73 protein-coding genes, 1 tRNA gene and 1 pseudogene are annotated in these 55,940 nt (G+C 33.2%); 70 read left to right on the top strand and 5 right to left on the bottom strand.

Annotated features, from left to right (window positions below; translation table 11 throughout):
- Positions 1-124: 124 nt before the first annotated feature.
- From AZF37_RS09630 to AZF37_RS09570, 14 genes are all read left to right on the top strand, one after another.
- Entirely contained in the window at positions 125-370 is a 246-nt protein-coding gene (locus AZF37_RS09630; RefSeq protein ID WP_088370578.1) for a hypothetical protein, read from the top strand.
- Positions 367-795, top strand: coding sequence for a hypothetical protein (locus AZF37_RS09625; protein WP_162474062.1), 429 nt, complete (start codon positions 367-369; stop codon positions 793-795). Before AZF37_RS09630 ends, AZF37_RS09625 begins: the two co-directional genes overlap by 4 nt.
- Positions 776-1,438, top strand: a complete 663-nt coding sequence (locus tag AZF37_RS09620; RefSeq protein ID WP_172793115.1) for a hypothetical protein — start codon at positions 776-778, stop codon at positions 1,436-1,438. Before AZF37_RS09625 ends, AZF37_RS09620 begins: the two co-directional genes overlap by 20 nt.
- Positions 1,389-1,604, top strand: a complete 216-nt coding sequence (locus tag AZF37_RS10795; protein ID WP_162474060.1) for a hypothetical protein — start codon at positions 1,389-1,391, stop codon at positions 1,602-1,604. Before AZF37_RS09620 ends, AZF37_RS10795 begins: the two co-directional genes overlap by 50 nt.
- Positions 1,582-1,791 (top strand): hypothetical protein, encoded by a 210-nt coding sequence (locus AZF37_RS09615; protein ID WP_088370575.1) that lies wholly within the window; start codon positions 1,582-1,584, stop codon positions 1,789-1,791. Before AZF37_RS10795 ends, AZF37_RS09615 begins: the two co-directional genes overlap by 23 nt.
- Positions 1,792-1,876: 85 nt before the next feature.
- Positions 1,877-2,686: a transketolase gene (locus AZF37_RS09610; RefSeq protein ID WP_088370574.1), complete on the top strand. Its 810-nt coding sequence runs from the start codon at positions 1,877-1,879 to the stop codon at positions 2,684-2,686.
- A 9-nt stretch (positions 2,687-2,695) separates the two neighbouring features.
- Positions 2,696-3,649, top strand: a complete 954-nt coding sequence (locus tag AZF37_RS09605) for a transketolase family protein (protein WP_088370573.1) — start codon at positions 2,696-2,698, stop codon at positions 3,647-3,649.
- A gap of 5 nt (positions 3,650-3,654) precedes the next feature.
- On the top strand, positions 3,655-4,356 hold the full coding sequence (gene ftsE, locus AZF37_RS09600; RefSeq protein ID WP_245611958.1) for a cell division ATP-binding protein FtsE: 702 nt from the start codon (positions 3,655-3,657) through the stop codon (positions 4,354-4,356).
- Positions 4,346-5,233 carry a permease-like cell division protein FtsX gene (gene ftsX, locus AZF37_RS09595; RefSeq protein ID WP_088370572.1) on the top strand — a complete coding sequence of 296 codons (888 nt, stop codon included), beginning with the start codon at positions 4,346-4,348 and terminating at the stop codon, positions 5,231-5,233. Before ftsE ends, ftsX begins: the two co-directional genes overlap by 11 nt.
- 32 nt (positions 5,234-5,265) lie before the next feature.
- A complete protein-coding gene (locus AZF37_RS09590) occupies positions 5,266-6,522 on the top strand; it encodes a murein hydrolase activator EnvC family protein (RefSeq protein WP_088370571.1) in 1,257 nt (418 codons plus the stop codon).
- A 15-nt stretch (positions 6,523-6,537) separates the two neighbouring features.
- Positions 6,538-7,680 (top strand): murein hydrolase activator EnvC family protein, encoded by a 1,143-nt coding sequence (locus AZF37_RS09585; RefSeq protein WP_088370570.1) that lies wholly within the window; start codon positions 6,538-6,540, stop codon positions 7,678-7,680.
- A 162-nt stretch (positions 7,681-7,842) separates the two neighbouring features.
- Complete coding sequence (locus tag AZF37_RS09580; protein WP_088370569.1) at positions 7,843-8,073, top strand: hypothetical protein; 231 nt, start codon at positions 7,843-7,845, stop codon at positions 8,071-8,073.
- Between the two features lie 69 nt (positions 8,074-8,142).
- Positions 8,143-8,973, top strand: coding sequence for a murein hydrolase activator EnvC family protein (locus AZF37_RS09575; protein WP_088370568.1), 831 nt, complete (start codon positions 8,143-8,145; stop codon positions 8,971-8,973).
- A gap of 94 nt (positions 8,974-9,067) precedes the next feature.
- A complete protein-coding gene (locus tag AZF37_RS09570) occupies positions 9,068-9,622 on the top strand; it encodes a uracil-DNA glycosylase (protein ID WP_088370567.1) in 555 nt (184 codons plus the stop codon).
- A 342-nt stretch (positions 9,623-9,964) separates the two neighbouring features.
- On the opposite strand, the gene AZF37_RS13555 is transcribed toward AZF37_RS09570, so the two are convergent.
- Both AZF37_RS13555 and AZF37_RS13550 read right to left on the bottom strand, forming a co-directional pair.
- A complete protein-coding gene (locus AZF37_RS13555; protein WP_425425417.1) occupies positions 9,965-10,435 on the bottom strand; it encodes a DDE-type integrase/transposase/recombinase in 471 nt (156 codons plus the stop codon).
- Positions 10,436-10,611: 176 nt separating this feature from the next.
- On the bottom strand, positions 10,612-10,830 hold the full coding sequence (locus AZF37_RS13550) for a transposase (RefSeq protein ID WP_088369221.1): 219 nt from the start codon (positions 10,828-10,830) through the stop codon (positions 10,612-10,614).
- Between the two features lie 400 nt (positions 10,831-11,230).
- On the opposite strand from AZF37_RS13550, the gene AZF37_RS09560 reads away from it, so the two are divergent.
- From AZF37_RS09560 to AZF37_RS09305, 54 genes and pseudogenes are all read left to right on the top strand, one after another.
- The gene (locus tag AZF37_RS09560) at positions 11,231-12,313 is read left to right on the top strand and encodes a leucine-rich repeat domain-containing protein (protein ID WP_088370566.1); all 1,083 of its coding nucleotides are present in this window, start codon (positions 11,231-11,233) and stop codon (positions 12,311-12,313) included.
- A gap of 16 nt (positions 12,314-12,329) precedes the next feature.
- Positions 12,330-12,566, top strand: a complete 237-nt coding sequence (locus tag AZF37_RS09555) for an LPXTG cell wall anchor domain-containing protein (protein WP_088370565.1) — start codon at positions 12,330-12,332, stop codon at positions 12,564-12,566.
- Between the two features lie 160 nt (positions 12,567-12,726).
- Positions 12,727-12,924, top strand: a complete 198-nt coding sequence (locus tag AZF37_RS09550) for a hypothetical protein (RefSeq protein WP_088370564.1) — start codon at positions 12,727-12,729, stop codon at positions 12,922-12,924.
- Entirely contained in the window at positions 12,869-13,345 is a 477-nt protein-coding gene (locus AZF37_RS09545) for a WxL domain-containing protein (RefSeq protein ID WP_088370563.1), read from the top strand. The genes AZF37_RS09550 and AZF37_RS09545 overlap by 56 nt, the downstream gene beginning before the upstream one ends.
- Positions 13,346-13,984: 639 nt before the next feature.
- The gene (locus AZF37_RS09540; protein WP_088370562.1) at positions 13,985-14,200 is read left to right on the top strand and encodes a hypothetical protein; all 216 of its coding nucleotides are present in this window, start codon (positions 13,985-13,987) and stop codon (positions 14,198-14,200) included.
- Positions 14,201-15,492: 1,292 nt separating this feature from the next.
- On the top strand, positions 15,493-15,741 hold the full coding sequence (locus AZF37_RS09535; RefSeq protein ID WP_088370561.1) for a hypothetical protein: 249 nt from the start codon (positions 15,493-15,495) through the stop codon (positions 15,739-15,741).
- Positions 15,742-15,988: 247 nt separating this feature from the next.
- Positions 15,989-16,168, top strand: a complete 180-nt coding sequence (locus tag AZF37_RS09530) for a hypothetical protein (protein WP_088370560.1) — start codon at positions 15,989-15,991, stop codon at positions 16,166-16,168.
- Between the two features lie 189 nt (positions 16,169-16,357).
- On the top strand, positions 16,358-16,591 hold the full coding sequence (locus tag AZF37_RS09525) for a hypothetical protein (RefSeq protein WP_162474057.1): 234 nt from the start codon (positions 16,358-16,360) through the stop codon (positions 16,589-16,591).
- Between the two features lie 369 nt (positions 16,592-16,960).
- Entirely contained in the window at positions 16,961-17,440 is a 480-nt protein-coding gene (locus tag AZF37_RS09520; RefSeq protein WP_088370558.1) for a hypothetical protein, read from the top strand.
- Positions 17,441-17,460: 20 nt separating this feature from the next.
- A complete protein-coding gene (locus tag AZF37_RS09515) occupies positions 17,461-18,528 on the top strand; it encodes a leucine-rich repeat domain-containing protein (RefSeq protein ID WP_088370557.1) in 1,068 nt (355 codons plus the stop codon).
- Positions 18,529-18,613: 85 nt separating this feature from the next.
- Positions 18,614-18,763 (top strand): hypothetical protein, encoded by a 150-nt coding sequence (locus AZF37_RS10790; RefSeq protein WP_162474056.1) that lies wholly within the window; start codon positions 18,614-18,616, stop codon positions 18,761-18,763.
- A gap of 357 nt (positions 18,764-19,120) precedes the next feature.
- Positions 19,121-20,785 carry a DNA polymerase III subunit gamma/tau gene (dnaX, locus tag AZF37_RS09510; RefSeq protein ID WP_088370556.1) on the top strand — a complete coding sequence of 555 codons (1,665 nt, stop codon included), beginning with the start codon at positions 19,121-19,123 and terminating at the stop codon, positions 20,783-20,785.
- A gap of 49 nt (positions 20,786-20,834) precedes the next feature.
- Positions 20,835-22,187 (top strand): bifunctional UDP-N-acetylglucosamine diphosphorylase/glucosamine-1-phosphate N-acetyltransferase GlmU, encoded by a 1,353-nt coding sequence (gene glmU / locus AZF37_RS09505; protein WP_088370555.1) that lies wholly within the window; start codon positions 20,835-20,837, stop codon positions 22,185-22,187.
- 18 nt (positions 22,188-22,205) lie between these two features.
- On the top strand, positions 22,206-23,144 hold the full coding sequence (locus AZF37_RS09500; protein ID WP_088370554.1) for a ribose-phosphate diphosphokinase: 939 nt from the start codon (positions 22,206-22,208) through the stop codon (positions 23,142-23,144).
- Positions 23,145-23,223: 79 nt separating this feature from the next.
- Positions 23,224-23,790 (top strand): aminoacyl-tRNA hydrolase, encoded by a 567-nt coding sequence (pth, locus tag AZF37_RS09495; RefSeq protein ID WP_088370553.1) that lies wholly within the window; start codon positions 23,224-23,226, stop codon positions 23,788-23,790.
- A gap of 3 nt (positions 23,791-23,793) precedes the next feature.
- Entirely contained in the window at positions 23,794-27,222 is a 3,429-nt protein-coding gene (gene mfd, locus AZF37_RS09490) for a transcription-repair coupling factor (protein ID WP_088370552.1), read from the top strand.
- A gap of 13 nt (positions 27,223-27,235) precedes the next feature.
- Positions 27,236-27,547, top strand: coding sequence for a SurA N-terminal domain-containing protein (locus tag AZF37_RS09485; RefSeq protein WP_162474055.1), 312 nt, complete (start codon positions 27,236-27,238; stop codon positions 27,545-27,547).
- An 81-nt stretch (positions 27,548-27,628) separates the two neighbouring features.
- The gene (locus tag AZF37_RS09480; RefSeq protein WP_088370550.1) at positions 27,629-27,895 is read left to right on the top strand and encodes a peptidylprolyl isomerase; all 267 of its coding nucleotides are present in this window, start codon (positions 27,629-27,631) and stop codon (positions 27,893-27,895) included.
- Positions 27,846-28,172 carry a peptidylprolyl isomerase gene (locus AZF37_RS09475; RefSeq protein ID WP_088370549.1) on the top strand — a complete coding sequence of 109 codons (327 nt, stop codon included), beginning with the start codon at positions 27,846-27,848 and terminating at the stop codon, positions 28,170-28,172. Before AZF37_RS09480 ends, AZF37_RS09475 begins: the two co-directional genes overlap by 50 nt.
- 117 nt (positions 28,173-28,289) lie before the next feature.
- The gene (locus tag AZF37_RS09470; RefSeq protein ID WP_088370548.1) at positions 28,290-28,565 is read left to right on the top strand and encodes an HU family DNA-binding protein; all 276 of its coding nucleotides are present in this window, start codon (positions 28,290-28,292) and stop codon (positions 28,563-28,565) included.
- An 80-nt stretch (positions 28,566-28,645) separates the two neighbouring features.
- Entirely contained in the window at positions 28,646-28,876 is a 231-nt protein-coding gene (locus AZF37_RS09465) for a S4 domain-containing protein (protein WP_088370547.1), read from the top strand.
- Between the two features lie 36 nt (positions 28,877-28,912).
- Positions 28,913-29,752, top strand: coding sequence for an amidohydrolase family protein (locus tag AZF37_RS09460; protein ID WP_088370546.1), 840 nt, complete (start codon positions 28,913-28,915; stop codon positions 29,750-29,752).
- Positions 29,753-29,820: 68 nt separating this feature from the next.
- Positions 29,821-30,153: a septum formation initiator family protein gene (locus tag AZF37_RS09455; protein ID WP_088370545.1), complete on the top strand. Its 333-nt coding sequence runs from the start codon at positions 29,821-29,823 to the stop codon at positions 30,151-30,153.
- Positions 30,154-30,181: 28 nt separating this feature from the next.
- Positions 30,182-30,598, top strand: a complete 417-nt coding sequence (locus tag AZF37_RS09450; protein WP_172793114.1) for a S1 RNA-binding domain-containing protein — start codon at positions 30,182-30,184, stop codon at positions 30,596-30,598.
- A 57-nt stretch (positions 30,599-30,655) separates the two neighbouring features.
- Positions 30,656-30,732, top strand: a tRNA-Met gene (locus tag AZF37_RS09445).
- Positions 30,733-31,315: 583 nt separating this feature from the next.
- Positions 31,316-31,792 carry an endonuclease NucS domain-containing protein gene (locus AZF37_RS09435; protein ID WP_088370543.1) on the top strand — a complete coding sequence of 159 codons (477 nt, stop codon included), beginning with the start codon at positions 31,316-31,318 and terminating at the stop codon, positions 31,790-31,792.
- Positions 31,729-32,394 (top strand): hypothetical protein, encoded by a 666-nt coding sequence (locus AZF37_RS09430; protein ID WP_088370542.1) that lies wholly within the window; start codon positions 31,729-31,731, stop codon positions 32,392-32,394. Before AZF37_RS09435 ends, AZF37_RS09430 begins: the two co-directional genes overlap by 64 nt.
- 8 nt (positions 32,395-32,402) lie before the next feature.
- Entirely contained in the window at positions 32,403-32,645 is a 243-nt protein-coding gene (locus AZF37_RS10785; protein WP_172793113.1) for a hypothetical protein, read from the top strand.
- A gap of 1,124 nt (positions 32,646-33,769) precedes the next feature.
- Entirely contained in the window at positions 33,770-33,892 is a 123-nt protein-coding gene (locus tag AZF37_RS12590) for a hypothetical protein (RefSeq protein ID WP_281178877.1), read from the top strand.
- Between the two features lie 175 nt (positions 33,893-34,067).
- On the top strand, positions 34,068-34,214 hold the full coding sequence (locus AZF37_RS09420; protein WP_088370540.1) for an XdhC family protein: 147 nt from the start codon (positions 34,068-34,070) through the stop codon (positions 34,212-34,214).
- Positions 34,215-34,230: 16 nt separating this feature from the next.
- Positions 34,231-34,683, top strand: a pseudogene (locus tag AZF37_RS09415) (nucleoside-triphosphatase); the annotation flags it as partial.
- 545 nt (positions 34,684-35,228) lie between these two features.
- Positions 35,229-36,602 carry a tRNA lysidine(34) synthetase TilS gene (gene tilS, locus AZF37_RS09410; protein WP_088370538.1) on the top strand — a complete coding sequence of 458 codons (1,374 nt, stop codon included), beginning with the start codon at positions 35,229-35,231 and terminating at the stop codon, positions 36,600-36,602.
- A gap of 88 nt (positions 36,603-36,690) precedes the next feature.
- Positions 36,691-38,562, top strand: a complete 1,872-nt coding sequence (gene ftsH / locus AZF37_RS09405) for an ATP-dependent zinc metalloprotease FtsH (protein WP_216634025.1) — start codon at positions 36,691-36,693, stop codon at positions 38,560-38,562.
- A 1-nt stretch (position 38,563) separates the two neighbouring features.
- Positions 38,564-38,980 carry a nucleoside-diphosphate kinase gene (gene ndk, locus AZF37_RS09400; RefSeq protein ID WP_088370537.1) on the top strand — a complete coding sequence of 139 codons (417 nt, stop codon included), beginning with the start codon at positions 38,564-38,566 and terminating at the stop codon, positions 38,978-38,980.
- A 61-nt stretch (positions 38,981-39,041) separates the two neighbouring features.
- Complete coding sequence (locus AZF37_RS09395; protein ID WP_088370536.1) at positions 39,042-40,721, top strand: formate--tetrahydrofolate ligase; 1,680 nt, start codon at positions 39,042-39,044, stop codon at positions 40,719-40,721.
- Between the two features lie 106 nt (positions 40,722-40,827).
- On the top strand, positions 40,828-41,088 hold the full coding sequence (locus AZF37_RS09390) for a hypothetical protein (protein WP_088370535.1): 261 nt from the start codon (positions 40,828-40,830) through the stop codon (positions 41,086-41,088).
- Positions 41,089-41,126: 38 nt separating this feature from the next.
- Complete coding sequence (locus AZF37_RS12585; RefSeq protein WP_281178874.1) at positions 41,127-41,255, top strand: hypothetical protein; 129 nt, start codon at positions 41,127-41,129, stop codon at positions 41,253-41,255.
- A gap of 47 nt (positions 41,256-41,302) precedes the next feature.
- On the top strand, positions 41,303-41,461 hold the full coding sequence (locus tag AZF37_RS09385; protein ID WP_245611957.1) for a hypothetical protein: 159 nt from the start codon (positions 41,303-41,305) through the stop codon (positions 41,459-41,461).
- A gap of 43 nt (positions 41,462-41,504) precedes the next feature.
- Positions 41,505-41,855, top strand: coding sequence for a type 1 periplasmic-binding domain-containing protein (locus tag AZF37_RS09380; RefSeq protein WP_088370533.1), 351 nt, complete (start codon positions 41,505-41,507; stop codon positions 41,853-41,855).
- A gap of 61 nt (positions 41,856-41,916) precedes the next feature.
- A complete protein-coding gene (gene lipB, locus AZF37_RS09375) occupies positions 41,917-42,624 on the top strand; it encodes a lipoyl(octanoyl) transferase LipB (protein WP_088370532.1) in 708 nt (235 codons plus the stop codon).
- Positions 42,597-43,466 (top strand): lipoyl synthase, encoded by an 870-nt coding sequence (gene lipA / locus AZF37_RS09370; RefSeq protein ID WP_088370531.1) that lies wholly within the window; start codon positions 42,597-42,599, stop codon positions 43,464-43,466. Before lipB ends, lipA begins: the two co-directional genes overlap by 28 nt.
- Before the next feature lie 383 nt (positions 43,467-43,849).
- Complete coding sequence (gene accB, locus AZF37_RS09365; RefSeq protein ID WP_088370701.1) at positions 43,850-44,311, top strand: acetyl-CoA carboxylase biotin carboxyl carrier protein; 462 nt, start codon at positions 43,850-43,852, stop codon at positions 44,309-44,311.
- Positions 44,311-45,651, top strand: a complete 1,341-nt coding sequence (locus tag AZF37_RS09360; protein WP_088370530.1) for an acetyl-CoA carboxylase biotin carboxylase subunit — start codon at positions 44,311-44,313, stop codon at positions 45,649-45,651. The genes accB and AZF37_RS09360 overlap by 1 nt, the downstream gene beginning before the upstream one ends.
- A gap of 1 nt (position 45,652) precedes the next feature.
- Entirely contained in the window at positions 45,653-46,549 is an 897-nt protein-coding gene (gene accD / locus AZF37_RS09355) for an acetyl-CoA carboxylase, carboxyltransferase subunit beta (protein WP_088370529.1), read from the top strand.
- A gap of 1 nt (position 46,550) precedes the next feature.
- Positions 46,551-47,501 (top strand): acetyl-CoA carboxylase carboxyltransferase subunit alpha, encoded by a 951-nt coding sequence (locus tag AZF37_RS09350; RefSeq protein ID WP_088370528.1) that lies wholly within the window; start codon positions 46,551-46,553, stop codon positions 47,499-47,501.
- A gap of 13 nt (positions 47,502-47,514) precedes the next feature.
- On the top strand, positions 47,515-48,489 hold the full coding sequence (locus AZF37_RS09345) for a beta-ketoacyl-ACP synthase III (RefSeq protein ID WP_088370527.1): 975 nt from the start codon (positions 47,515-47,517) through the stop codon (positions 48,487-48,489).
- A 26-nt stretch (positions 48,490-48,515) separates the two neighbouring features.
- Positions 48,516-48,740: an acyl carrier protein gene (locus tag AZF37_RS09340; protein ID WP_088370700.1), complete on the top strand. Its 225-nt coding sequence runs from the start codon at positions 48,516-48,518 to the stop codon at positions 48,738-48,740.
- A 46-nt stretch (positions 48,741-48,786) separates the two neighbouring features.
- Entirely contained in the window at positions 48,787-49,728 is a 942-nt protein-coding gene (gene fabK, locus AZF37_RS09335; protein WP_088370526.1) for an enoyl-[acyl-carrier-protein] reductase FabK, read from the top strand.
- Positions 49,729-49,737: 9 nt separating this feature from the next.
- On the top strand, positions 49,738-50,670 hold the full coding sequence (gene fabD, locus AZF37_RS09330; protein ID WP_088370525.1) for an ACP S-malonyltransferase: 933 nt from the start codon (positions 49,738-49,740) through the stop codon (positions 50,668-50,670).
- A gap of 4 nt (positions 50,671-50,674) precedes the next feature.
- Positions 50,675-51,409 (top strand): 3-oxoacyl-[acyl-carrier-protein] reductase, encoded by a 735-nt coding sequence (gene fabG / locus AZF37_RS09325; RefSeq protein ID WP_088370524.1) that lies wholly within the window; start codon positions 50,675-50,677, stop codon positions 51,407-51,409.
- Positions 51,410-51,424: 15 nt separating this feature from the next.
- Complete coding sequence (gene fabF, locus AZF37_RS09320; RefSeq protein ID WP_088370523.1) at positions 51,425-52,663, top strand: beta-ketoacyl-ACP synthase II; 1,239 nt, start codon at positions 51,425-51,427, stop codon at positions 52,661-52,663.
- Positions 52,663-53,091, top strand: coding sequence for a 3-hydroxyacyl-ACP dehydratase FabZ (gene fabZ, locus AZF37_RS09315; RefSeq protein ID WP_172793112.1), 429 nt, complete (start codon positions 52,663-52,665; stop codon positions 53,089-53,091). The genes fabF and fabZ overlap by 1 nt, the downstream gene beginning before the upstream one ends.
- A gap of 235 nt (positions 53,092-53,326) precedes the next feature.
- Positions 53,327-53,683 carry a LytTR family DNA-binding domain-containing protein gene (locus AZF37_RS09310; protein ID WP_088370522.1) on the top strand — a complete coding sequence of 119 codons (357 nt, stop codon included), beginning with the start codon at positions 53,327-53,329 and terminating at the stop codon, positions 53,681-53,683.
- On the top strand, positions 53,680-54,093 hold the full coding sequence (locus tag AZF37_RS09305) for a hypothetical protein (RefSeq protein ID WP_088370521.1): 414 nt from the start codon (positions 53,680-53,682) through the stop codon (positions 54,091-54,093). Before AZF37_RS09310 ends, AZF37_RS09305 begins: the two co-directional genes overlap by 4 nt.
- 317 nt (positions 54,094-54,410) lie before the next feature.
- Here AZF37_RS09305 and AZF37_RS12580 read toward each other — a convergent pair whose 3' ends face one another.
- Genes AZF37_RS12580 through AZF37_RS12570 form a run of 3 tightly spaced genes read right to left on the bottom strand, consistent with a single transcriptional unit; the run spans position 54,411 to position 55,194 of the window.
- Complete coding sequence (locus tag AZF37_RS12580) at positions 54,411-54,542, bottom strand: hypothetical protein (protein ID WP_281178873.1); 132 nt, start codon at positions 54,540-54,542, stop codon at positions 54,411-54,413.
- 53 nt (positions 54,543-54,595) lie between these two features.
- Positions 54,596-54,889, bottom strand: coding sequence for an oxidoreductase (locus tag AZF37_RS12575; protein WP_088370520.1), 294 nt, complete (start codon positions 54,887-54,889; stop codon positions 54,596-54,598).
- A gap of 35 nt (positions 54,890-54,924) precedes the next feature.
- Entirely contained in the window at positions 54,925-55,194 is a 270-nt protein-coding gene (locus AZF37_RS12570; RefSeq protein WP_162474052.1) for an oxidoreductase, read from the bottom strand.
- A gap of 270 nt (positions 55,195-55,464) precedes the next feature.
- Between AZF37_RS12570 and AZF37_RS09290 the strand changes: the two genes are divergently transcribed.
- Positions 55,465-55,686: a DUF1801 domain-containing protein gene (locus AZF37_RS09290; RefSeq protein WP_088370518.1), complete on the top strand. Its 222-nt coding sequence runs from the start codon at positions 55,465-55,467 to the stop codon at positions 55,684-55,686.
- Positions 55,687-55,709: 23 nt separating this feature from the next.
- Entirely contained in the window at positions 55,710-55,940 is a 231-nt protein-coding gene (locus AZF37_RS12940; protein WP_342668660.1) for a hypothetical protein, read from the top strand.

Raw genomic sequence — 55,940 nt, 5'->3', positions numbered from 1 at the left:
TAAAAGAGAGCAGTGACTTGAAAAGAGGAGAAGAAGATAAAGGAGACTAGAAGCTGGAGCTTTCTTTTGGGGAAAATATAGAGAAAATAAAAATGAAATAATTGAAAAGAAACTTCTTGACAGTTTGCTTTTTGAAAGAGATTGGTTAAGAGATAAAGAACATACTGCTTCATTAATACTTACACTTAAAAAAATAAGTGAAAAATACAAAAATCATGTAAATCAATTATTTTCTTTTGAAGCTGGAAGAAGCTTATATGATTTGGGCTCTATATTAATTGAAGAGGATAATAGAAAAATGGCATTAGCTATTATGATATTTTTCTTGAAGATTATAAAGATACTAAAGATAACGTTTTACAGGAAATGATGTTGAGAGCTTCCTATCAAAAAGGAATATATCTTTATTATGAGGGACAGCTTAAGGGAGCTAAAACAATACTTGAATCCTTTAAAGATTCTGTTATGGAAGAAGACAATAATTGGATGGCTGAAAAAGAGCATTGTCTTTTTGTATTAGCTTCTATTGAAAAAGCAGAAGGTCATAAAAATAAAGCTATTGATGGTTTTGAACTTTATGTGAGTCTATTTAAAAATAAAGAAGAAGCTGAAAAAAGATTATTAGAGGCTTATTGGCATTTAAGTCAGCTCTTTATGCTTTCTGATAAAACAGAAGGTGCACTAACTTATTTAGATTTAGTTATTAATAATAGCACTGTTGTAGAAGAACCCTATTTAATGCTGAATGCCTATAAAGAAAAAGCTAAATACTTATTTGAAAGAAATGAATATTGAGAATAGCTGGGCTGTCTATGAGACTATTATTGAGTTATTTAGCAATAATCAAGATGAGGTCATTGTTAGTCAATTATCTGAAGTTTACAGAAAACTTATTGCTATGGCTAAGAATAATATAGATTTTAATAAAATTAAAGATGATCTTGAAAAGATTATTTTAGTACTAGGTCAAGGGACAGAAAAAGAAGCAGTACAGCAATTTAAAGTTCTAGTAGCCTTTTTATTGGATGCAGCTGGAATTCATAAAGCTTTTAAGGTGCAAAAATGGGCGGCTAAAGCAATTATTAAGGATTTTGAGTCTAGGGAAGAGTTTCAATTTAAAAAAGGAGTGGCAAAAAGTTACTACAATCTTTTAGTTTTGTCTACCGTTGATGATGATTTGGATACTATTGAAGCTACTTATAAACAATTAGAAGCAAAGACAAAATATGTTGCTAATGATATGGTTAAGGATTATTTTTACGAAGGACAAAGAACCTTTGCTGTAGAGTTATTTAAAAGAGGTCATTTGGATCGAAGTGAAGCTTATATCAAAGATAATTTAAAGGAAAAGGATTCTTTTTTAGGTCGTTATTATCTAGGCTGGATTTATGAGCAAAAAAAGCTTAATAAAAAAAGCTCTAAAAGCATATGGCGATAGTTTGCTTTTCAAGAATACTCTTGTTGATGATGGGCAAAAAGTACTATATTATGATGGTTTCTTGAGAAAGACTGAAATCTTAGGTGCAGAAAAGTCATTGTTTAAAAAATATAAAGAAAGCCTTAAAAGAAATGGAAGAAGGATTGGAAGAAGAACTTTTAAATGAGAAAAACATAATTTTCTACCATAAGCAAGCTTTATTTTTCTATCTAAAAGGAAAATTGCTCTTGGCTTTAGGTGAAAAAGAGAAGAGTCATAGTACTTTGGAGAAAGGTCTTAGACTTTTTGATAAGGAACAGAATCAAGAAGTTGAAAAAACAATAAGCAATATATATGAGGTTTTAGATGACTAAAACCTGTGGAAATCGTTTGAAAAACAAACCAGTATTTGTTATAATATGCCATATGGGAAACTGTGGCTAGAGATAAGGAGTTACAATGGACATAGATTTATTGCAGAAAAAAGCCCTTGTGGTTAGAAGAGACATTATAAAAATGATCGGCGAGGCAGGTTCAGGACATCCAGGAGGATCTCTATCCGCAGCTGATATTTTAGTTGCCTTATACTATAGTGAACTAAAAGTTGATCCTAAGAACCCTAAATGGGACGAAAGGGATCGTTTTGTGTTATCAAAAGGCCATTGTGTTCCAGCCTTATATGCTGTTTTAGCAGAAAAGGGTTTTTTTGACAAAGAACTATTATTTACTCTTAGAAAATTAGGTAGCCCTTTACAAGGTCATCCAGATATGGTTAAAGTTCCTGGGGTTGAAATGTCTACAGGTTCTCTGGGGCAGGGCTTTTCAGTATCAGTAGGTATGGCTCTCAGCTTAAAAGTAGATCAAAAACCTAATAGAGTATATGCTTTATTAGGGGATGGTGAAAACCAAGAAGGTATTGTATGGGAAGCTGCAATGGCAGCTGGAGACTATAAATTAGATAATTTAACAGCCATTTTAGATAACAATGGTCTTCAGATTGATGGTCGTTGTTCCGAAGTAATGTGTGTAGGGCCCTTAAAAGATAAATGGGCTTCTTTTGGTTTTTGTGTTCTGATGATAGATGGTCATAATATGGCTGCTATTTTAGAAGCTTTTGAAACAGCAAAAACCATTAAGGGAAAGCCAACAATGATTATTGCTAAGACAATAAAAGGAAAAGGTGTTTCCTTTATGGAAAACCAGGTTGGTTGGCATGGCAAGGCGCCAAATAAAGAACAAGTAGCCTTAGCTTTAGAAGAGTTGGTGTAGGAGGAAAACATGGAATCAATAGCAACAAGAGAAGCCTATGGCAATGCATTGGCTAAATTAGGAACTAGAGATGATATTATTGTTTTAGACGCTGACTTATCTCAATCTACTAAAACAATAGAATTTCAAAAGGTAAATCCAAGTCATTTCTTTAATGTAGGAATAGCAGAACAAAACTTAATGGGGATTGCTGCAGGTATTGCAACAACGGGTAAAATTCCTTTTGCTAGTACCTTTGCTATTTTTGCAGCAGGAAGAGGCTTTGAAGTTATTCGTAATTCCATTGCCTATCCAAAATTAAATGTGAAGATTGTAGCAACTCACTCTGGATTAACAGTAGGTGAGGATGGTGGAAGCCATGAAGCTATTGAAGATATTAGTATTATGAGAAGCATTCCTAATATGACAGTAATTGTGCCAGCTGATGGTATTGAGACAGAAAAAGTAATTGAGGCTATTGTTGAATACAATGGTCCTGTTTATGTTCGTCTTGGCAGACCTAAAATTCCTGTATTGTTTGAGAATGATTATAAATTTGAAATTGGCAAACATCCTATTTTAAAAACTGGAGATTCTGTAACAATTGTAGCTTGTGGCATTATGGTAGCCAAAGCTTTAAAAGTGGCTGAAAAATTGACAGCTGAAGGTATTAATGCAGAAGTCATTAATGCTTCAACGATTAAACCATTTGATGATGAGACCTTGTTAGCATCTGTTAAAAAGACAGGGTGCGTTGTAACAGCAGAAGAACATTCTATTCTAGGGGGATTGGGTGGCGCTGTTTGTGAACTTCTTGCTCGTGAATATCCTGTACCAGTAGTTAGTATTGGTGTTCAGGATGTTTTTGGTGAATCAGGTTCACCTGATGCATTACTTGAAAAATATGGATTAACAGAAAAATGCATTTACGAAGGTACTATGAAGGCATTGATGAAAAAACAAGGTAGAAGAGGGAGAGACTGATACTTATGAACCAACCAGCGATTGTGCGTCTTGAAAATGTGACTAAAATCTATGGCAATAAAACCATTGGTTTAGATCACGTTAGCACCAATATTCACAAAGGAGAATTTGTGTTTTTAATTGGACCTAGTGGCGCAGGAAAATCAACATTTTTAAAGTTATTATTCAGAGAAGAAAAAACCACTTCAGGTAATATTTATATTGGCAATAAGAATATTGCCCGGTTAAGAACTAAGGAGTTGAACACCTTGAGAAAGAATATTGGGGTTGTTTGGCAGGACTTTCGTTTACTTGAAGATCGAACCGGTTATGAAAATATTGCCTATGCTATGGAAGTCTTAGGCTACAATAAGAAAGAAATTATTGATAGAGTGCCAAAGATTTTAAAGAAAGTTGGCATGTTACATAGAAAAGACCATTATCCTCAACAACTATCTGGGGGAGAGCAACAAAGAATTGCTATTGGTCGTGCCATAATTAATGCACCTAAAATATTGTTGGCTGATGAGCCATCTGGTAATGTTGACCCTTCAACTGCAGTAGAAATTATGGAGATTTTTAAAGAGATTAATTCAATAGGAACAACAATCATTATGGCAACCCATGACCGTTTTATTGTAGATCAACTTTCTAAAAGGGTTATTGAATTGAAAAAGGGTGTATTACTTAGAGATCAAGAGGGGGGAAAATACACACATGAGTCCTAAAAAGATTTTCTATTATATAGGACAGGCTTTCAAATCAATGGGGCGTAACAAGTTAATGAGTTTTTCGACTATTTTAACAGTTGCTATTTCATTATTTGTAGTAGGTGCTTTTGCAGTTTTCATTGTAAATGCAAGTGCTTTTATAGAGTCTCAGAGCAATAAAACTCAATTAGCTGTATTTGTGGAGACATCATACACGTCAGAGCAAGCTCAAGCGGTAGGTAAAAAACTAGAGAAAATATCAGGTATTGAATCAATAGAATATATTTCTAAGGAAGATGCCATGAAAAAAACAAGTAAAAAATACGGTGGAGAAGAACAGTGGAAAGAAGTGTTTGGTGATGAAAATCCATTGCCATATACTTATAATATTACTGCCATTAACTCTCAGGATTTAGAAGGCATTAGCAATGCAGCAAAGTCTATATCAGGAGTTTATAAAGTAGATTATGCAAAGAACTTAGTTACCCAGCTAGTGAATATGGTTGAATCTGTTAGAATTGTTGGTATTGTAGTTATTGTAATCTTATTCTTAAGTGCTATATTTTTAATATCTACAACAATTAAATTATCTGTTTATGCAAAACGTAAAGAAATTATGGTTATGAAATATGTAGGTTCTTCAAATGGCTTTATTAGAGGACCATTTGTAGTTACTGGTTTGCTTTTAGGTTTTATGGGAGCTATAGTAGCAGCACTAATCCTATTTGGCGCATATTATTATATAATGACATGCTGGGCAACTAGTATTAGTTTTTTACAATTGGGTTATGATCCAATTCAAATTAGTATTATTATTAGTGGTTTACTCATCAGTGGTATTATTATTGGTATTATTGGTAGTACTATTTCTTTAAGAAAATACTTAAAGGTTTAGACTATTGTTTATTCAAGGGGGGAATAAATATCATGAAAAAGCAAAAGTTAACATTGGTTATTCTTGGCTTATTTGTAGTTTCATTAGTGCCTATTCAGGGTATTTTTGGTGCACTTGACCAGGACAAACAAGCAGCTGAATCTAAAGTAGCACAATTCAGAAGCCAACTAGAGTCTGTAAAGGGTCAGGCAGATGAAATTTTAGGAAAAGTTGAGTCTGTTCAAAAACAGATTGATTCAGTTAAAGGCAGAATTGCTTCTTTAGACAATGAAAAAGTAATATTAGAGCATAACATTGTGGAAAAAGAAGCACAAGTTGAGGTAGCAAAGGCAGCATTTGATGCAAAAAAATCAGATGTTTATCAAAGAGCTAGACAAGTTTATGAAGATGGTGATACTGATTATACTGCTGTTGTACTAGCATCATTTGACTTAACTGATTTTATTAACAATAGTGAATACTATTCCATTATTAAGAAAAAAGAAACCCAAAGGGTTAATGAAATTAAGGAAGAACGGGTTAAACTTGAAGAACAGAAAAAAGAGTTAGAAGTTGCGCAAGTTGCTTTAGAAGAAAATAAGCAAAAAGCTGTTGTAGAGCAAGGAAACTTAGAAGTTGAAAACCAAAAATTAGAGATTTCAAAAAGCATTGTTGATGAAGCTGTTGCTTCAAAAACTAGCCAACTAAATGCTGAAGAAGCTGCACTTGCTAGTATTAATGCTGAAATTGCTGATGCTCAAGCCCGTTATGCAGCTCAAATTGCTGCATTAGAAAAAGAAGCCGCTGGCGCTAATAATAACAGTGGTGGCAATGCCAGTGGTGGTGGAACTACTGGTGGCTCAGACACAGGTAATACTGGCTGCGGTGGCAATACTGGAGGAGGTTCTTCTGGTGGTGGAAATGTTTCATCATCAGGATTTATCTGGCCTGCATCAGGATCTGTAACATCTGAATATGGCCCTAGATGGGGAACTATGCATAGAGGATTAGACATTGTAGCATCTCATGGAGCACCAATTGTTGCAGCAAATAGAGGTGTTGTTTTAGCTGCTGGCTTTACAGGCGATGGCTTTGGTGGAAAAGTAGTTATTCAACATGCAAATGGCTTAATTACACTTTATGGTCATATGAGTTCTGTAGGAGCATCTGCTGGCTCAACTGTTGAAAGAGGACAATATATTGGTGCTGTTGGTAATACAGGTGATAGCTTTGGAGCTCACTTGCACTTCCAAGTAAGTAATACTGGTAATATGTATGATGGGGTTAATCCAAGAAACTATTTACCATAATACAGGAGGAATTAGATGAAAGTGAAAAAAGCAAAAATATTAGCACTTAGTATTTTGGCATTATTTTTAATTTCCTTGGTTCCAGTTGTTGGGATTACAGCTGGATTAGAGGACGATAAGAAAGCCGCAGAATCAAAAATTGAAGAATTTAAAAGTGCTATTACAGCAGCTCAAGGAAAAGTAGATGAAATTTTTAATAAAGTTACTGAGGTTGAGGGGCAAATAAAAACCCTTGAATCAACTATTGCAACTTTATATACTGAAAAAGTTAAACTCGAAAAAGATATTGTAGTAAAAGAACAGGAAGTCAAAGTAGCTACAGAAAAGTTTGATAAGAAAAAAGAAGATGTTTATAATAGGGCAAGACAGGTTTATGAAGATGGTGATGTTGATTATACATCTGTAATTTTAGAATCTGAGAACTTAACTGATTTTATTAATAGTAGTGAATATTATACTATCATGAAAGAAAAAGAAACCAATAAAGTTAATGAAGTTAAGAAAGAACGGGAAAGGCTTAAAGAACAAAAAGTAGCCTTAGAAACATCAAAAGTAGCTTTAGAAAATAATAAAAAAGAAGCAGAAACAAAAAAAGGTTCATTAAGTGTAGAAAAAGAAAAATTATCTGCTAGTAAGACTGAAATTGAAGCTGCAAAAGCAACTATTTCACAGCAACTAAATGCAGAACAAGCAACTTTAGCCGAAATTAATGCTAAATTAAATCAAGCTGTTGCTACTTATGGAGGGCCAACAAACTATACTGGTAACGGACAGTTTACATGGCCTGCGCCATCGAGTACTATGGTAATTAGTGAATATGGTGGTCGTTGGGGAACACTCCATGCAGGTATGGATATTGGAGCTCCAGCTGGAACCCCAATTGTTGCAGCAGAATCAGGAACAGTTGTAATGGCTGAAGCAGGTGGCTGGGGAGGCGGATTTGGTACCTTTGTTGTTATTAATCATGGTGGAGGTTTAATGACATTGTATGGTCACATGAGTTCCTTATCAGTCAGTCCAGGACAATCAGTTAGTAGAGGACAAACTATTGGAACTGTAGGGAATACAGGTAATAGCTTTGGTGCTCACTTGCATTTCCAAGTAACAAATTGTGGCGATATTTACACAGGCACTGTTAACCCAAGAAACTATTTATAATTTAAGATTATTAAGCCGTTAGCTATTTTGGCTAGCGGCTTTTTAGTGTAAAAAAACACATAAAACACATACTATATTGTATTTATGTGGTACAATATAAATATAGTCTCTGACTATAAAAAAAATCATACCCTGACAGACACGAGGAGGTAGCAAAACGTTTTGTCGCAAAAAATAAAATCCTTAAAGTTGGTATGGATTTTAGTGTTAGTAAGTACTTTTATATTTTCATCATTTTTATGTAGTGATAATATAAAAGCAGAAGAATCACAAGTACCTGTTGTGGAAACTAAAAAGGTATTAACTCCCCAAGGTTTAATTGAAGAAATGGGAGCGCTTCGACAATCAATTGTCACAATAGAAACAACGTATAGTAAATTAAATGAAGAATGAATAGTCATTCAAAACCAAATAGATATCACTAATAGAACAAAAGCAGAAATCGAAGAAACACTTATTAATTTGAAAAACACAGTTGAAGTAAACACTGAAAGAATAGATACTATTAAGGCCTTGACAGAAAAAGATAAGGAAGCTTATCAGGTAATAAGAAAGGCAAACGCAGATGGCTTGAGCAATAATCCTTTAGTTGCAGATATTAATTTAAATAATGCTAAGAAAAACATTAAAGAAGATGTTGACTTAGCAGTTGAAAAAGGAGTATTGCAAAAATCAATAATTGAAGATACTGAGAAAATGAAAACATTAACTACTGAAGTAGCAGAAAAAGAAGTTGTATTAAAAGAGCAGACAACTGCCTATGAGGCATTAAAAGCAGATAAAACAGCTGTAGAAAATCATTTGAGGGAAACCAAGATAGGGCACGAAACATCTAAACAATCTCTCGTAAACTACAGTGGCGATTTACAATCTGCTGTTAATGAGCTTATTTATACAGGCTCTGGAAAATTCCAGTGGCCAGTAGATGGTTTTAATACAATAACAAGTCCTTATGGGTCACGATGGGGAACTAATCATCAAGGCGTAGATATTGGCACCATGAATAGTAATCCTTCTGTATTAGCAGCCGATGATGGCATTGTTGTAGCAGCAGAAGATAATGGTGATGGCTTTGGAAACAAAGTTATTATTAATCATGGAAGCAAGTTAGTTACATTATATGGTCATTTAGACAGCTTAAAAGTTTCAGTAGGTCAATACGTTTTTAAAGGAGATATTATTGGAACAGCTGGTAATACTGGCGCAAATTTTGGTAATCACCTTCATTTTCAAGTATCGGCAACAAACCAGATTTATACAGACACACTGGATCCAGTAGGAACATATTTATAATACCAACAAAATGGAAATGACATCTCGATTAGGGATGTCATTTCCATTTATGTTTGATATAATAGTATAAAGAAAATAAAAGGAGAATAAAGTAGTGCTTGATGAAATAAAAGAACTATGTGCACAATGTCAGAATTGTTGTTTAGGTGAAACCCGTAATAATATTGTATTTGGCATTGGCAATCCTAAAGCAAAAGTAATGTTCATTGGAGAGGGTCCAGGAGAAAATGAGAATTTAGAAGGTGAACCATTTGTTGGAGAAGCAGGAAAACTTTTAGATAAAATATTAGAAGCAGTGTCTATTAAAAGAGAAGACGTCTATATTACAAATATAATAAAATGTAGGCCTCCCAAAAATAGAACTCCCAAAGAAGATGAGGTTGAAGCTTGTAGAGAATTTGTTGAAGCAGAGATAGCTTTAGTAAACCCAGAAATAATTGTAGCTTTAGGCGGAACGGCTTCCCAGTTTTTTCTGGGGAAAGAAGGTAAAATCACCAAAGTTAGGGGGCATTGGTTTAAAGAGCAAGGTATAGATTTGATTTGTACTTTTCACCCAGCAGCTCTACTGAGAGACCCTGGTAAAAAAAGACCAGTTTGGGAGGATTTTAAAAAAATACAAGAACGACTAGAGGAAATTAGAAAGAGGTAAGACTTTGGAAGAGAAAAAAGACTGGAAGAATGTCAATAGAGTAGATAGAAAAAGTGAAATTAAGTTTTAATAGAAGTGAAAAAATAGTCTTCTTTGGAATTAGGAGAAAGAATGTTATTAGCAGAGTGGGGACGTATAGGGGGTTGTAGAAGCCCTCAATGTGTTCAAAGCAGGAAAGCTTAATTTGAGCAAAGGAAGAAAAAGACCTACGAAGAATTTCTTCTTTTTTCATATATTTAAAAAGGACTCAACGACAGCATTGTCCCAAGGATGAGAAAGCTTAGAAAAAGATTGAATGATACCAAAAGAATCAAGGAGCTTTCTAAAGATAAAAGAAGTATATTAGGAACCTCTGTCAGAATGAAAAATAAGAGAAGTAGAAGGTTTTTGAGAATAAAAGGCTTTGATAAAAGTATCCTTAACAAGAGAAGTATCAATTTTAAGAGAGAGCTTCCAAGCAATAATTTTACGAGAAAATAAATCCATAATAACACAGAGATAAGCAAAAGAGGCATTTAAATTAATATAGGTAATGTCACTAGCCCAGACTTGATTGGGCTGAGGAACATTAAAATTTTGATTTAGGTAGTTAGGGCAATCAAAATTGGGAATAGACCTCGGATGAATAAACCGAAGTTTGATAGTAGGCATTTTAGGAAGATTCATGTCAGTCATCAGGCGGCTCGCTCTACCAATACTGATGTTGATGCCATAGTCATAGGAAAGAAGAGCCTTAATCTTAGATGGGCCAATACGTCTCTTAGTAAGATGACAAATCTCCGAGAATAAGCTGACGGAGTTTTTAATTCTCAATAGTTCTAGGAGAAAGTTTTTCCGAAAAGTATTTGTAATAGGAGCTGCGGTTCACTTTAAGGACATGACAAAGAAAAGAGATAGCGTGCTGAAAACGAAGGGTATGAACAGCCATTAATCTTTGTCTGAGTGAGGCGTGAATATGGCAATTGCTTTTTTTAAATGATATTTTCCTCCTAGAGTCGAGCATTACGCTTTTGAAGATCCTTAATCTGCTTAGCGGTTAGAATAGTATCATCATCAATTCTAACCTGAGAATAAAGTTTAATCCACTTGTGTAAAGCAGACATGGAGACACCATATTCTTTAGAAAGTTGGGATTGAGTTTTACCGTTTTGGTGTAAATTAACAATACTTTTTTTAAATTCTTCATCGTATTTCTTGTAATTATTCATAATTTTATCCTTTCTTATGTGTCTACTTATTTAAAACATGTTTCACTTTTTCCTGTCTACTTTTTTAGTATATGTCCAAAATTTTTTTTAATTATAAAGGAAGACATAATCTGAAAAGAATACTTTAATTAAACACTTATTGCTAAATATAATGTTAATTTTGTGTTTAGGTGTTATTATAAAATAGTTGTGGATAGATTTAAAATATAATTTAGATTTATTTGCGAAAATTTAGTGAAATTAAATAAAGCAAATTCTGTATTTTGTAGCAATATGATTTTATTTTTTTGATTTAATTCTTATTTGGTTTGAGTATATGAAATTTTTTTGTTAGTATGTGATATGTATATTATTGTGCTTGTGTGATATAATTATAAAAAAACAGGGGGTACATTCTTAAATGAAAGTCCTAATAATAACACTATCAACTTTAATTATTTTAGCAATATCTATGCTAGCTTTTGGCTTTATAAACAAACCAGTTAATGCAGCAGTTGGAGATACTATAGCGAAAACATTTCCAGATGCTAATTTAGCACAGGCAGTAGCAGATAAATATACAGGAGGAAATACTAATAGTGTATTTACTACTGCTATGTCTCAAGAGGTAACATTAGACTTATCAAATCGTGGAATAAGTGATTTAACAGGAATTGGTAATTTTGTACGTATGAGAGCTTTAACATTAGATAACAATAATTTAACTACTCTTCCTGAGGAATTATTTGCGATGGGGAATCTGGACTATTTGTTTGCAAAGTCAAATCAACTCAGTACTATTTCAGCGTCTATTTCAAATTTAACGAATTTAGCAACTTTAGATTTAAGCAATAATCAATTAGCAAGTTTACCATCAGAAATGTCTCAATTAATTTTATTAAGTTCAACGACTTTAGGAAATAATTTATTGCCAACAAATTATCAACAGGCACTAAATGATTTTGGACTTACAGTAAATGGAAATCCAGTAATATTTAGTTATGAAAATCAAAATCAATTGTCATTACTAGATGGTGTTCAACCTTTTAATATTTCAACGGAATCAGATTTTACGTCGCTTAATTTAGCTTCTGTAGTTAAAATTGATCAATCTGGAACAAGTATTCCATTATCCTCTACTTTAAATTTAGTTTTAACTAATTATATTGATACAAATAGTCAACCAGTAGATATTAATAATTATGTTCAAGGTGGAAATATAATACAGTCAGGTACAGTATATGCTCAAGTTAGAGTAGCAGGGACTGGGTTATATCCAAATAATAGTGATCATGCAATAACTACAGCAAAAGTACAATTGAATTTTAATGCTCAAACAGCATTTAATTTAAGTTTTAATTTAAATGGAGGAACAGGAACTTCACCAGCAAATCAAGTGATAAATATAGGTGATTTGGGCAAATCCGTAACAGATCCAACCAGGACAGGCTATACTTTTAAGGGTTGGGCAACAACGCCAGGAGGATCTGTAGTTATATGCTGATGAAGCGTCTTATACAATGGAAAAGGCTGATGTATCTTTATATGCTGTTTGGGAAAAAACTAATCCTAATCCTAATCCAAACCCAGATACTGGAAATTTAAATGGTAGTAAAAAAACGAATTTATTAAGCCAGCAAACTGTTGGGCACCAGCTACCAAAAACCGGGAAAAATATAATACTAATTTTTGGACTAGCGATGTTAGGAACTGGATTTATAATAAGTTTTAAGGCATTAAAAAGTATTAAAGAATAAGCCTAGACATGAAATAACACAAAATTAAGGGGCTTAAGAGGACTGAATTCTGTATTTAGATAGAAATCAGTCCTTTTGTTTAAGTTTAATTAATAAAAATTCGCATTTGATAGATTTAGCTAAATAGATGATTGCGTAAACTGTTAATAAGGAGAATATTATGAAAAAAGGATTAATTATTTTTGTATTGTTAGGCTTAGTGATTGAATTGGTGATGTTAGGGACACCATTAATTGCTGAAGAAGTTAGAAAAGAAGAAGTTTTTCTAAGCGCTCCATCAAAATCTAGTAAGCTAACATTGAATGCGATTCCTAATAATTTTGTTTTTAATCCAGCGGCAGTACAACAAAAACTGTAAATTTTTTTTAAAAAGTAGTGATAACTATCAATTGATTGTTGCTGATAATAGAGGATTAAAAGATGGATATAGCGTAACTGTCCAAGCTACAAAAATGAAAAGATCTGATGGTGTTCGTGTATTAGTTGGTAACAATATTAAGCTAACTAATCCGACAGTAACTCCAATAGATAATACAGTTTCTACTCTATATTCTCCCACAGTTAATGAATCTTTTTATGTTGATGCTGTTGACTTAAATGGAAATTCAATTCCAACGGTTGTGGAAATAGCTCCAGCAAAAAAAGCGGGGCTATCAGTTGGTTGGACAGTGACTTGGAATGATAGCCATATTAGTTTAAATACAGCTCCAGGGGTAGCAGCTGTGGGAAATTATCAGACTATCATCACTTGGACCTTAAATGACGTTCCAGAGAAGTGATAAAAAATTTCATTTAGAATTGATAATTGCATAATAGAATCTTCTTTTTATTATAGGTTTCTTACCTTTTTCTTTGCTCCTTATAGTATATTGCATCAAGTTGATGGTATGCCGAAATGAACAGGTTGTTTGAAATAAAACAGCTTTTTCTCCTATATATTCTATTACAGATACTTTTAATTATCAGGAGAACTTTCTTTTCTTATTATTGGACATTCTGTCCAAATCTTTTATTTTTTGTTAGAACAGCCTTTTTTTGTTGTTGGCATTTTCATTCACGCTTTTCTCAGAACTTTTATATTGCTTCTAGTTTTCTTTATTATTGTATTTTTAAATATGAAACCTATCGTTCTTTGTTTGTCCAACATTTAGGGCGCACTTCTAATTTGATAATAGATATTTTCGCCAGGTGCTAATGTTTAATTTAAGTATTTAAATATTTAATTAATATAAATAATGATAATAAGTTTAATTTATTGTTGTTGCAGTGGTGAAATCGTTTAACTTTTTATTTGTCTTGACATCATAAACTGAACAAAGTAAAATTACAATGTTCAAACTAGATATTGTTAATATCTGTATATTTTAGGAAACATTTTTTATTGTGTTTTGATTTAAATAATCTCAAATTATTTTTTTGTGAATATTAGTTTTATCTTTTCCAATGTATATGTTGGTTGGGAAAAAGAAAAGACTAATTTAACAAATCCAAATACTGGTTATCAGTTCTCTGAAACAGAGAAAAATATAAAATTAATTTTTGGAATAGTGTTTTTAAAACCAAAATTTATAATAAGTTTTAAGGCATTAAAAAATAATAAACATAAAAAAGGTTTAGGTATTGAGAAGGACTGAGTTCTGTAGTGGACAAGAATCAGTCCTTTTAGTTTGGATTTATTGTTGTCATAATTAATATGATTTATTTATAATTTTATAAGTGCATTGAATATATTGCAGCAATGGTAATTTTTTAATAAATCGTTTTTTCTTTTAGTCTTAAGCTAAGTGTTTATTGATATGCTTAAAACATCTGTAAAAACCATAATTGGATTGATAGTAAGGAATTAATCAAGAAGCATGGAAGATATTTCTAAAGATTCAAAATTAGGGTTGCGTCTACAAAAATCAGCAATTCGTATTTAGTTGATTGAGTTTGAGAATGAGCATTAGGTGATAAAGGCTTATACAATTTAGGAATCAGGGAGCTTTCATGACCATCTAATAGCTTAACGCATCGATAAATAGAAGTGCTATATATTTTATGCTTAGAAATCTAAAAGTTAGCTAGAGTTTCTTTAAAGAAATATTTAACTACATGGTAATCATGTGGTAAATACCTAGTGTTTTTAATATATTGAAAGAGGTTTATATCTTCTTTTTTGATGTTTGTTATGTATCTATATTCTAACAAAAAAGGAGTTGCTCTTCATTTTTTATTTTATTTTGTCTCACATCTATTTTATGTCAATAAAAATATCCATGTTTATTGAAAATTTTTATTGACATATATATGTATATGGGTGTAATATTAAAATGTCGAAAAACAATGATGAATATTATTTAAGAATGGAGGGCTAATATTTACAGAAAAATAGACCTAGTTAAATTAATTTTAATGAGGCTTTATTTATAAACAAGATTCGAAAATAAAAGGAGCATGATACCGTGGAAGATTTATCAGAGTTTCATAATAAAAAAATGGAATAAAATTTAAGTATATAAAAAAGAAAAAATTTGAAAGTTTATATAAAGATATCCCATATAAAATTATTGGTGAATTTTATAAAAAACCTCCATCTGATGAAGGTATTGAATGTAAACTTAATGCTCAAGAACAATGTAACTTTATTGTAAAACCTATAGGTTTTTATAAAAGAGAAAAATACACGATTGCAGGCTATATTCCAACTGCGGAGAACGATAGCTTTGCTATTTTTTTAAAAAAAGTAAATTTAAATTAGCTATAATATCCATTTTTATTTTATTGATGAGTTTAATAAGTTTGTTTTTAGTATTTATTGTTTTGAATACAGCCAATATTAAACAATATACAGGTGGAATCGCACATTCTAAAAACACCGAAAATTCGAAAATGATTATTCCTGGGTATGATAGTTTTTCAATGAAAGAAAGCAGTAATATTTTAAATGCAGTTTTTTAATCCAGATGGAAATCCTTGTTATTTTCAATTTGTATTTAAAGAAAAAATAACAGGAGAGATTTTGTTTGAAAGTAAATTGGTTCCACCTAATATGAGCCTATCACCTATTAAACTTAATAAAACGATGGAAAAAGGTTCATATCCTGTTGTATTGCAGTTGCATTGTTTTGATCTTAATGATATAAATAGAGAACTTAATGGTGCTGAGATTGAGGCTCAATTAAACGTATTATAAAATAGATTGATGATTATTTGAAAAAGATAAAATTAATTAGAAGCTTCTGCTGAATAATAACAAAAATTTTATAGAAAACTGTTTAGATATTTCCGATTGATAAATTATTGTATATTGAAATTTAATTCATTATCAGAGGATTTTATGGCATTTAATAATTTATTAATAGAAGAAGAGGCTGTGCTAAAATAAGCATAATTTACAGCTGTAAGAAAAGGCTATGCTTTATAAATGTGTGGAGGAAAAAATGAAAAAAACAAAGAAATATAGTAAAAACAAAAAAAGTATATTAATTGTTTTTAGTTTACTTATGACCATTTGTGTTTTGTTTTGTAATACAAATTTTATTAAAGCTGATAGTCCAACTACTATTGTTAAGTATACTAATAGCTACGATCCTATACCAGATCCTAAAGAAGCAGATTAGGCAATTTATGTTGATTCAACAATTAATTTAAATTTATCAGAGCAAAAAGGTAGCTCGGTAATTGAACTTGTTGGTGCAAATAATTTGCCACTTAGTGCATATAGCAATTTGAATGTGTCAGTAAGCGTGCAATCTGAATCTGGCTATAACTTAAAATGTACTGGATATACATCATCAGCGACTTATTCTATGAGATATAACGGTTGCGCTCTAGAGTGTGATGTTATATGCAATAAAGGAACAGATGTTAAGGAGATTGTTACACCTAATATAACTTATGCATTAATAAAGGATAAACCAGTCATGAATGGTCAAGCAGAATTGGTTAATCCTGGTGAAAGACCTATAAATAATAGGGCACAAACATTTACAGATAAACTAACATATATTTTTAAATCTGATGGGAATACTAGATTATTGTAAGTGGAGAAAAATATCTTAATTAAAGAAGTTTTGAAAATAAATATTATTCTATTATTAAATCAATACAATACTTAAGAAATATATAATTAATTTATCAATCGGAAATATCTAAATAGTTTTCTATGAAATTTACTAATATTGATAGTTAAATTATTTGCTAATTATTTAGTAGATTTAATAAAAATGATATTATGCAAGATGTAAAGTAAATATAAAAATTATTGTGCTATATTGGGCATGGCATGTATCAATTATTGAATTAAGAATTTAAAAGAGTTTTGCAATAATATAGTAACGTTTTTATATATTAATATTTATTTGCTTAATTTTGAATACAAATACCATTTTGGATGTTAGGGAGAAAAACAAATGAAAAAGCTTATAACAAGCGTGTTGATTTTAAGTGTTTTGCTAAATATGTGTGTCTCAAACTCTTTGTTTGCTAAATTACAAACAATAAGTCAAGCTGTTCCTGACTGTGCTATATCTACTGACAATGAGCCAATAAATGCTGTCAGCCAAACATCAGTGACATTTGCTCAACAGTTTCCTAACAGACATACTGCTGAAGTAATTGCAGCTCGATTTAATAGGGGAGCAGATAGTGAGATTACAGATGATATAATATCGAAGTGTACAGACTTGCCATTAAGGAACAGTGAATTAACTGATATTAGCGGGATAGAAATTTTTGCTAATCTTGCTCGTTTAGATTTATTTAGTAATGATTTGACAACACTTCCTGATTCGATAGGTAGTTTATTGAAACTATCAAATCTTATACTCACAAATAATCAACTAAAAACATTGCCTGATTCTATGAAAAATTTATCAAATTTGTTTTTGTAGTTTTAGCTAATAATCCTGAATTGCAAGCATTACCTGAGGGAGAATGGACTAATCTTTCGATTTTAAACATAAGCTACTGTAATTTGTCTTCATTGCCATCAACAATAGGAACATGGTCCAATTTAACGATTATAAGTGTTTCTAACAATTCTTTAACAGTGTTACCAGATTCTATTAGGAATTTAACTAAGTTAAGGTTGCTAAATCTAAGTTATAACCGTTTAACAACATTACCTGATTTTATAGGTGATTTGGTTAATTTAGAACACCTTGATTTTTCCGATAATCAAATAGGAAGCATTCCTGTTTCTTTTAACAACTTGGTAAAGTGGAAACTATTAATAGGTGATTATGATATGCTTGATCAAAAAATTACTCTTCCGGCTAAAGAGTTAGTTGGATCTACATTTATTTTAACATCTCCTATTAATGCATTAGGGGAGCTAGTTCTTCCCGACCCATCATTAGCAGGAGAATACACAGTAGATGGAAATGATATTACATGGAACAATTTAACAAAAGACACAAATTCTGTCAGTTTTTCATTTGATACATCTATACAAATAGCTGGCCAAAGCAGACGTTTTTCGGGAACTGCCATACAACCATTAATGCATGATTTAACAGCACCACCAGCACCCATAGTTAATCAAATTAATGGGGGGGCGGAAGTGGTCATAAATGGTAATGGAGAAGCCAAAACAGTAATTAATATTATTGTGAATAAAGGGACTACAAAAGAAAAGCCCTATTCATGCACAACAGATGCAGATGGGAATTTTTCTATCATTGTAGATAAGCTACAAGAAAATGATTCGGTGAGTGTCAGCAATACAGATTTAGCAGGAAATATATCGCCTACAACAGATGTCATTGTTCCTACTTCATGGAGTATAATGATTGATAAAAATATTAATTTAAATCTCACTAATCGAACAGCAACATCTCCAATAAAAATTGTACCTAATAACAATATGCTGCCTTCCGATTATGAACATTTAAAAATAGCAGTAAAAGTTAGGTCAGATAATGGTTTTAAGTTAATAAGTGCCAATACAAATTCAAAATTTGTAACATATTCCGTATGATATTCTGGTGGAGCTTTTTCCGTAGATAATAAAATTAGCTTTGATGTTAATTCTGGTACTGGAGATAAGGAGATAAAACCAGATAATGCCAAATGGAATTTTTTATGCTTTAACAAAAGACTATCCTGAACTTATAGCAACTGTTACTTTAAAAAATCAAGGGGACTTAGCAGGAGAAAGTTTTGCAGATACATTAACATACATGTTTTCTTCTGATGGGAATACTAAATTGTAGTTAATGTATCTGATATAGAAGGAATTTGTTTTGATTTAAGAAATTATTAGCAAAACTTACTTGATTTACTTAATTGAATAATGGAGAGATTTTTTCTAAAAGCCTTATATCATTATAAATGTTTAAGGCTTTTTCTAGTATTTATTATCACCATAATTACTTTTGTTGGTTTTCGAGTGTAGCGTTTTTGTGCAGATAAATGATTTCCATTAAATATTTCAGCTAATATTGTCTAGCTTAAGCTTAATTGTAACTTTAATAAACACTTTTTTCTACCATCAATACTTTGGTTATTAATACTAGTCTAACAACTTGTTTTATAGTACAATTATAGTAGTGAAAAAATCAGGAGGAACCATGAGTTATTTAGCCTTATATAGAAAATGGAGACCAGTGGATTTCAAAGGGTTAGTTGGTCAGGATGCCATAGTAAGAACACTTAAAAATGCCTTGACTAAAGAACGGGTTAGCCATGCTTATCTTTTTTCAGGTGTTCGTGGTACTGGGAAGACCAGTACGGCTAAACTCCTTGCTAAAGCAGTTAATTGCTTGAATATACAGGATGGAGAGCCATGTAATCAATGTGAGAATTGTGTCAAAATTAACGAAGATATTTTTATGGATATTATTGAGATTGATGCGGCTTCTAATAGAGGTATTGATGAGATTAGAGACTTAAGAGAAAAAATTAAGTTTCATCCTGTAGAAGGTAAAGTTAAAGTTTATATTATTGATGAGGTTCATATGTTGACAGGCGAAGCTTTTAATGCTCTTTTGAAAACTTTAGAAGAGCCACCTGGTCATGTAGTGTTTATTTTAGCAACTACAGAACCTCAAAAGATTCCTTTGACTATTCTTTCAAGATGCCAGCGTTTTGATTTTCATAAAATACCTAACGATATTTTGAAAAATCATCTTAAAATGATTGGTGAAGATTCAGGAGCGGAAATTACTGAAGAAGCTTTAAATTTAATGACAAAGCTTGCTGGTGGTGGTTTAAGAGATGGCATAAGCTTGTTGGATCAGTGTATTACTTCTTCTGATGGTACTATTACTGGCGAACAAGTAGCAGCAGTTTCTGGTATTGTAGATGATGAAACATTAATGAATCTATTAAAAACCATTGGTGGAGGAGCTCTATCTGAAACTATTAGAGAATATGAGCTTTTAAAAGAAAAAGGAAAAAGCATCGGCCAATTATTGAAAGATTTAATGGAAGCTTTTAAAAATATGCTTTTATTAAAAACAGTTAAGGATGCTTCAAATTATATTATGGCTTCTGAGGAAGCCATTATTAAGTATCAAGAAATTGGTAATTTATTTAGTAAAAAAGATTTGTTAAAGTGGGTTTATACTTTAGGTGAGTTAGAGAGCCAATTAAAGTACAGTACCCATCCAGATATTCTATTAGAAGTAACTTTAGTGAAAGGTGTTTCTAGTGAATTAGGGGAAGAGATTAAGGCAAGTGTTGAACCTAAAAAAGAGGGAACTATAATTGTGGAGAAGTCTATTGTGCCAGAGGTTAATGCTGAACCTATTTCTCCTGTAAAGGTAGAAACAGCAGTGGAAGCAGTTGAGGGATCTACTGAAGTGACTATTGAGGAAAGACCTATTGAGGCTGAATTTGTAGAAGAAGAGGTTGAGGAAGCAATTGTTGTTATGACAGAGCCAGTAAGTGAGGCAGTTATTGTAGAAGGTGATGTAATTGCCCTCTGGGAAAGCTTTTTAGAAGCTTTTAAGAAGGCTAAACCATTAAGCTATCCGTTCTATGTAGAAGGAGAAGCTGTAGCCATAGAAGACAATAAGTTGTTTATAGCTTATGATGAGAAGTACACTTTTCATAAGGAACGGGGCGAGACGGATAAGCATAGGGCTAATGCAGAAGCAATTTTAAGTCAAGTGGCAGGAAAACCTATGAAAGTAGTGCTTCAGTTTCAGGTAGCAGAAGTTAAAAAAGAAGTTTCTGTAGAGGATAAAATTAAAGATATCTTCGGAGAATATGTTACTTTTATTGATTCTTAATATTTGTTACAAATGTATACATAGATTGATAAAATTAAAGGAGGAATAAATGAAAACAGGAGCAATTATTTTAGGAGCAGGCAAAGGAACCAGAATGAATTCTGATTTGCCTAAAGTGCTTCATTGTATTATGAATAAACCCCTTATTGAATATGTTAGGGAAAATGTTGAGCCTTTAATTGATACTAAGCCAGTAGTGGTTATTGGTCATGAAGGTGAAAAAGTTCAAGACTATTTTAAGAAATCTGTTTCCTATGCTTGGCAAAAACAGCAATTGGGAACAGGAGATGCTGTAAAGTGGGGATTGAAAGAAATTAAGGACGAAGAAACTGTTTTTGTATTATGTGGTGATACCCCTTTATTGCAAAAAGAGACTTTAGAAAAAATGAAAGAAGAGCACTTAGCTGAAAACAGAAGTGCTACTGTATTAACTGCTATTTTGGAAGACAGTACAGGTTACGGTAGAATTTGTAAGGATGAGACAGGTGCTTTTAGTCTTATTGTAGAAGAAAAAGATGCTACTTTAGAAGAAAGAAAAATTAAGGAAGTTAACTCAGGTACCTATTTATTTGAAAAAGGTGCTCTGGAAAAAGCTTTACTTGACTTAGATACAGATAATGCTCAAGGTGAGTTTTACTTAACTGATGTTTTAGAAATTATGAAGTCTGAGGATAAAAATGTAGGTGTTTATACACTGGATGATGAAACTGAAATTAAAGGTATTAATAATAGGGTACAATTAGCAGAAGCTGCTAAAATGCTTAGAGACCATATTAATTGTATTTGGATGGAAAAAGGAGTAACTTTAGAAGATCCAAACACTGCTTATATTGGGTCTCAAGTTATTTTAGATAAGGATGTTATTATTGGTACCAATGTGCATTTAGAAGGCAAAACCAGCATTGGCAAGAATACTATTGTTGGCAATAATTCAACAATTGAGAATTGTATAGTTGGTGAAAGCGCTGACATATGCGAGTCAATTTTACTAGATAGCAAAATTGGAGATGGTTGCTTAATTGGACCTTTTGCTTATATTCGTCCGGGTAGTCATTTAGGAAATTGTGTAAAAGTTGGAGACTTTGTTGAACTTAAGAAAACCAAAGTAGGCAATGGTTCTAAAATTCCACACCACAGCTATATTGGAGATAGTAAAGTTGGAGAAAAAGTAAATATTGGAGCAGGCACCATTACTTGTAACTATGATGGTGAGTTTAAATATGAAACTATTATTGAGAATGGAGCATTTGTTGGTAGTAATACAAACTTAGTGGCACCAATAGTCATTGGTGAAGCAGCCTATGTAGGAGCAGGTTCAACAATTACTAAAGATGTGCCAAGCAGAAGTTTAAGCATTGCTAGAAGCAGACAAAAGAATATTGAGGATTGGAATAAGAAATAATATAGGAGGCTCTTTAGAATGTATAAAAATGTAAAAATTTTTACAGGGAATGCAAATCCTGAGTTGGCAAAAGATATAGCAGAATGTTTAGATTTACCATTAGGCAAATCAGTAGTAGGACGTTTTAGCGATGGGGAAACTTCTCTTCAGATTGGCGAAAGTGTAAGAGGGGCAGATGTTTTTATTGTTCAGCCTACCTCTCAGCCAGTAAATGAACATTTAATGGAATTATTGATTTTAACAGATGCAATTCGCAGAGCATCCGCTCGTAGAATTACTGTAGTAATGCCATATTATGGTTATGCTAGACAGGAAAGAAAGTCGAAAGCTAGGGATCCGATTACAGCAAAATTAGTAGCAAACTTATTGGTAGCAGCAGGAGCAAGACGTATTTTATCAATTGATTTACATGCCAATGCTATCCAAGGTTTTTTTGACATTCCTTTTGACCACCTACCAGGTGCATTTATATTAGCAAAACATTATAGAGCCTTAAAGCTTAAAAATGCTTGTGTTGTATCACCGGATTTAGGTGGGGTAACAAGAGCCAGAAATATAGCAAATCGCATTGGTGCGGAATTTGCAATTATTGAAAAAAGAAGACCAAAAGCCAATGTAGCCGAAGTACTAAATGTATTAGGTGATGTAGAAGGCAAAGATTGTATTATGGTTGATGATATGATTGATACAGCTGGAACCATTACAAAGGGAGCAGAACTTCTGAAGAAGTTTGGCGCTAAAACAGTGAGAGCTTGCTGTACACATCCGGTGCTATCTGGTCCAGCTATTGAGAAAATTATGGATTCTGTTTTAGATGAAGTTGTTGTTACCAATACAATTGCTTTACCACCTGAAAAACTGGTTAGCAAACTCAAAGTACTTTCAGTTGCACCATTTATAGCCCGTGCAATTGCTTGTATTTATGATGATAGAAGCGTAAGTGAATTAATTAAATAAAAAAGACGTATTTATAGTTAGAACAGCCCTCATCTTCTGTGGAGATGAGGTTGTTCTAGTTTGTCTAAGAGGAGAAAATATGAAGCTTATTGTAGGATTGGGAAATATTGGAAGAGAATATGCAAATACTAGGCATAACATTGGATTTATGATGTTAAATGCTTTAAGTGAAGCTTGGGATTTTTCTTTTAAAGAAGAAAGTAAATTTAAAGGGGACCTAGGCGTAGCGCAGATAGGTGGGGAAAAAGTGTTTTTTCTAAAACCCAGCACCTATATGAATTTAAGTGGAGAAGCTACTGACAAAGTAGTTAATTACTACAGTATTACAGAAGAGAATATTTTAGTAGTTTATGATGATATGGATTTAGCTATTGGTGAAAGCCGTTTTAAAAAGAAAGGTAGTTCTGGTGGTCAAAAAGGTATGGGCAATATTATTGAATGTCTAGGCACTAAAGAAATTCCTCGTTTAAAAATTGGCATTGGTAAAAGACCGCCTGAGCGGAATGGTAAAGATTATGTTCTAAGTGCTTTTTCAAACGAAGAACAAAAGGCAGTTAATGAAGTGATTAAAAGGTCTATTGATGGGGTTTTATTCTTTATTAAAGAGGGAATTGAAAAAACTATGAATGAGAAGAATGGGAAATAGGTAATGATTAAGAATCTAGTTGAGCTACTGGAAAATACCAATGAAATAGAGCGCATAGAAGAGGCATTTAATAATGGCGAGAACAGTGTTGGCTGTTTTGGTCTTTCTTCAAGTAATGAAGCCTTATTTTATATGGCTTTGAGAAAGAAACTCAAAAAACCACTTTTTGTGGTAACTGATCAACAAGAAGGGGAATTACTTTTTGCCGATTTAGAACAATGGCTAGGGAAAAAAGTTGCTTTTTTACCAAAAAGACAGTTATTGCCTTATCGCACTTATCTTAAAAGTAGAGATATTAAAGATGAACGTTTAAGAATCTTAAAAAATTTATTAGAAGGTAAAATTGATATTCTCTTACTAACAGAAGAAGCTTTATCTGATAAATATATTCCTACAGAGCTGTTTTTAAAAGATGTATTCACCCTTAAAATAGGGGAGTCTATTAAACGGGATACACTAATAGAGCGATTAGTCTATTTAGGCTATAGGAAAGAACCTTTAGTTGAAAATAAGGCTCAGTTTAGTGTAAGAGGGGATATTGTTGATATTTTTGTGCCAACAGATGATTATCCTATACGGGTTGATTTTTTTGATGAGGAAATTGAAAAAATTAAGCATTTTGATTTAGAAAATCAGCGAACTATTGAAGAAATTAAGAAAGTAGAAATTTTTTCAACAACAGATTTGCCCCTTCAAAATGGTAATGTAAAAGTAGCTATTAAAACTTTAAAAGAATATACTTATGGTGCTTTACGTGAAGAAATAGAGACTATGGAAGATGGTATCTATTCAGAAGAGAAGGAACGCTTTTTCCCTGCTTTTTTTGAGGAATTAGTATCTTTAACAGACTATAGTAAGAAAAAACCAACCCTTCTCTTTAGAGAGTATGAAACTATTAAAACCAACCAAGCTATATTCTTAAGAGAAAATGAAGAAACCATAGCTGAAGGTATTGAGGAAGGTTTAATTCATCCCATTCAAGGTGAAACATACTTTAAAGAAGATTTTTTCAGATTATTTAAAGATTGGCATAAAGTTTTTTCCTATCTTTTTTACTATAAAGAAACAGCCCTACAATTTGGAACATTTGTACGCTGGGAGAAATCTTTAATTCCATCTTTTTTAGGGGAAATGGATTTCTTTGTTAAGGAAATTATAAACTATATGAGAAATGAGGATACAATATACCTTTTTGCTACAGACGACAATAAGAAGAAAAGTTTAGAAAAGTTGCTCAGAAGCCATGGCTTAGTAGGAGAGAAAATCCACATTGAAAAAGGCTATTTAGGAGAGAGTTTTAGATTACCAAGGCTAAATGTAGTTTGTATTAGTGAGAAAACAATTTTTGGTCAAGTTAAAAGTGGTTCTAAAAAGAAGAAAAAAGAGAAAAAGAAAAAATTAGATCCTTTTATTGATATTAAATTAGGAGACTATATAGTCCATGAAGAATATGGTATTGCTCAATATGATGGCATTGAATCTAAAGAAGTATTAGGTATTTGCAAAGACTATTTAAAATTAGTATTTTCAGGTACAGGAAGATTGTTTATTCCTGTAGATAATATTGAAGCAATTGAAAAATATATTGGAGGGGAAGAGCATCATCCACGACTTTCTAGTTTAGGAGCCAATGATTGGGAAAAAACCAAAGAACAGGTTCGTGTAGCTGTTAGTGAGACGGCTAAAGATTTATTGAAACTTTATTCTGAAAGAAAAATGGCAGTAGGTTATGCTTTTTCAAAAGATACTCCTTGGCAAATGGCATTTGAAGATACATTTCCCTATGAGGAAACAGAAGACCAGATGAAGGCTATTATAGACGTTAAGGGGGATATGGAAAAAACAACACCTATGGATCGCATTGTTATTGGAGATGTAGGTTATGGCAAAACGGAAGTTGCTTTACGGGCTGCTTTTAAGGCAGCTATTGAAGGGAAGCAAGTTGTACTTTTATCCCCGACTACAGTTTTATCACAGCAACACTATGAAACCTTTATAAGACGGTTTCAAGATTTCCCTATGCATATAGGACTTTTAAATCGTTTTGTATCGAAGCAAAAACAAAAAGAAGTTATTGAGGATTTGGCTAAGGGTCAAATTGATATTTTAATTGGTACCCATCGTTTGTTGTCTAAAGGTGTAGTATTTAAGGATTTGGGACTGTTAATTGTTGATGAGGAACAGAAGTTTGGTGTAACTCATAAAGAGCGTTTAAAAGCTCTGAAAAACAATATTGATTCCCTAGCACTTTCTGCCACACCCATTCCGAGGACCCTCCATATGGCTTTAGCTGGTGCTCGTGATTTAAGTGTTATTGAGACTGCTCCAAAGGAGCGCTATCCTGTTCAAACATATGTTTTAGCTCATGATGACAGTGTTATTAGGAATAGTATTCTTAAAGAAAAACAACGAAATGGGCAGATTTATTATCTGTATAATACTGTAAAGAATATTGAAGATAAAAAGCGGACTTTACAAAGTATTGTACCAGAAGTGAGTATTGCAATTGCTCATGGCCAAATGGATGAAAAAACATTAGAAAAGAATATGTTGGATTTTTTTGAAGGCCGTGTCGATGTATTGCTTTGCACGACACTAATTGAAAATGGTTTAAATATAAAAAATGCCAATACATTAATAATAGAAAATGCTGATATGTTAGGTCTTTCTCAAATTTACCAAATTAAAGGTAGAATCGGCCGTTCAAATAAAGTGGCTTCGGCTTACTTTATGTTTCATAGTCAAAAAAACTTAAGTGATAATGCTATAAAACGTCTACAGGCAATTAAGGAGTTGACAGAGCTTGGCTCAGGTTTTAAAATTGCTATGCTTGATTTAGAAATTAGAGGTGCAGGTAATCTATTAGGAAAAGAGCAACATGGTCATATGCTTTCAGTAGGATTTGATCTCTATTGTAAGATTTTAGATGAAGAGGCAAGGCGTTTATCAGGTGAGGTGTCTGAGGAACCTGTTAGAGGAGAACCCCTTGTTCTGCCAATGGATATTGAAGCCTATCTACCTGATGAGTATGTACCAATTCCTAATGTTAAAGTGGCACTTTATAAAAAAATGGCTAATATTGATGATGAAGAATCTTTAGGGAGTTTAAGAGAAGAGATTATTGATCGTTTTGGGCCATTGCCTGATGTGGTGAATCACTTGTTTTTAGTAGCCCATATAAGACTTTTAGCTGCTCGTTTGAAAATTGAAAAAATAGGCAAGAATATGAAAGGTCTTGTGTTTACTTTTAAAAATAATAACATAACTATGGGCTTAGCTAAAATCATCAAAAACACACATAAAAAACAGATTACTTATGAAGAGAAAGATAAAATTGTAATATACTATACAATAGATACAGTAAGTGGAGAAAGCTTATTATCATTTCTTGAAATGTTGGATAAGCTTGTCATAGAGAATCAAGGTGACTAAAAGAGGGGACAGATTGAAAAATTGGTTAAAAGGTATAATGGGTGTTTTACTAATAGGCGCTCTCTTTTTAACAGGATGCCAAAATGATAGTAAAGTAATTGCTGTTGTTAATGGGGAAGATATTTTCAAGAAGGAATTAGATGCTAAAACAACTCAATTGGGAGAAACCAATGGTCAAGTTGTTTATGAAAAAACCAAAGAGCAATTATATGAACGTTTAATCAGTCAGAAAATATTAAATCAAGATTATGTAAAACATAATATTGTTGTAACTATGGAAGAGGCTAATAGAGAAATTGATAAAGAAGGCAGCATCCTTTTGTAGCAGAGAGGCTTATCTTAATTTATTAGCTGAAAAGGCTATCCTGAAGAAGTGACTAAATCATATATAGATCAAATTTCATACATGAAATGGTATAGAACTGTAGTTGTTGATAGCGTGCCTATTGATGAAGCGGCTGTAAAGGCTGCTTTTGCTACTGATCCAGGAAAATATAAGCAAGTGGAACCAAGCCATATATTAATTAGTAGCGCTGATGCTTCAACAGATGAAGATGCAAAAGCTAAAGCTGCGTCTATAATTGCTCGCTTAGATGCAGGAGAAGACTTTGTAGCTTTATCGAATGAATTTAATAATGATGTTAGCGTCAAATCAATGGGGGAATTTAGGTGAATTTGTTAGTAAGGCTAAGTCACCTTTTGTAGAGCCCTTTACAGCTGCTGTAGTAGTTTTAAATAAAGGGGAATACACTAAAGTACCTGTTAAAACAGACTATGGTTACCATGTTATTAAAGCAAATGATGTAAAAGATAGTTATGCTGATTTAAAAAGTTCTGTTGAAGATGATATTTACAGTACCCAAAGAGAAGAACGCTATACAGCATATATGACTAGCCTTTTAGAAAATGCAAAGATAGAAAGAAAAATGACTTTTACTACTAGTAAGTAAGAAATAAGCGGCATTATGAAATCAAAAGAAATACTTGCAAAAATAAAAGAGATTGTGTACAATTAATAAAAGTAAAGACAAATACATTGAACATAGTTAAAATAAGGAGGGACTCAGATGAATAAAGGAGATTTAGTAGGTGTAGTTGCAGACAGTACTGGCTTATCTAAAAAAGATGCTGAAAAAGCTGTATCAGCAGTATTCCAAGGGATTAAAGACAGCCTTAAAAAGGGAGAAAAGGTTCAACTCGTTGGATTTGGTACTTTCGAAGTTAGAGAAAGAGCTGCTCGTACAGGGCACAACCCAAAAACAAAAGAACCTATGCAAATTCCAGCTTCAAAAGTTCCAGCATTTAAAGCTGGTAAAGTATTAAAAGATGCTGTAAAGAAGTAAAACACCTTAAAGAAGCTTAGAATTAAAAAAGGAAAATGAATAAGACCGGGGTATCCCGGTCTTATTTCAAAAGAAGAATTATGAGAATTGATAAATATTTAAAAATAACTCGTTTAGTAAAAAGAAGAAGTGTAGGCAAAGAGCTTTGTGATCATGGCAAAGTTTTAGTCAATAATAAATCAATTAAGGCAAGCTATGAAGTGAAAATTGATGATCAAATTGCCATTATTTATGGTTGCAGAAAAACCATAGTTAAAGTGACTGATATTAAAGAAGTTGTAAAAAAAAGAGGATGTTGGCATTCTTTATGACTTAGTCAGTGTGAATAAAATGGATGAAGAATAGTTATGAAAAAGATTGATTGCCATATGCACTTAACACCACCTGGTTTAATCAGGGACTACAAGAAAATATTTGATAAAGAACCTTATTGGGCTCTCCTAGCAGGTACTAAGAACAATCGTTATGCCACTGCTGAAGATTTAATCTATAATTTAGATGAAGGAGATTTTGATAAGGGTATTTGTTTTGGTTTTTCTTTTAACGATTTAGGTTTATGTAAGTACGTTAATGACTATACTATTGAAATGGTTAAAAAGTACCCCCGTCGCCTCATTGGTCATATGGCTATCTCGCCTAAAGCCCCAGGTGCCATTTTGGAGGCCAGGAGGTCTTATGAAGCAGGTTTAGCAGGTGTCGGTGAGCTTTTCTTATCAGGACAACATATTGATCCTTATAATAAAAAGGACTTAGAGCCATTAATGGATTTTTGTAAATCTAAAAATTTAGTTGTGAATATTCATAGTAATGAACCAGTAGGTCATTACTATCCAGGGAAAGTAAATGTAAATCCTGTAGAAATAGCTACTATAGCTATGTATTTTCCTGATAATAAAATTGTAACGGCTCACTTAGGTGGAGGGCTTCCTTTTTATGAGCTGACGAAAGAAATGAAAAAGGATTTGAAAAATCTCTATTATGATACAGCTGTTGCTGTTTTCTTATATGAGCCAGCTGTTTTTCAGGTTTTAAAAACTATTGGCATTTTGGATAAAGTAGTTTTTGGTAGTGATTGTCCATTGGTGTCTATTAAGCGCTATGAATCCTATTTCGCAAAAACAGGGCTAACAAATGAGGAAATGGTTAATATACTAGGTGGTAATGCTGAAAAGTTCTATGGAATATAGAGATTTGTTTTGACGAGCAATGGGTATTTGTATATAATGAAGGTATGTGAGACTTACTAGGGGGAATTATGAAAATCAAGAGAGGAAAAAGAGAACTCCTTCAAAAACCGAAGCGACAAATGGACAAAAGGCAGCGTAATCAAACCATTGCAATTGTTGCTATTAGTGCTGTTCTTATTTTTTTATTTTTTAATATTGGAAAGGGAGTTTATGAGAGTGTGCAAATTTATAATGCTAATAAAGCAATTGGGGATCAAATAGAAGCGCTCTATAGAGAAAAACAAGAATTATTGACGAAGAAGAGTCAAATTGATAGTCCGGAAGTTCTTGAACACGAAACTAAGAAAGCTTTAGGATTGTTAAAACCAGGTGAAAAAGTCCTTGTATTAAAGGAACAATAAATATAATAACTAGTTAAATGGAGGAAAAATGGAACAAAATAAGATTCAGCCAACAGAAGGTGAAATTCTAGATGGCGTTATTACAGGAATCACTAACTTTGGTGCTTTTGTAAAGATGGGTGGCAACACTACTGGACTTGTGCATATTTCAGAGGTTGCACAAAGCTATGTTAAGGATATTAATGATATTTTTAAGGTAGGTGATACGGTTAAGGTGAAGGTCCTTAAGATTGAAAATAATGGTAAGATTGCATTATCTATAAAACAAGCCCAAGCAGGAGAGCAAAGGGAGCGACCAACAGCACCTCCAAGACGAAAAATGCCAGAGAGTAAAGAAGAAACATTTGAAGATAAGCTTGCTCGTTTTATGAAAAATAGTGAGGAAATTCAACTGGACGTTAAAAGAAATAAAGATTTAACAAGAAAAAAGAAAAAGAAGCGTTAAACATCTTGACATGTACGCACTTCTTTTGTAATATAGTAGGGTATGAGAATGATATTTGGCGATGTAGCTCAGGCGGTTAGAGTATACGGCTCATACCCGTAGTGTCGCAGGTTCGAGTCCTGCCATCGCTACCAAAACAAAAGTTAAATTCCTATTTAATTTTATTAAATGGGAATTTTTTTGTGTTTCAATTATATCTTAAAATATTTCCTAAAAGTATGAATATAAATTAAAAAAATTAATTGAAGCTGAAATCAGAATGAAAAAGTTATACCTTTCTTTGTCAGGGCATAGATGACCGTAAATTTTGAATATCACTTCAGCATTTGAGTATCCTACGCGCTTAGTAATCTGAAATACATCAATACCTATGTTTATTTAAAATGAAATATGACTATGTCTGAAATCATGAATCTTAGTTTTTCATATTTCATATCAGATTTATCAATATGATTAGCGTAAATTTTACTTGCCATCGTTGTTGAAAGGGTATTAGTATTTTCAAGAATAAAAAAATCATCATTAAAACCAATCATGCTATTATTGCACTTTCGACAATAAATCAATTGTATCAACATCTAATAGAACTTCTCTGGGCTCCTATGTCCATATTTTTAACATAGGATTCTTCATTATATTTAACATTCATAAGAAAAATACATCTACAAGAAAATATTTGTATATGATATAATATTTGTAATTGAATTTTTTGGAGGGATGCAATTTGAAAGAATCAGATTTGCGCGATCTTATTTCATTAAATATAAACAAGCTCAAGCCGGGCTTGACTCTTCTCAAAAAGAACAGTATATACCTAATAAATTTGGCACAAGGGGATTTGTTGATCTCTATGCGAAGAACGAATTTGGCGAACATGTTATAATAGAAATAAAGCGGAGCAATTCTGCTTCTCGTGAGGCATTGCATGAGGTCAACAAGTACGTTGAGAGTATAAAACAACATTTTGGAGTAAAGGATGCGGAGATTCATGTTATTATTGCATCCACAGAATGGGGTGAATTGTTAGTACCTTTTTCTCGGTTTTCTGAAGATACAACAATTCCATTGCAAGGGTATAAAATAATTGTATCAGATGATGGTTCGGATTTCTTTGCATGCCTGTTAAGCTGTTGCATACTGCACAAGGGCGTTTTATTTCTCCATGGCATGATCTGTACTGGTATAGCGATATAACTGCGCTGGAGGACGGGGTTCGCTCAATTCAAAAAGCGTATCAAGAAAAAGATATTCATGATTATGTTTTAGTCAGACTTCATTTTCAAAATGAATTGAGTACTGAAGAACGAAAAGCTATGATGCGCAAATCTGTTGCTCAAATGACTGGAATTGATGAGTCCGAAGTATTATCATTTCCAGAAATACCTGTACATGAATATATTGCGTATACTGGGGCACAACGCTTACAAAAAGAAAAATATTTGCGAATACTTAATCAGAACCAGGATGTAATGGCAGAATTTCAGGAGATTCTTTCTGATATGGAGGATAAGGAAGCGCTATGCTATCTCCATGAAAGCGTAAGTGCGATGGAACCTTGCCCCAAAAGTGATTATCATGAAATAGGATATGCTGCTAAATTTGGAAAAATTGTTGATTCACGAAACTGCAAAATTCTTAACATACTTCGGCATTGTTCGTTTGCAAGGAATACCTTATTGAAAGATAAAGTTATTATTTCTGAATTACTGGGTGAAGATGGTTCTACTGGGCAAAAGTTCAAAAAACAATTTTTGTCAATAATGTGGCACATGTTAAAATCCTCAAAAATGAAATAGCTTCTTGTTTGTCTGAAAACCCTGTATGGAAGACTCATATAATTGGAATTATTGAAGATATTCAAGATGAGTTTCTAAACTCAGAAATTAAGGTATCAATTTTCAATCCCTGTACCGGGGTGTTCACAGTCTACTTTGCAACAACAAAAGAAAATGGAATTATATACTTGCCCTCTTATCATATCATTATTCACAATTCTGATGGCGATAGAATATATTTTGGGGCACTTGAAAAAATGGCGAAGCGCTAACACTTTCCCTCAAATACTTGATAAATACTATGATGGCAATTTAAATGCCCTTCTACTTTCTACTACATGTGGTGGAAAAGACTCTCGCGATAGCGACATAATTGAAGATTTGGGAGTTCAATACCGTTCTTTCCGCTGTGATAAGACAAATGAAAGCCTTGTCTTTTTAAGCTAAGTGATGATAAGTGGAGAGTTTGAGAACCAACTGATATAGTTACCCTTTTTACTGAGTATCTAAAGAGTAATGAAAAGTTAGTGCGCCAAATCAACACAAAAATTGAGCTGAGAGATCACGGAAACTTTATAGACGGAAGCTCATCTACATTGCCGCTGGACGAACTGGTCGACATGGATTTTGCAAAAAAGAATAATCTATATTTTGATGGTGCACCTGATGAATGTGATATATGTAAATGCTCGTTCGAAGATGAGAAATACATGATTGATGGTAAATTATTGAATCATGTCTCATGGGCATGTATGTGCGCAGATTGTTTTAGAGCCTTTGGAGAAGATATCTCATGGGGAAAGGGCAACTATATCTGCGTAATTCCAGTGGCTGGCTACTCGTAGCTGGTTCTGTTAATGATATTGAATAGAGAAAACCTTACAATAAGAAATAAAACGCCTTGAAAAAGAACACAAAAAGCTAAAGGAGGAACTAGATATCTTAAAAAGGTTTCTGGTCTTTCTCAAGCAAAATCCAATGTAATCTTTGACTATATAAAAACCCCCTTGAGAAAATATCCATTAAAAGTGCTTGTCAGTGTTTTGTATTCTCAAGAGAAAAGAAGTTGTTGGCAGTATATTTATAGTTCAATTACTTTTAAGTGAGTCTTTATAGGAAAGTAGAGATTTTGAATCACCTATGAAAATAGGTGATTCTTTTTAATTGACAAAAATATTTTTTGACTATATAATCTGAACTGTATTATATAACAGAGTAAAAGATGACAATTTTTGCTTTTTACAATAATAAAAATTACAAAAATATTTTTAATTGATAATAATTGTTTAGTATTGCTTAAATAGCACTAAAGGAGGTTTAACGATGGAAAAGATTTATCATTGTATCTACAATAAACTGCTAAATATGGAAATTGTAAAGACTATGAATCCCTTTTTTGGAAATTATTGAGAGTATAAGCAGAAGATATGGATGGTTAGTAACAGAGATTTTAGATGAGGGTCAATGGAAGTTGTTTTTTATTGATAGAGATTCGAAAGATGACTTATCATTTTTTTAAGAGTTCAAAGAAGGTCTTTGTTAATTAACCATGAGGGTAGAACTTTTTTAGTGAACCTATTAACTGTGATAGAGCCTTTATTTTTGGCGGTGGGCATATTTGTTAAAATTTAGTTCCTTTTCTTAGTAGAATAGATTTTTCAGTAACAGTTTGTGTTGAGAATGTGGATAGGCTTATGCAGAAAGAGGGCTTTAGTTATGGTGATATAAAACGTATTTTTACACCTATTGGATTAGCAATAGGTGGCAAAACCCCGGGGGAAATTGCCATTAGTATTGCTGCTGAGATGATAAAAAAGAAATGGGATGATTTAATATGTTGAGGCATTTTTTCTTCAAGGATCAAAACAAATGGGAAAATCAACACTGCTATTTAAAATGATTAAACCTTATATTGATTGCTTTGGAGGCTTTTGTGTTCAAAGGCTTTTAAAAGATTGCAGGTGCGTTGCATTTGCCTTACGGGATATTGAAGAAATTTCAAATCCTATTTTAGTCAATCATTATGAAAAAAATGATAAGGATATATTTATTGATAAAACTGATGGTGGGTTTAAGATGAAATTAGCAGTTTTTGAAGAAAAGGGACTAGCTATTCTTCAAAAGGCCCAGACCAGTAATAAGAAAATTATTTTCTTAGACGAAATAGGTGGTGTTGAATTATTTTTAAGTGTTTTTAAAAGAGAAACACTTAAATTACTTGAAGGAGAAAAACCTTGCCTTGGGGTTTTAAAGTTTAAAGAAGATGTTTGCTTTTGGGCAAGAAAAAGTCACCAATTGGGAATTATATGAAAGACTTGATAAATTTTCATCAAATTGCAAACAATACTTCCGAAATTTGTGAATTAGAAAATAATAATCGAAAATCAGTTGAAGAAAAAGTTTGCCAATAGCTATCGGAAACAATATGACTTTTAGGATATTTTCTTATAGGGAAGGGATTTTTTGAGGATAATCTAATTATCTTACATCAGAATTCTGTTTACATTTAATGTTTTAGGGTATATAATAAAGTCAGATAAGTTGAAGTGAATATTAATTTGCAATTATTGCAAAGAAACTTTATTGTCCGTTAGGAAACTTGTACAATGAAAATATTATAATTTTCATAAAAGCTCCTAATTTAAATTGCATTTACCTAATCAAACTTCTTTATAAAGATAAGGCAGCCAATTTGGCTGCCTTATCTTTATAAAGTGAAGAATAAAATCCATATTTTCCTTGTAAGAATGGTAATATAAGTGGTTTCTTTTTAATACAATTACCTTTGTTTATTGAAGATAATATGATATAATTTAAAGGATTAAGTGAAAGAAAATGTGAAGAGGGCGTTTCCATTGTTAAAAGACAACTTTTATCAGAATTGTATCCAACTATGTGCTATTAAAGAGCAACAGAGAGTACTCATAGGTGTTTCTGGTGGTTTGGATTCTATGGTGCTTCTTCATTTATTTAAATCTTATAAAGATAAACTGGGAATTGAAATTGGCATTTCTCATTTGAATCATGGTTTAAGAGGCATGGAAAGCGATTTGGATCAAAAATTAGTTAAAGAAGTGGCTCAACAGTTAAAAATTCCTTTCTATACTGATAATATGCTAATTGAAGCTATTGCTTGTGAAAAAAAACAATCTATTGAGGAATGTGCCAGAATTTGCCGTTATAATTTCTTTAAGAATATTATGAAACAAGAAGGCTATGATTTAATTGCCACAGCCCATCATTTTCAAGATCAAAGTGAAACCGTGTTAATTCATTTAATTAGAGGTAGTGGTTTAAAAGGTTTAAAAGGTATGGCCTATAAAAGAGGGCTATTAATTAGACCCCTTTTGAATATAACTAAGGATGAAATTAAGGACTATAGTATAGAGCATGGCATTGTTTATAGGGAAGATAAAAGCAATGATGATATGGATTTTTTAAGAAATCGTATTCGTCAAGAGCTGATTCCAGTCTTAAAAAATTATAACAATAAAATTGAGGACAGCCTTTTCCGTTTAAGTCAGATTGCAACAGTAGAAAATGACTATTTAGAGAAAAAAACTAAAGAAGCTATAGCTAAGTATCTTTTGTTTACTGAAGAGACAGTGCTTTTAAAAGAAACAGTTTTTTTAGAAGATGAAGCTTTGAGAAAGCGTTTGTATTTAAAAGTCTATCAAAATTGGTTAAATAAAGGGTTGGAATATCGTTATATTGAAGCTATTGACCAATATATTATTACCAGAGAAGAGAAGCCTGTATTGAGTCTGCCCAATAATGCAACTTTAAGAAAAGTAAGAGATGGTTTTTTATTCAGTAAAGAAAATAAGATTGTAGTAGAGGATTATGAAATAGAAGCCACAGGTATAGGTGTATATCAACTACCTGGTGATTGTGGCATTCTTACATTATCTTATATTAATAAAGACGATGTAGACTATTTGGCAGCATCTCCTGCGGAAGGCTATCTAAATTCAGAGACTATTTCATGGCCCCTTATAATTAGAAATAGACGACAAGGAGACAGCTTTATTCCGCTGGGACAAGATGCTCAAGTGAAAATTAAAAAATGTTTAATTAATAAAAAAATACAAAGAAAAAAAAGAAGTGAAATTCCCTTTTTAATTGATAGAAAAAAAGGCATTATTTTTGTGGCTAGAATCGGTATTGATAACCGAGTAAAATTAAGTAGCAAAGAGAGTAAAATCCTCTTTGTTTCCTATAAAGATTAATTTGTCACAGACCTGTTTCTATGGTAGAATTAGGGAAATATTGCTTTTTTAAAAAGAAGTAAAATTAGATAACAAAAGGAGAGAATCATTGAATAAAGAATTATTAAAGAAGCTTACTTTAGGAATCGTTATTCTTCTTATAGTAGGCGCTATATACATAGTTGCTTTTCAACCTTCCGCGAAACAACCTGCGCAAAGCAGTTTGTTGGAATTTCAGCAGATGGCAAAAGCTGGCAACATTGAAAAAGCAAGTGTAACGGTTAGCGATTCTACAAAAGTACGCGTAGATTGGCAGTCAAAAGCAGACCCTGAAGGTGCTCCCTTCTTTTTTGATGATAATTCTACTCTACTAGATACTACATTGACACAGATTAGTTTAGAGAATAATATTAAACTTGAGACAGTTAATAAAAACGATGTACCTGTTTTTTCTATTTTAATGAATATTATGTTTATTTTAGGTATTGTTATCCTCATGTTCTTTATGTTTAATAGAGCTGGTGGGGGCAGTGGTGCAATGCAGTTTGGCAAAAGCAGAGCTAAACTAGCTGAAGAAGACCCTATGAGCAAAGTAACATTTAAGGATGTTGCTGGTATTGATGAAGTTAAAGAAGAATTACAAGAGATTATTGATTTTTTAAAGACACCAGGGGAATTTACACGTTTTGGTGCAAAAATCCCTAAGGGTGTTATGTTAGCAGGTCCTCCAGGAACAGGTAAAACATTAATTGCAAAAGCTGTTGCTGGTGAAGCAGGGACTCCTTTCTATTCCATCAGTGGTTCTGAGTTTGTTGAACTTTATGTTGGCGTTGGCGCTTCTCGTGTTAGAGACTTATTTGATAAGGCCAAAAAGACTGCGCCCTGTATTTTATTTATTGATGAAATTGACGCTGTTGGTCGTCAAAGAGGTGCTGGCCTTGGCGGTGGTAATGATGAGAGAGAGCAAACATTAAACCAATTATTGGTTGAAATGGATGGTTTTGATAATAATGAGGCGGTTATTGTTATTGCAGCAACTAACAGACCTGATGTTTTAGACCCAGCACTACTTCGTCCTGGTCGTTTTGATAGACAGATTGTAGTAACACCACCTGATGTTAAAGGCAGAGAAGAAATTTTAAAAGTTCATAGTAAGGGGAAACCTTTAGCTGATGATGTTTCTTTATCAATTATTGCTAAAAGAACACCAGGCTTTACAGGGGCAGACTTAGCCAATGTAATGAATGAGGCGGCTCTTCTTGCAGCTAGAAAAAATGAAAGTAAAATTTCTATGGATTCTATTGAACACGCTGTTGAAAGGGAAATTGCCGGACCAGAGAAGAAAAGCAAGGTGAGAAATGAGAAAGAAAATCGCTTAGTTGCTTATCATGAAGCTGGCCATTCATTAACTACCTACTATATTGAAGGCGCTGATCCAGTTCATAAAGTGTCTATTGTGCCTAGAGGCTATGCAGGTGGATATACATTATCTCTTCCTGATGAAGATAAAAACTTTATAACTAAGAAAGATATGCTGAACTCAGTGCGGATTCTCTTAGGAGGCCGTATTGCAGAAGCATTGAAATTAGGGGATATTAGTACAGGGGCCTCTAATGATTTAGAGAGAGCCACCACGATTATTAGAAGTATGATTACTGAATATGGAATGACCTCAGAACTTGGTACCTTAACATTTGGGCAAAAAGCTGGCGGAGATGTTTTCCTAGGTAGAGATTTTAATAAGGATAGAAACTACAGTGAGAAAGTAGCAGCTCTTATTGATGATGTTGCAAGACGCTATATGGATGAATGCTATAAAGACACACAGAAAATACTATCAGATCATGAAGACAAATTAGATTTAGTTGCAGGTGCTTTAATGGAAAAAGAAGTCTTGTCTAGAACTGATTTTGAAGCCTTATTAAAGGATGAGAACGTAGCACAAGTTGAAGCTCTTAACACAGTAGATAAAGGAGAGTAAAATGGAAAAAACGTTTGTTATGCTAAAGTCAGATGGTTTACAGAGAGGGTTGTTAGGTAATGTTCTATCTAGAATAGAATCTAAAGGCTATAGTATTCTTGCATTAAAAGTACAGAATATGACTTTAGAACAGTTAGAGAAGCATTATGATGGACATCAAGATAAGCCATATTTCCCTAACTTGGTAGAATATCTAACTTCAGGACCTGTAGTACATATGGTGATTGGTGGTGAAAATGTAGTAGCTGGTATGCGTAAAATGAGTGGCGCAACAGATCCAGCAAAAGCTGATTTAGGAACTGTTAGAGGTGACTTAGCTCAGGATATGACTAAAAATTTAATTCACACATCAGATTCTCTGGAAAATGCAGCGCGGGAAATTGCCTTATATTTAACGCCAGAAGAAATCATTGAATAGTTGTTTGTTTGGCTTAATTGCCTATAGATAAAATCAATTTGAACAAAAGGAGAGTGTGAAAATGGGTTACAAAAGTGACATTGAAATTGCTCAAGAAGCAGTAATGGAACCAATTGTAGACGTTGCAAAAAGCATTGGTTTAAGTGAAGATGATTTAGAGTTATTTGGTAAGTACAAAGCTAAAATCTCTATGGAAGCTGTAAATCGTCTACAAAACAGTGGGAAAAAGGGCAAATTAGTCCTAGTAACAGCAGTCAGCCCTACACCAGCTGGAGAAGGTAAAACGACTACATCAGTTGGCTTAGCAGATGGATTAGCTAAAATTAACAAAAATGTTATGGCATGCTTAAGAGAACCTTCTTTAGGACCAAGCTTTGGCGTTAAAGGTGGTGCTGCAGGTGGCGGTTATGCACAAATCGTTCCTATGGATGATATTAACCTACACTTTACAGGTGACCTACACGCTATTACATATGCTCACAACTTGTTATCAGCAATGATTGATAATAGCCTACAACAAGGCAATCTTCTAAATATTGACCCTAGAACCGTTGTGTTCCGTCGTGTTATTGACTTAAATGACAGAGCATTAAGAAATACAATTATTGGTTTAGGTGGAAGAGCCAATGGTGTTCCAAGAGAAACTGGATTTGATATTACAGTTGCTTCTGAAATCATGGCTATCCTATGCTTAACAGATGACTTAATGGATATGAAAAAACGTTTTTCAGAAATCGTAATTGGTTATAACTATGACAGAGAACCTGTTACAGCTGCTGATATTGGCGCTCAAGGTGCTATGACAGTTCTTATGAAAGATGCTATTAAACCTAACTTAGTTCAAACTCTAGAAAATACACCTGCATTTGTACATGGTGGACCATTTGCTAACATTGCGCATGGTTGTAATAGCGTGAATGCTACTAAAACAGCTTTGGGAATTGCTGACTATGTAATTACAGAAGCTGGATTTGGTGCTGACTTAGGTGCTGAAAAATTCTTTAACTTAAAATGCCGTTTTGCTGATTTAAAACCTGATGGAGCAGTAATTGTAGCAACTGTTCGTGCTCTTAAAATGCATGGCGGGGTTGCAAAAGCCGATCTAGAAAGAGAAGACTTAGAAGCACTTAAAGCTGGATATGCAAACTTAGCTAAACATATTGAGAACGTTAAAAAATTCGGTGTACCAGTTATGGTTGCTGTAAATGCGTTCCCTACAGATTCAGATGATGAGTTAAACTTACTTAAAAAGTTATGTTCTGATGCTGGTGTAAAAGTAGCTTTATCTGAAGTATGGGCTAAAGGTGGAGAAGGTGGTATTGAGCTAGCTGAAGCAGTTGTTGACATGCTAGATACTACTACTTCTAACTTTAAAGTTCTATATGATGAGAAGTTACCTATTAAAGAAAAACTAGACATTGTAGCTAGAGAAATCTATGGTGCTGATGGTGTTGATTACACAGCTGATGCTGAAAGAATGATTAAAACTTACACTGAATTAGGCTATGCTGACATTCCAGTGTGTGTTGCTAAAACACAATATTCACTCTCAGATGACCAAACAAAATTAGGTCGTCCAGAAAACTTCAGAATTACTATTCGTGAAGTAAGACTTTCTGCTGGAGCAGGATTCTTAGTATGTATTGCAGGTGCTGTTATGACAATGCCTGGTTTACCAAAAGTTCCAGCTGCATGTAAAATTGATATTGATGAAAATGGTGTAATCACAGGATTATTCTAAACAATATTAGATAATAGAAACCCCTTTCTTCCTTACAGGGAGAAAGGGTTTTTTAATTGCAGTTTTTTTGCTATAATAGACAGATAAGGAATTAGGGGGGATTCTAATGAAAAATAGACAGTTAAAATTAGGACTGATTGTTGGACTTGTTACGATAATTGTTTTAGTTGTGGCGGCATTAGCATTAAATTGGTCAAATAAAGAAGAAGGATCAATTCCTTTTGAAAAAAACATTACGACTGGAAATAACAGCAGCCTTAAAGTCGCTTTTTTGACAGCAGGTGCTATTGAAGATAAAGATAACATGGACATTTATAGTGGCATAAAGAAAGCCAATAAAGAATTAGGCGCCAGTGTTGGTTTATGAAGATAATACGACAGATCCAGAGTTCTTTTTAAAAAAGAATGGGAGATGAAACGGCTACTATTGTTTTTGTTAAAGATATGGGTGGCATAGTTAAGTCTGTTGCTAGTAATTATAAAAACACCTACTTTGTAGTAATCAATGAGGCTGTGGAAAATGGCGAAATTTAGGCGCTATTGTCTATAATAATGATGAAGTAAACTTTATACAAGGTGCTGTGGCTACTCTTTTAAGCAATAATAAGACTATTGGTTTTATTGCTGGAGAAAGCAATAAAACATTGGAAAAATCCGAAGTTGCCTTTTCTGCTGGCAGTAAAAAATTAATTCAGATACTCGACTCTATAATTATGTCAATGGGAGAGATGAGTCTTTAAACGAAATAATGGAATTTATGGTGAATATAGGTGCTTATGTAATATGTCCATTTGGCTCAGAAGCTTTTTAGGAGATGTATTAGCATTGGCAAAACAGCATAAAATAGTCTTAATAGGCAATGATAGCATGGATTTTGAAAAGCATAAAGATGTCCTAATCGCCTCCGTAGAATTTAAAGCTGAAGACTATATTTTTAAAACAATTAAAAATGCTAATGATAAAATATTTAATGGTACTGTGCAAACAATAGGGGCAAATGAAGATGCTATAATAGTATCCTATAGTCCTGAATTTAGCAGTAGAATTACTGATTCTGTTAAAAACAGTGTTAATGATTTACTTAAAGCAATTAAGCATAATGAGTTTGATATTAATCGTTATTTAGTGTGGTAAATGATTCTTTAAAAATAAAGGAAATTTTGATATAATAGATAGGATAGGGAGTGAAAGCAAAATGCCTAAAGTAGTAGACTTAGGATCGGAACGATCTTATAATACAATCTTTGAACTACAAAAACAATTATTGGCTCTGCGTCAGCAGGATAAAATTGAAGATACTTTACTTTTATTAGAACACAAAAAAGTAATTACAGTAGGCAATTCTGGCAACCAAGAGAACATCCTTTTCCCTAAAGCATTTCTAGAGGAACAAGGTTTTGATGTGGTCCATATTAACAGAGGTGGCGATGCTACCTATCATGGATTGGGCCAACTGGTAGGCTATTTTATTTTTAATATTCATAATTATGGATCAGGCGTTAGAGAATTCTTTGAAAAACTAGAAGATATATTTATTCAGTTTTTAGGGGATTATTATAATATTAAAGCCCATAGAGAAAAAGAATACCCTGGCGTATGGGTAGGAGAGCGAAAAATAACAGCACTTGGCTGTGCTATTAAAAGAGGTGTAAGCATGCATGGGTTTGGCTTTAATGTCAATACTAATCTTGATGATTTTCAGGCGATTACTCCTTGTGGCATTTCTGACAGAGAGGTTACTTCTCTTGAAAGGGAAATTGGACATATTGAAGACATGGATCAAGTTAAGAAAAAAATGGTTCAGACAATTAATAAAGTCTTTGGTGTTAATTTAAAAAAAGAAAAAGAAGAAAGCTTAATGAATGAGGTAGAAAAATGGAACAAAGAAAACCAGATTGGTTAAAGATTAAGTATCAATCACCTGAAAATATTAATAAAGTGCAACGTTTATTAGATGGGTTATCACTACATACTGTTTGTCAGGAAGCCAACTGTCCAAATAAAATGGAGTGTTTTAATAAGAGCACTGCAACTTTTATGATTTTAGGTAGTGTCTGCAGCAGAAACTGTCGTTTCTGTGATGTCACAAAAGGGGACCCAACGCCTGTTGACCCTAGTGAACCAGAAAACTTAGCAAAGGCAACTGCTGAATTAAAACTTCGCCATGTTGTTATTACTTCTGTAACTAGAGATGATTTAGCAGATGGTGGTGGCCAACAATTTGCTGACTGTATTAATGAAGTTAGAAAACATACTAAAGGGAAAGGCACAACTGTTGAAGTATTGATTCCAGATTTTCAAGGCGATGTAAGTGCTCTTTCAACTGTGGTAGTAGCTGCCCCGGAAATTATTAATCACAATGTAGAAACTGTACCTAATTTATATACCAATGTTAGACCTAAAGCCATTTACCAACAATCCCTTGATGTATTGGCAAATGTTAAAAAAATGAATACTGAGATTTTTACAAAATCAGGTATTATGTTAGGCTTGGGAGAGACAGAAGAACAAGTAGTTCGTTTATTTGCAGATTTAAGAGAAGTGGGCTGTGATTTTTTGACTGTAGGCCAGTATTTAGCGCCTTCAAGCAAACACCACCCAGTTATTGAGTATATACACCCTGACTTGTTTAAGACTTATGAAACAGTAGCTAAAGAAATGGGCTTTAAGCATGTTGCTTCAGGACCATTTGTAAGAAGCTCATATAATGCTGAACAAGTAAAAGTATTGATGGGGGAAGAGTAAGTTAAATAGGGTTAATCTCTACTAAGCATATGTTTAGTAGAGATTACTCTAATTAATAAATGAAAGGAGCTGGTTTTGGCGTTACAGCAAAGATATTTACACAATCTACAGTAGTAGAGGCTTATAGAAACAGTCGAAAAACAGTTTTATGAAAACAGTTTGCAACCTAATTATTATTTATTATTTATTATTATTCAGATATTATTATTTATTATTTATTATTATTCAAAACTGTTATTATTTAAATGTTTTTTAAAGAGTCAACTATGAAACTTTTTATCAGATTGTTTATTTATTATTATATTGGTAAAAATGCCAACACTAATAAATAGATGTTTTTTATTAGAATGAAAAGCATCTACTGAAAAGGAGAAATAGTGAAAATGGATTTAAAAGATATTTTGAAGTTAATTGACCGTCTAGAAACATCCAGTGTAACCCATGTTTCTGTTGAAGAAGAGGGCAAAAAAGTTATAATTGAAAAGCAAGCGGAAGTGGTGCAAAGTGCACCCGTTCCAACAATAACACAATATGAAGTACCACAACAAGTTGTGACTACTAATGTACAGGAAACAGCTATTTTAGAAGTAGAGGAAGAGGCTAATATAGCTTATATTACATCCCCAATTGTTGGTACTTTTTATGAATCACCAAGTCCAACAGCAGGTCCTTTTGTAAAAATAGGGGACTCCATTGATAAAGGGCAAGTACTTTGTATTGTTGAGGCTATGAAACTTATGAATGAAATTGAATCTGACTTCAGTGGAGAAATTGTCGAAATTATGGTTAACAATGAAGAAATGGTTGAATTTGGACAAAAATTATTTAAAGTGAGAGTAAAGTAATGTTTCAAAAAATATTAATTGCTAATAGAGGCGAAATTGCTGTTAGAATAATTAGAGCTTGCAGAGAAATGGGGATTAAAACTGTAGCTGTCTATTCAACAGCAGATGAAGAGGCACTTCATAAGGAATTAGCGGATGAGGCTATTTGTATTGGTGGACCAGCTTCTAAAGATAGTTATTCAAATATTACTAATATTTTAAGTGCTACTATTCTATCAGGTGCTGAGGCTATTCATCCTGGATTTGGTTTTTTATCAGAAAACCCATTATTTGTTAAGATGTGTGAAAAATGCAGTATTAACTTTATTGGTCCTACATCTGAAATGATTGAGAATATGGGTGATAAAGCCAAGGCTAAGGAACTTATGAGAGACGCAGGCGTTGCTATATCTCCTGGTTCTGATGGTATTTTAGAAAATGTTGAAGAAGCAGTTAAGCTCAGCAAAGAAATAGGTTATCCTGTTATGATTAAAGCTTCAGGTGGTGGCGGCGGCCGTGGCATGCGCATTGCTTTTTCTGAGGAAGAATTAGTAAAAGTTTATGACCAGGCAAAACAAGAAGCTGAAGTTGCTTTTAAAGACGATCGTATTTATTTAGAAAAATTTATTGAGGAACCTCGTCATATTGAAGTACAGTTACTAGCTGATAAATATGGTAATGTAATTCACTTAGGAGAAAGAGATTGCTCCATTCAGAGGAGAAATCAGAAAATGATTGAGGAAGCCCCTGCTCTTATTAGTGACAAAGTTAGAAAAGCTATTTATGAAGATGCTGTTAAAGCAGCTAAAGCAGTTGGGTATTTCAGTGCAGGTACAGTGGAGTTTTTAGTTGATAAAAATGGTAAACGCTACTTTATTGAAATGAATACTAGAATTCAAGTTGAACATCCTGTTACTGAATGGGTTACTGGTGTTGATTTAATTAAAGAACAAGTTCGGATTGCTGCTGGCGAAAAACTTACACTGACACAAGAAGATATTGTTATTAGAGGACATGCTATTGAATGTAGAATTAATGCTGAAAATCCAGATGCAGGATTCCGTTCATCTCCAGGGCAAATTACAACATTATACGTACCTGGTGGTAATGGTGTGAGAATTGACAGTGCAATTTATGATGGCTATTATGTACCACCTTATTACGATTCTATGATTGCCAAACTGATAGTTTATGGTAAAAATAGAGAAGAAGCGATCTGTAAAATGCAGAGAGCATTAGGGGAATTTATTATTCAAGGTATTGATACTAATATTGCTTATCAATTTAAGATTTTACGTACCCCAGAATACAAAAAAGGTGAGCTTACTACTAGTTTCATAAAAGAAGTAATGGAGGACTAAAATGCCTTTAGGAGATTTATTTAAAAAGAATTATACCTATATAGACATTACTCCCATACAAGAAGGCTCTAAGCAAGTGCTCTTAGATGAAAAGTACGGGGATCGTGATGTGCCTTACATTCCTGATAACTTAGTAATGAAATGCCCTTCATGTTCAGGAACTCTTTATGATAAGGAGTTAAAAGAAAATGGCTACTACTGTAAACATTGTGGTTACCATTATCGTTTGTATGCCAGAAAAAGGATACTTCAAATTGCTGATGAAAGCACTTTTGAAGCAATAGATGAAGGCTTAACAACTTTAAATCCATTAGATTATCCTGGCTATGAAGATAAAATTAAAAGCTATCAAGAAAAGACTGGCAATAAAGAAGCTATTTTAACTGGGAAAGCTCAAATTAATGGTGAACCAGTGATTATGGGCGTAATGGATAGCTTTTTTATGATGGGTAGTATGGGCAGTGTAGTTGGTGAAAAAGTAACAAGAGCAATTGAAAAAGCTGAAGCAGAAAAATTGCCTTTAATTTTCTTTACAGCTTCTGGTGGTGCTCGAATGCAAGAAGGTATTTTATCTTTAATGCAAATGGCTAAAACCAGTAGTGCTTTGAAACGTTTTTCTGATAATGGTGGACTGTATATTACTGTTTTAACGGATCCAACAACTGGTGGCGTAACAGCAAGTTTTGCTATGCTAGGAGACATTATTTTAGCAGAACCTAACACCTTAGTTGGCTTTGCTGGTAAACGTGTAATTGAGCAGACTATTAAGCAAAAACTACCTGAAGATTTTCAGACAGCTGAATTTTTATTAGAACATGGATTTATTGATAAAATTGTAGAAAGAAAGGACTTAAAAGATACTTTAAGTAATATTCTAGTCCTACACAAGGAGGGCTAAGATGACTATTAAAGAAAAAGAATCTCAAATAGAATCTTTGAAACTCAAAGTACAAGAATTAGAATTAATGGAAGTTAATGAAGCAGTTGATTTTTCTACAGAAATTGATGAAATGCGAAAGAAAATTACAGTTTTAGAAGAAAATATTATGGAAGGTGTAACACCTTGGGATCGTGTAACAATTGCTAGAGAGCAGAAAAGACCAACCTCTCTAGAATACATAGATAAAATATTTGATACATTTATTGAATTTCATGGTGACCGTTTATTTGCTGATGATAAAGCTATTGTTGGTGGTATTGCTAGCTTAGATGGTTTACCGGTAACAGTAATTGGAGAGCAAAAAGGTCTTAACACCAAAGATAATATTCATAGAAACTTTGGTATGCCTTCACCAGAAGGCTATAGAAAAGCCTTGCGCTTAATGAAGCAAAGTGAAAAATTCAATAGACCTATTATTACATTTGTAGACACACCAGGGGCTTTCTGTGGTATTAGTGCTGAGGAAAGAGGTCAAGGCGAGGCTATTGCTAGAAACCTTTATGAAATGTCAGCCTTAAAGGTACCTATTATTACTATTTTTACAGGTGAAGGTGGCAGTGGAGGCGCTTTGGCAATTGCAGTCTCCGATAAAATCTATATGCTTGAAAATAGTATTTATTCTATTCTCTCTCCTGAGGGATTTGCCAGTATTTTATGGAAAGATAGTACCCGTGCTGAAGAGGCTGCTGGTGTTATGAAAATTACAGCAGCTGATTTAAAAGAATTAGATATTATTGAAGGTGTTATTGCTGAACCATCAGGTGGTGCTCATAAAAATATGGAAGTAGTTGCTATAGGTATTAAGAACGTATTGAAAAAAGAATTGCTTAGTCTTCAGAAATTATCAAAAGATGCTTTACTTGATAATCGCTATAAACGTTTTAGAAAATTTGGCGATTATAAGGAGTAGTTAAGGAGAAACTATGTATAATATATATGGGAAAATAATTGGTACAGGACACTGTGTTCCTGATAATCCAGTCCCCAATAAATATTTTGAGACTATACTGGAAACAGATGATGAATGGATTCGCACAAGAACAGGTATTGAAAGTCGTTATTTTTCTACAGGTCAAAACACATCTGGCTTAGGAACTAAAGCGGCAGAATATGCTTTAAAAGATGCTGGTATTGAAGCTGAAGAATTAGATATGATTGTTTTTGCAACAATTTCTCCAGATGCTTTTATGCCATCAACTGCCTGTATTGTACAAAAGAATATTGGAGCAGTAAATGCTTTTGCTTTTGATATTACGGCGGCTTGTTCAGGTTTTGTATATGCTTTAACAGCAGCCAATCAGTTTATTAAAACAGGTCAAGTTAAAACAGTTTTGGTTTTAGGAGGAGAAGTTCTTTCCAAGGCCCTTGATTTTACTGACCGTTCAACAGCTGTACTTTTTGGTGATGGTGCAGGAGCAGCTATCCTTCAAAAAAGTAATGAGCCTGGTATTATTCAGACCTACCTAGGTTCAAAGGCTGATGAAAAAAACTGTCTATTTTTAAAAGCATTGCCTCTTGAGAATCCATTTATTGAAGAAAAAGATACAAAAAAAGGAATCATTATGGATGGTAGGGAAGTATTTAAATTTTCTACACGAATTATTGGTGAAGCTTTAGATAAAGCCTTGGAAGGAACGGGCTATACTTACGATGATGTGAAAATGATTATTCCTCATCAAGCCAATTCCCGTCTCATTGAATATGCTACTGAAAAGAAAAATATTCCAAAAGAGAAATTTTATTTGAATATTGATCAGTACAGCAATACTTCTGGTGGGACTATTCCCATTGCCCTAAATGAGGTTAGACAAAAGAAACTTGTGATATCAGGTGATTTAATTCTCTTAGTAGGATTTGGCGCAGGATTAACATGGGGATCTTTGTTGATAAGATTATAAATATTTTTTTAAAGGAGAGAAGACTCATGGAAAAAAGAATTAAAGAAATTCTTGCAGAAGAACTTAGTGCAGACATTGATGAAATTACATTAGAGACTAATTTAAAAGAAGATTTAAATGCAGATTCCATTGACATGATGCAAGTTATTGATGTTTTAGAACAAGAGTTTGACACAGAAGTTGATACTTCTGAACTAGCAGCGATTGTTACAGTTGGCGATATTGTTAACTACATCGAAAGTAAAAAATAAGAAAGACGACCTTTAATAGGTCGTTTTTCCAATTAGGGAGGTTCAAATGTTCAATAAGAAATTAACGAAGATTTTAAATATAGAGTATCCAATTATTCAAGGAGGAATGACTTGGATTGCTGAGTCAAATTTAGCAGCAGCTGTCTCTAATGCCGGCGGTTTAGGTATTATTGCAGCTGGTGGCGCTCCAGGAGATTGGTTAAGAGAACAAATACAGAAAACTAGAACGTTAACAAATAAACCATTTGGCGTAAATATAATGCTTTTAAGCCCTTTTGCTGAAGAGGTTGCTCAAGTTGTAGTTGAGGAAAAGGTTCCTGTTGTTATTACAGGAGCTGGAAGCCCAGAAAAATATATGGCAATGTGGAAGGCTCGTAACATTACAGTTATTCCTGTTGTACCAAGCGTTCTATTAGGATCTCGCATGGAAAAATTAGGCGCAGATGCGGTTGTTGCAGAGGGTATGGAAGCTGGAGGGCATATTGGGGAATTGACAACTATGGCCTTAATGCCACAAGTTGTAGATGCTTTAAATATTCCCGTTATTGCCGCTGGTGGAATCGGCGATGGCAGAGGCGTTGCAGCCGTGGCTATGTTAGGGGCTGCTGGTGTACAAGTAGGGACTCGCTTTTTGGCTGCTGATGAGTGTATTGTTAGTGATGCTTACAAAGAAAAAGTAATCAAAGCTAGGGATACTGATACGATGATTACAGGTCGTTCAACAGGACATCCTGTTCGTGGATTAAAAAATAAATTTGCGAGAAACTTTGTTAAATTAGAAAAAGATGAAACAATGACACTTGAGGATATTGAAAAACTAGGTGCTGGCTCTTTAAGAGCAGCAGTTGAAGGTGATGTTGTTAATGGTGCTTTAATGGCTGGACAAGTAGCAGGTATGGTTCGTAAAACTGAGCCAGCAAAAGATATTGTAGAATCTCTTTATAATGAAGCCAAAGAAATTATTAAGAAAATAAGTGAAACCCTTTAGGAGGTAAAGATGAAAGTAGCCTTGATTTTTCCTGGACAAGGGGTCCAAAAAGTCGGTATGGGTGAAGAATTTATTCATCAATTTCCCTCTGCTCAGAAGGTATTTGATGAAGCCAGTACTATTTTAAATAAAGATATGACAGATTTAGTTCTCAATGGACCAAAAGATGTTTTAAATATTACCAGCAATACACAACCAGCTATTGTAACAACAACAATGGCGATGTTAGCAGTTTTTAGAGAGCGGTTTTCTATGTGTCATGGTACAGTTGGACTAAGCTTAGGAGAGTATTCAAGCTTAATTGCCAGTGGTGCTTTATCCTTAGAAGAGGCTTTACCTTTAGTTGAAAGAAGAGGAGAATTAATGCTCAATGCCGTACCGGAAGGAAAAGGTGGTATGGCTGCTGTTATTGGTTATAATCGCAGTAAACTAGTAAATGTTTGTAAAGTGGTTAGAGATAGTGGCAGTTATGTAGCCCCAGCAAATTTTAATTCTCTTCAACAAATTGTAATATCAGGTGAAAAAGAAGGTGTTTTAAAGGCTGGTCAAATACTTGCTGAAGATGGGGCACGGGTTATTCCCTTAAATGTTGCAGCTCCTTTTCACACACCACTATTAGAAAAAGCCAGTATTGGTTTAGGAAAACTGCTTCAGAAGGTGGATATAAAAGAACCTACTATTCCTTTATATTTTAATGCAATTGGAGGAAGAGAATCTGATCCAGAGTCTATTAAAACCTTATTAACTAAACAGGTTATGTCGCCTGTTCTTTGGGTTGATACTATGGAAGCTATGCTCAAAGATGGTTATGATACATTTATTGAAATTGGTCCTGGTAAAACATTGGCTGGTTTTCTAAAAAAGATGCCTTATGAGTATACAGTCCATAATGTGAATAATATTAAGACATTAGAAAAAACATTAGAGAAAATAAGAGGGTAATGCTGTGGGTAAAATTGCTTTAGTTACAGGTGCTTCTAGAGGAATCGGATATGCTATTGCTACTAAATTTGCTGAAATGGGCTATGACCTAGCTCTGAATTATAGAAGCAATGATAGTGAAGCTAACAAGGTAAAAGAAACATTGGAAAAGCTAGGCGTAAAAGTATTGCTTCTTAAAGGCGATGTTCGAGATAAGGAACGTGTTGAAGCTATTATTAAAGAAACAATTGATACTTTTGGAACTATTGATGTATTGGTTAACAATGCTGGCATTACTAAAGATAACTTAATGATGCGCATGAAAGATGATGAGTGGGATGATGTCATTGACATTAATCTAAAAGGCACTTTCTATTTTACTAAATTTGCTAGCAAAGTGATGATGAAGAAAAGAACAGGTAAAATAATTAATATGGTTTCTGTAGTGGGTATGACAGGCAATATTGGCCAAGTTAATTATGCTGCTTCAAAAGCTGGCGTTATTGGTTTAACAAAGGCCTCTGCCAGAGAGTTAGCGACTAGAAACATATGTGTTAATGCAGTTGCACCTGGCTTTATCGAAACAGAAATGACAGATATTTTAAACGAAGATATTAAAGAGGCGGCTAAAGATAGAATTCCTTTAGGCCGTTTTGGAAGACCCGATGAAGTGGCTGAAATTGTTTGCTTTTTAGGCAGTGATAAAGCAAACTATATTACGGGACAGGTAATTCCAGTTGATGGCGGTATGGTTATATAAGGAGGGAATAGGTTTATGAAAAGAGTAGTCGTAACAGGAATGGGGGCTATTACCCCAATCGGCAACAATGTTGAGACTTTTTGGGAAAATGTTGAAAAAGGGGCAAATGGTATTGGACCTATTAATCATTTTGATACAGAGGAGTTTAAAAGTAAAATTGCTGCTGAAGTTAAAGATTTTAATCCAGCAGACTATATTGATAAAAAAGAAGCTAAAAGAATGTCTGAATTTAGTCAATTTGCTGTTGCTGCAGCATTAGAAGCGTGGAATAATTCTGGACTCAATGATTCAAATGTGGATCCGGAAAGAGTAGGAACTTATATTAGTTCAGGTGTAGGTGGTCTTTCAGATTGTGAAAGAGATGTGGCCAATTTAGTGGAAAAGGGACCAAGGAGAGTATCGCCGCTTTTTATTCCTATGATGATTGGCAATATGGCTAGTGGAAATACGGCTATTGCTTTAAATGCTAAAGGACCTTGTATGGATATTGTTTCTGCATGTGCTTCAAGCAACAACTCAATTGGTGAAGCCTTTTATGCTATTAAGGCAGGACGTGCAGATGTAATTTTAGCTGGAGGTGCTGAATCGGCTGTAGGTCGTTTATCTATTGCTGGTTTTAGCAATCTAAGAGCTTTATCAACAAGTAATAATCCTAATAGAGCTTCTATTCCTTTTGATAAGGAAAGGTGTGGTTTTGTTATGGGGGAAGGTGCAGGCGTACTAGTACTTGAAGATTTAGAACACGCTCTAAAAAGAGGGGCAACTATTTATGGAGAGGTTGTAGGTTATGCTACAACTTGTGACGCTTTTCATATTACTGCGCCATCAGATACAGGTGAACAAGGTGCTAGAGCTATGAAAGAAGCTATTCAAGTAGCTGGTATTGAACCAAAAGACATTAGCTATATTAATGCTCATGGAACCAGTACACCACTTAATGATAAATCAGAGACTTTGTCCATTAAGAATGTATTTGGTGACTATGCCTTTAAGGTGCCAGTAAGTGCTTCGAAATCTATGTTTGGCCATCTTTTAGGAGCAGCTGGCGCAGTAGAAGCTATTGTGTGTATTAAAAGCTTAGAGGATGGCTTTATTCCTCCAACTATTAATTATGAAGTGCCTGATGAGGAATGTGATTTAGATGTTGTTCCGAATAAAGGGCGAAAGGCTGATTTAAAATATGCGCTATCAAATTCTTTAGGATTTGGTGGACATAATGCCTGTCTCGTATTTAAAAAATGGGAGGGGCAATAATGATTTTAGACTCTAATGAAATTGAAAAAATAATTCCTCATCGTTATCCATTTTTATTAGTTGATAAGATTATTGAAATAGATGATGCTGAAAATAGAATTGTAGGTATTAAAAATGTAACAGCAAATGAACCTTTTTTTCAAGGTCATTTTCCTGGATTACATATTATGCCAGGGGTTCTAATTATTGAAGCATTGGCTCAAACAGGTGCTGTTGCCATGCTTTCAAAAGAAGAATTTAGAGGTAAAGTTGCTATTTTAGCTGGCCTTGAAAAATGCCGTTTTAGACATCAAGTGAAGCCAAGTGATACCCTTCGTTTAGAAGTTACTCTCACTAAAATTAGAGGGCCAATAGGTAAAGGTATTGCGAAAGCTTATGTTGGAGAGACATTAGCGGCCAATATGGAAATGACATTTGCAATAGGTTAAATGATAGAAGTTAAGGGTAAAAGAGCTGTTAGAATTAGCAGCTCTTTTTAGTTTGCAAGAAACAGCATCTTTTTTGCATCAAACTTCTTTTTTGCTATGAAATACCAAAGAGATACGTTATTATGTAATTGTAAGGAGGGGCAAATGAAAATCAAATTTAATAAAGATAACGATCTAGATATGGAAACAGTAGCCATTTATTACTAATCCTGTATTGGAATTAAGATGGCCAGAAATGAAAGAAAATTTATTTAGAACTAGAAAAACAATTGTTGTTATTAATGCTCAAAATAACAAACAAATTCAAGTTTACATTAAAGATATTGTGGCTATTCAACCTGAAGATAGATGCTGTAATGTTATGATGAAAAATGGAGCTATGTATTTAATGAACATGCGTTTAAAATATGTGGAGAATAATTTGAATTTAGAAAATATTATTAGAATTAATAACACAACAATGATTAACATGGAACATGTCTTGGAATTTTCGATACAAGATAACTCAAGGATTGAATTATTCCTAGGTAACAATAGTTCCTATTTTGTAAGCCGATATTATATTAAAAATTTTAGGAGGATTTTATTATGATCAAAAATTTAAGGCATTCATTTTTTCAAACTTTTTCATTAACATTTATCTGGATACTGGGACTGCTTAGTATTTTTACAAAATTAGATTTTAGTTTTAATTTTGTCTGGAATATTGTAGCAATATCCCTTCTTTCCGGTTTAATTTTTGGTACTATGCACAATGCAGTGTGGAACTTTTTTACTTTTAAACCTTTAGTGAATGTGCTGGTAACTTCTATTGTTAGCATTATAGGAGGATTGTCAATAGTTTGGTTATTTTCAGTTGAAATGTTTTATCTTGTAGTTGGCTGGATTGTTCCTATGATGATGCTTTCCATTGTATTACACATTATTGCCTTTTACTTTTATTCTAAAAGTGGTAGCTATAGAAAAATAAAGGAATTAAATAGCTTGATTAAGGGTAATTAAGAAAAAGAACTCAATTTATTAAAAATTGAGTTCTTTTTTAAATTTGAAAAATTAAATCCGCTTAGTTTTATCTTTATTAAACATGACAGTGTTTATATAGTTCATTTCCAGATTATTTGCTTCCGGCATTATAAGGTATAAACCACAATGGGTTTGTAATGGTATGTCTCCCTACAAATACAAAATCACTTTCCTGATTTTCAATAATAGAAGCCATATGAGGAAAGCGTGTTAGTAAACCGACACAACCAGTATCTAAACCTGCTTTTTTAATTTCTGTAGCATATTTTACTTGGCAGCCTTCAGATAGTGTGTAATTAACATCTGCAATAACACCCGCCTGTTGAAACAGAAATAAATGTAATACCTAATTCTTTTAACCATTTACAGAATAATAAGGTATCTTCCGTTTGCCCCCCTGGCTCATCAGAATAATCTACAGCAGACAAGCGAACTGTTAAAGGCGTTGAAACGGCTTCTTGGCAAGCAACAACGACTTCTTTTAATAAGCGAAATCTGTTTTCTGGGCTCCCCTATACTCACCTTCTCTTTTGTTTGTAGCTTTTGAAAGAAATGTACTGATTAAATAGCCATGAGCACCATGGATTTCAATTAAATCAAAGCCTGCTTTTTGTGCTCTAATAGCTCCATTTTTAAAGGCTTCAACAACATCGCCAATTTCTTTGATAGAAAGGGATCTCGGTGTTTTATAGCGGGGCACCCCTTCACGTTCTGTAAAAGCAATAGCACTGGGAGCAACACAGCGATCTTGATGAAATGTTTTTTCTTTCTGCATGATTTATTTGAATACAGCTTGCTGTACCATCTTTCTTAATGCGATTTACTCAACATTTTTAAGCCAGTAATGTATCTATCATCATCTATTTTTAAATCATTTTCATAGATAATACCGTTTTCAGCAACCGCCGTTGCTTCAACAACAATCATACCAAACTGATTTCTACCATACATTCCATAAGTGATTATGTGTTCTTCTGTTACGGAGCCATCTTTAGCATCATTGGTACACATTGGTGGTACCCCTACTCTGTTTTTTAGTGTTACATTGCCAATAGTCATAGGTGAAAAAATATTAGTCATAATAGTCCTCCTTCCGTTCTGTTCTAATAATAGCATGGATAGGGTAATCTTTAAATAGATTATGAAAGAATTGACATTGGATAATTTGTCATTTATAGTAATTGTATACGAATAAAAGAGGTGTAGTCTATTGGAAAACAAGAATTGCAATAAAGAATGTTGAAAAACTATATTGCTACCTTAGAACCCAATATTCAAATTTTAGCTAATGCTTTAAGACAATTAATTTTAGAGGTTTCAGTTGATTTTGAGGAAGTCTATAAATAGCCCATGCCTTGTTATGTAAATAGAGGATTGTTTTGTTATTTACAGGGATTTAAAAACTACATCCACTTAGGGTTTCCAAAAGGTAAAGCACTTCAGGAATTAGATTTTCTTAAAATATTATCTGGTTCAGGAAAATCTGTTAGGCATGTTAAAATTACTGTTTTAGAAGATGTTAATAAAGAAGCATTACAAAATTTAATTAAAAAAGCAATGACGCTACAATAATAATAGAAGTAAAGGGGAAGACAATGTATGAATTGAAAACTAAAGAGTCAGAATTACCTATTAAGGAGCTATTAGAGTCAATTGAAAATCATAAAAAGAGAGAAGATGGCTATAAGCTACTTAAGATTTATGAGGAAACTAAAGGATTTGAGGCTAAAATATGGGGAACTAATATGATTGGTTTTGGTAAATTCCAATATAAATATGCTTCAGGTCAAAAAAGGAGAGTATTTCCGAACTGGATTTGCAGTTAG

Source organism: endosymbiont 'TC1' of Trimyema compressum (assembly GCF_001584725.1).
GTDB lineage: Bacteria > Bacillota > TC1 > TC1 > TC1 > TC1.
Note: the sequence above shows the minus strand (reverse complement) of the source record. Positions and strands in the feature narration are given on the sequence as shown.

What these genes read in the sequence shown, in the direction of transcription:
- AZF37_RS09310 (WP_088370522.1), top strand. Translation starts at nt 53,327, where the DNA reads ATGAAAGAAAATTTATTTAGAACTAGAAAAACAATTGTTGTTATTAAT.
- AZF37_RS09435 (WP_088370543.1), top strand. Translation starts at nt 31,316, where the DNA reads ATGCAATTTGAAAGAATCAGATTTGCGCGATCTTATTTCATTAAATAT.
- pth (WP_088370553.1), top strand. Translation starts at nt 23,224, where the DNA reads ATGAAGCTTATTGTAGGATTGGGAAATATTGGAAGAGAATATGCAAAT.
- AZF37_RS09550 (WP_088370564.1), top strand. Translation starts at nt 12,727, where the DNA reads ATGAAAAAAGGATTAATTATTTTTGTATTGTTAGGCTTAGTGATTGAA.
- AZF37_RS12570 (WP_162474052.1), bottom strand. Translation starts at nt 55,194, where the DNA reads ATGACTAATATTTTTTCACCTATGACTATTGGCAATGTAACACTAAAA.
- AZF37_RS09380 (WP_088370533.1), top strand. Translation starts at nt 41,505, where the DNA reads ATGTCCATTTGGCTCAGAAGCTTTTTAGGAGATGTATTAGCATTGGCA.
- accD (WP_088370529.1), top strand. Translation starts at nt 45,653, where the DNA reads ATGCCTTTAGGAGATTTATTTAAAAAGAATTATACCTATATAGACATT.
- AZF37_RS09605 (WP_088370573.1), top strand. Translation starts at nt 2,696, where the DNA reads ATGGAATCAATAGCAACAAGAGAAGCCTATGGCAATGCATTGGCTAAA.
- AZF37_RS09340 (WP_088370700.1), top strand. Translation starts at nt 48,516, where the DNA reads ATGGAAAAAAGAATTAAAGAAATTCTTGCAGAAGAACTTAGTGCAGAC.
- AZF37_RS09465 (WP_088370547.1), top strand. Translation starts at nt 28,646, where the DNA reads ATGAGAATTGATAAATATTTAAAAATAACTCGTTTAGTAAAAAGAAGA.
- AZF37_RS09475 (WP_088370549.1), top strand. Translation starts at nt 27,846, where the DNA reads ATGAATTTAATAATGATGTTAGCGTCAAATCAATGGGGGAATTTAGGT.
- AZF37_RS09290 (WP_088370518.1), top strand. Translation starts at nt 55,465, where the DNA reads ATGCCTTGTTATGTAAATAGAGGATTGTTTTGTTATTTACAGGGATTT.
- mfd (WP_088370552.1), top strand. Translation starts at nt 23,794, where the DNA reads ATGATTAAGAATCTAGTTGAGCTACTGGAAAATACCAATGAAATAGAG.
- AZF37_RS09590 (WP_088370571.1), top strand. Translation starts at nt 5,266, where the DNA reads ATGAAAAAGCAAAAGTTAACATTGGTTATTCTTGGCTTATTTGTAGTT.
- AZF37_RS09560 (WP_088370566.1), top strand. Translation starts at nt 11,231, where the DNA reads ATGAAAGTCCTAATAATAACACTATCAACTTTAATTATTTTAGCAATA.
- AZF37_RS09390 (WP_088370535.1), top strand. Translation starts at nt 40,828, where the DNA reads ATGAAAAATAGACAGTTAAAATTAGGACTGATTGTTGGACTTGTTACG.
- AZF37_RS12575 (WP_088370520.1), bottom strand. Translation starts at nt 54,889, where the DNA reads ATGCAGAAAGAAAAAACATTTCATCAAGATCGCTGTGTTGCTCCCAGT.
- fabF (WP_088370523.1), top strand. Translation starts at nt 51,425, where the DNA reads ATGAAAAGAGTAGTCGTAACAGGAATGGGGGCTATTACCCCAATCGGC.
- AZF37_RS09585 (WP_088370570.1), top strand. Translation starts at nt 6,538, where the DNA reads ATGAAAGTGAAAAAAGCAAAAATATTAGCACTTAGTATTTTGGCATTA.
- lipA (WP_088370531.1), top strand. Translation starts at nt 42,597, where the DNA reads ATGGAACAAAGAAAACCAGATTGGTTAAAGATTAAGTATCAATCACCT.
- AZF37_RS09350 (WP_088370528.1), top strand. Translation starts at nt 46,551, where the DNA reads ATGACTATTAAAGAAAAAGAATCTCAAATAGAATCTTTGAAACTCAAA.
- ndk (WP_088370537.1), top strand. Translation starts at nt 38,564, where the DNA reads ATGGAAAAAACGTTTGTTATGCTAAAGTCAGATGGTTTACAGAGAGGG.
- AZF37_RS09625 (WP_162474062.1), top strand. Translation starts at nt 367, where the DNA reads ATGATGTTGAGAGCTTCCTATCAAAAAGGAATATATCTTTATTATGAG.
- AZF37_RS09535 (WP_088370561.1), top strand. Translation starts at nt 15,493, where the DNA reads ATGCAGTTTTTTAATCCAGATGGAAATCCTTGTTATTTTCAATTTGTA.
- fabZ (WP_172793112.1), top strand. Translation starts at nt 52,663, where the DNA reads ATGATTTTAGACTCTAATGAAATTGAAAAAATAATTCCTCATCGTTAT.
- AZF37_RS09395 (WP_088370536.1), top strand. Translation starts at nt 39,042, where the DNA reads ATGGGTTACAAAAGTGACATTGAAATTGCTCAAGAAGCAGTAATGGAA.
- AZF37_RS09500 (WP_088370554.1), top strand. Translation starts at nt 22,206, where the DNA reads ATGTATAAAAATGTAAAAATTTTTACAGGGAATGCAAATCCTGAGTTG.
- AZF37_RS09530 (WP_088370560.1), top strand. Translation starts at nt 15,989, where the DNA reads ATGAAAAAAACAAAGAAATATAGTAAAAACAAAAAAAGTATATTAATT.
- AZF37_RS10790 (WP_162474056.1), top strand. Translation starts at nt 18,614, where the DNA reads ATGCCAAATGGAATTTTTTATGCTTTAACAAAAGACTATCCTGAACTT.
- AZF37_RS09345 (WP_088370527.1), top strand. Translation starts at nt 47,515, where the DNA reads ATGTATAATATATATGGGAAAATAATTGGTACAGGACACTGTGTTCCT.
- AZF37_RS09520 (WP_088370558.1), top strand. Translation starts at nt 16,961, where the DNA reads ATGAAAAAGCTTATAACAAGCGTGTTGATTTTAAGTGTTTTGCTAAAT.
- ftsE (WP_245611958.1), top strand. Translation starts at nt 3,655, where the DNA reads ATGAACCAACCAGCGATTGTGCGTCTTGAAAATGTGACTAAAATCTAT.
- AZF37_RS09610 (WP_088370574.1), top strand. Translation starts at nt 1,877, where the DNA reads ATGGACATAGATTTATTGCAGAAAAAAGCCCTTGTGGTTAGAAGAGAC.
- fabK (WP_088370526.1), top strand. Translation starts at nt 48,787, where the DNA reads ATGTTCAATAAGAAATTAACGAAGATTTTAAATATAGAGTATCCAATT.
- AZF37_RS10795 (WP_162474060.1), top strand. Translation starts at nt 1,389, where the DNA reads ATGAGCAAAAAAAGCTTAATAAAAAAAGCTCTAAAAGCATATGGCGAT.
- AZF37_RS09460 (WP_088370546.1), top strand. Translation starts at nt 28,913, where the DNA reads ATGAAAAAGATTGATTGCCATATGCACTTAACACCACCTGGTTTAATC.
- lipB (WP_088370532.1), top strand. Translation starts at nt 41,917, where the DNA reads ATGCCTAAAGTAGTAGACTTAGGATCGGAACGATCTTATAATACAATC.
- AZF37_RS09450 (WP_172793114.1), top strand. Translation starts at nt 30,182, where the DNA reads ATGGAACAAAATAAGATTCAGCCAACAGAAGGTGAAATTCTAGATGGC.
- accB (WP_088370701.1), top strand. Translation starts at nt 43,850, where the DNA reads ATGGATTTAAAAGATATTTTGAAGTTAATTGACCGTCTAGAAACATCC.
- ftsX (WP_088370572.1), top strand. Translation starts at nt 4,346, where the DNA reads ATGAGTCCTAAAAAGATTTTCTATTATATAGGACAGGCTTTCAAATCA.
- fabD (WP_088370525.1), top strand. Translation starts at nt 49,738, where the DNA reads ATGAAAGTAGCCTTGATTTTTCCTGGACAAGGGGTCCAAAAAGTCGGT.
- AZF37_RS09525 (WP_162474057.1), top strand. Translation starts at nt 16,358, where the DNA reads ATGAGATATAACGGTTGCGCTCTAGAGTGTGATGTTATATGCAATAAA.
- AZF37_RS12940 (WP_342668660.1), top strand. Translation starts at nt 55,710, where the DNA reads ATGTATGAATTGAAAACTAAAGAGTCAGAATTACCTATTAAGGAGCTA.
- AZF37_RS12585 (WP_281178874.1), top strand. Translation starts at nt 41,127, where the DNA reads ATGGGAGATGAAACGGCTACTATTGTTTTTGTTAAAGATATGGGTGGC.
- glmU (WP_088370555.1), top strand. Translation starts at nt 20,835, where the DNA reads ATGAAAACAGGAGCAATTATTTTAGGAGCAGGCAAAGGAACCAGAATG.
- AZF37_RS09470 (WP_088370548.1), top strand. Translation starts at nt 28,290, where the DNA reads ATGAATAAAGGAGATTTAGTAGGTGTAGTTGCAGACAGTACTGGCTTA.
- AZF37_RS09305 (WP_088370521.1), top strand. Translation starts at nt 53,680, where the DNA reads ATGATCAAAAATTTAAGGCATTCATTTTTTCAAACTTTTTCATTAACA.
- AZF37_RS09545 (WP_088370563.1), top strand. Translation starts at nt 12,869, where the DNA reads ATGCGATTCCTAATAATTTTGTTTTTAATCCAGCGGCAGTACAACAAA.
- AZF37_RS09555 (WP_088370565.1), top strand. Translation starts at nt 12,330, where the DNA reads ATGGAAAAGGCTGATGTATCTTTATATGCTGTTTGGGAAAAAACTAAT.
- AZF37_RS13550 (WP_088369221.1), bottom strand. Translation starts at nt 10,830, where the DNA reads ATGAATAATTACAAGAAATACGATGAAGAATTTAAAAAAAGTATTGTT.
- dnaX (WP_088370556.1), top strand. Translation starts at nt 19,121, where the DNA reads ATGAGTTATTTAGCCTTATATAGAAAATGGAGACCAGTGGATTTCAAA.
- AZF37_RS09455 (WP_088370545.1), top strand. Translation starts at nt 29,821, where the DNA reads ATGAAAATCAAGAGAGGAAAAAGAGAACTCCTTCAAAAACCGAAGCGA.
- AZF37_RS09360 (WP_088370530.1), top strand. Translation starts at nt 44,311, where the DNA reads ATGTTTCAAAAAATATTAATTGCTAATAGAGGCGAAATTGCTGTTAGA.
- AZF37_RS09420 (WP_088370540.1), top strand. Translation starts at nt 34,068, where the DNA reads ATGCAGAAAGAGGGCTTTAGTTATGGTGATATAAAACGTATTTTTACA.
- AZF37_RS09480 (WP_088370550.1), top strand. Translation starts at nt 27,629, where the DNA reads ATGAAATGGTATAGAACTGTAGTTGTTGATAGCGTGCCTATTGATGAA.